This is a genomic window from Bacteroidota bacterium, assembly GCA_026391695.1.
Lineage (GTDB): Bacteria > Bacteroidota > Bacteroidia > Bacteroidales > JAGONC01 > JAPLDP01.
Window position 1 is genome coordinate 1 of the sequence record JAPLDP010000016.1, and the last position, 46,232, is coordinate 46,232.

The window sequence follows — 46,232 nt, forward strand, 5'->3', positions numbered from 1 at the left end:
GATAGGCTGTGCCACAATAGAAGGAATGACCCCATATTTCTATACAACTGATGGTGGTGAAAACTGGTATTTGGATGATGAGTGGTTGGATATAATGGGAGATGACATCGTTTTTGTAAATCCCGACACCGGTTTTATTGCTAGCGCAGATGGGGTGATTTATAAAACGATAAACGGCGGCCTATCCTGGACCGCCATACAAACTCCTGCCACTCAAGATGTAAATCGTCTGTTCTTCGTGGACGAAAATAATGGGTGGGCCACGCTTGCTAATCAAGATGCTAATTTTCAGCTCATCCATACAACTGATGGAGGCTATAATTGGTCTACTCAACAAGTTTTTGAATATAATATAAGTCTTGTTCGATCACTTTATTTTATTAATGATAGTATTGGTTATGGGGGCGGGGGGTACATTGATATTGAAAATAATGATACTTATAGTTGTATTGTAAAAACCCAAAACAAGGGAGAAACATGGGAAAGTACCTATCTAACTCAAAACACATTTTATTCATTTCATGATTTATACTTTACTGACACCATAACCGGCTGGGTAGTGGGAAAGACACCCTATGAATATCTTATTTTACATACTAACAATGGAGGTGAAACATGGGAAGAACAAACAATAGCAGATACACCAGAACCAAGCAGAGTAAGTTGCGTATTTTTTGTTAATAATACAATAGGGTGGATAGGTGGAGGAGGACCAGGTTTTGGAGTCATATATTTTACTCACAATGGTGGTGAAGACTGGTATTTGCAACAGTTATTTTACGAACCTATTTGGGATATTCAAATGCTCAATTGTGATACCGGTTGGGCGGTGGGCGCCGACTATATCTACCACACGACCAATGGCGATACACTCAGTATTGAGGATGTGAAAGAAAACAAATTTGTAAGAGACCTTTTTACTATCAACCCGAATCCTGCAAATGGATTTTTTACTTTAAAAACTACCCAACCATTACCAACGCTAATGTGCCAATTATTAATAACAAACCTATACGGTGAACCTGTTTTTCAATTAAACAAGGTAACAGTTGAACAATTGAACAATCAGGCCATCGACTTGTCACATAAGCCCACCGGTATTTACTTTATCACAATTAAATACACCTTAAACAATCAAATTTATTCATTAACAAAAAAAATCATGAGGCTATGACGAAGCTAAAATTTTTTCTGCTATTCCTGTTGTTTATACCACATTATTCAAAGGCCCAGTGGGAAATGCAACTTGACATACAAAACTTCACTTATTTAGATCGTATATTTTTTCTGAATGAAAACTTAGGCTGGGCGATAGGCTGTGCCACAATAGAAGGAATGACCCCATATTTCTATACAACTGATGGTGGTGAAAACTGGTATTTGGATGATGAGTTTTAGAATACTTAAATGATAGCTTTCAGATAGTTCATACTATGAATGGGGGTGATAATTGGTATACTCAACAAGTTTTTGAATATAATTTAAGTATTATTCGATCACTTTATTTTATCAATGATAGTATTGGCTATGGGGGCGGGGCATATTATGATATTGAAAATGATGATATTTATAGTTGTATTGTAAAAACCTTGGACAAAGGAGAAACATGGGAAATCATTTATCTGACTCAAAATACATCTTATTCAATTCGTGATTTATTTTTTACTGACACAATAAACGGCTGGGCTGTAGGAACTAAGCCATACCAACAATATTTTCTCATGCATACAGACAATGGTGGCGAAACCTGGGAAGAACAAACAATAGCATGTACGCCAGAACCAAATGGCTTAGATTGTGTGTATTTTGTCAATGATACAACGGGGTGGATAGGTGGAGCGGGATCAGGTTTTGGAGTTATATATTTCACTCACAATGGTGGCGAAGACTGGCAACTGCAACAGGAGTTATACAGTCAAATAGGTGACATCCAAATGCTCAACTGTGATACCGGCTGGGCTGTGGGTGCCGATTATATCTACCACACAACCAATGGCGATACAATACTTATTAATGGTGTGAATGAAAACAAACCTAAAAAAGACTTCTTCGCTATCTACCCAAATCCCACAAATGGTATTTTCATGATAAAAACCGCCTACAAATCACCAATGGTAATATGCTGGGTATTAATCACAAACCTATATGGTGATCCTGTCTTTCAACTAAACAATGTAACAATTGAACAATCGAACAGTCAGTTCATCGACCTGTCATATCACCCTGCAGGTATTTATTTTATCACAATCAAATATACTGCAGACAATCAAATTAATACGTTCACAAAAAAAATCATGAAGCTATGAAAAAATTAATCAGTTTTTTAGGCTTGTTCATTTTTATAAACAGTGTCATCATGGCACAGCAGATCATACAACAGTTTACTTTTCCGCAAAACGATGTACAACTGACGCAAAATGGCGTGTATGATGTTGTAAAACTCCCGGACGCATATTATTTGCAAGAGGAAGAACATGCCGGGAAGCCACAATTACCGGTAAAGCAATTCAAATTATTGCTACCGCAAGGTGCATTAACTACCAATGTAAATCTTACAATAAATTCGGAGCAGCAGCTTTCGGGCAGTTTCTACCTTTATCCGGTTCAACTGCCGGTGTATGCTAATTTTAGTAGCCCACCAGCTTTCGTTGAACCTGATACAATCATCTACAATTCAAACGATCCCTTCCCGACTGATTATATTTATAAATATGAAATGAGCGGATTTCGCGATTACAACTATGTAACGGTGAGTTTTATACCATTCCGGTATATCCCTTTAAGCCGACAGCTACATCTGTTAACAAGTATAACAATAACTGTCACTTACACTGTGAACGCTATAGGTGAAACTCATAAATTGCGGCCATACGGCAGCACAGATCACGAGGCATATGAGTTCATTAAATCGATAGTAATAAATCCTACTCAAATTGAGGCTTTTTATCCTGATGCAGCAAATAAAATCGCTCAGTACCTTGGTACCAGAGAGATAGCTGAAAGCTATGGGGGATATGAACCTACCGAACTGCCGGCTCTGGAAAGCAATCCTGTAGATTATATTATAATCACCAACAATACCGATGTTTACGGCAATAATATCGGAGATTTTACAAATAAATTCCAGCAATTGGCTGATTGGAAAATACTAAGCGGAAGCTCTGCTAAAGTGATAACAGTGGATGCCATACGACAGTCATACCCTGGTGTTGACATAGCGGAACAAATCCGGCAATTCATAAAAGATGCCCATCGCCTGTGGGGTACCGAATATGTATTGATAGGAGGAAATGCCTCAATCGTGCCTGTTCGCTGGATTGGACATTTTTTAGTTCCTAAAGAGAAGCCGACCGATTTATATTATTCAGCTATTTTGCATCCTGATCTTCTCTATAATGATAATTGGAATAGAGATGGAGATATTATATTTGGAAATGGAAGCGGACCAGATGCAGATTATTGCGACTTTTATCCTGATATCGCAGTTGGCCGTGCACCTGTTGATACCGACGATGAGCTAAATCTATTTTTACAGAAACATTTTACCTATTACCGTTGCTCATTTGCACCAGAAGTGCCAGGTATACCACAAGACGTAGCCTGGCTGGCTAAGCAGTTGAATTTTAGTGGAATAATTGATTCTAATTATAATTGGGATAGTGACCCTAGCATTCTTGGCCTTTATAGAACATGGCAAATAACCGAACAATTCTCATTTGGAGAGGATCATCATCAATATACAATGCACGAATATTTGCCAAACTGGAATTCAACGCATCATGATTGGTGCCCCGCTTATTATAATCCTGTTATAGAACCGGATGGTTGCTCCGAAAGTTATATTATTATTTACGATGAAAATGTAGGACATACAGAAGTTAAATATCAGTTAAATCAAAGATACGGTATTGTTAACCACATTGACCATTCAGGGAGATTTGGATTAGGGCTTTGTGGTATAACCACACAATGTGGTTTAAATAGCTCTGATTTTTGGGATCTTTTTCCAACGAATAAATATTCTGTTTTTCTCAGCGCAGGTTGTCAGGTATGCCCTATTGATTTAAATTTTTATATTGGAGAGCAATGGTTATCCTCTCCTAATGGAGGTGTCGCTTTCCTCGGACCATCTGCTGATATACTAACACAAAATGGCAATGATTATGATTATCAATTTTTTAAATTGTTATACAACACTAGCACGAATATAGTAGGAAAGTTAAATAATTATGCTCCCTCTTTTGTTTTTGGAGGCGAACCCTACCTCCATAAAATAATGCAACTTCTTGGTGATCCTGAATTATCAATTTATACAGATGAACCTGTAGAAATGAGTGTTACACATGATAACACAGTGCCAATAGGCACTTCCACTTTTAGCGTGACCGTTTCTGACGTACCACCCGGAGAATTTGCAACAATATGTCTATATAAAGAAAATGAAGTCTATGTATCTACTTTAACTGGTGGTGTATCTACCATGCAAATTACACCTGATAACATTGGCATAATGAAACTAACAGTTACCTGCCACAACAGAGAGCCCTATGAATCCACGATTAGTGTGATTCAAAATTCTGGTGCTCATTTATATATAAGCAATATAACAATCACTGATGAAAATGAAAATGGATTTATTGAACCTGGAGAACAGATTGAATTAAGTATTAAATTAAACAACTCAGGAGCAATCGAAGCAAGTGATATCCGGGGTACTTTAATGCCACTTGATCCAAATATTACAATGGATCAGGATTTTTCTTATTATCCTGATTTAGGACCAGGAGAAGAAGGCATTTCAAATAATACTTATATTTTTAAAGCCCCCCTAGATTTATCCTATGGTAATGCGATTTCTTTCGAACTCCAAATTTCTACACCTGCTCAAGGTAGCTTTATTGAGCGTTTCTTCTTCAATATTAAAACTTCCCAACTTGAAATTGGTGACAGAACCGTAAACGGAGGAGATCCATATCAATTTGTGTCCGGCTATGTTGGTCATTTATACGTTGATATTTATAATTACGGGACCGTAACTGCAAGCGATTTAACAGCAGTATTAACAACCGAATTACCTGAGTATGTTGAAATTCAAACAGGAACCAGCGTTTATGGTGATATCGAAAGCTTTAAAAAAGGCACCAATTCACCTGAATTCAAATTCCTTATTCGCGAGCATTATAGTGGTCAGGCCTTGATATTTGAATTGACATTAACTGATGGTTTCGGGAAAACAGATGTATTTGAACTAAATCTAACAGAGAATCCACCTGAATCCATTAGCGGTTTCGATTTTTCGCCAGGTAAAAATGATATAACACTTTATTGGATAGGGGTTAATGGTACTAAAGGCTATAATATATACCGAAGTGAAACGGAAACAGGCATTTACGAAAGAATAAATAATTTCCTCGTCACAGGTACATCGATGTATTACGATTCAGAACTTGAAGCATCAACGGAGTATTATTACAAAATAAGTGCAGTTTCAACTACAGGTAATGAATTAAACATTGGTAATTTAATAGCAAATCATGCATGGACATCTCTGGATTCACATGGTCAATTTCCAATAGCGGTGAGTGATGGTGTTGCTAATAGTAACTGGACATCCATAACAGTTGCTGACGTTGATGAAAACGGAACAAATGAATTATTCCCTGCTTTCACTAGAAATAGAGATGGTCTGATAATGGGCTTTAATGAAACAGGACAGGAACTATACGATATTGATGGAGATGAAGCAACTGTTTCAGGATTTGCTGAAATTGTTTTACCTCAAAATAGCAGCGGAAAAACTGAGGGTGGGGAGTTACATTCTGAAGCTGCCGTTGGAGACGTTGATAATGATAATCATGCAGAAGTGTTCGTTACAACCCACGGAAGCTATTACGCACCTGAAAGGGGATATTTATTTGGATTTAAGACCGTTGATGAGGAAGAACCGTTAAATCAACCAGATCCTTTGTGGAATGATATACCGATCGACTTGGGATATCATTCTTCTTCAAGTCCTGTTTTAGCCAACTTGGACGGGAATGAGAATGGATTTATGGATATAATAACTAATAATGGATTTAAAGATATAATAACTGAGCAGAAATATCAAAAGAACAGAGTGTTCTCTCATGATGGTTCTTTGAAATGGGAGAGACAATTTGTGGACGACCTCTCATCTTCTTGCGGTTATTTAGCCGTTGCAGATCTGGATAATAATGGATATCAAGAAATAATAAATGGATCACATACACCAGGGGAAATATATATTTACAATCATGACGGATCAGATTATAATATAAATCCTGTTCTTATAAATTCAGTCCTACCTTTCAATTCAAATCCAGTTATTGCTAATATCGATTCTGATGTCGAACTTGAGATAATAATTGTAGGAATAAGCAATGGTTATGGAAAACTTTACGCTATTAATACTGATGGTAGTTTTGTTGAAGGCAAATGGGATGGCCAAATTAACCTGAATTGTAGTACGGGTTTAGCACCACAAGCTGCTATTGGTAATTTGAACAATGATGAAAGCCTGGAAATCGCAATTGCCGATGATGAAAAATTATATGTTTTTGATAATCTTGGAAATACTATTTCTGGATTTCCGGTTGAAATTGCCGACTTGGAGTGCGGCAATCGTTCACCACTACTTGCAGATGTTGATTCAGACAATGATATAGAAATTATCGTTACAGCATCAAACGACAGAATATATGCTTTCAATCCTGATGGCACAGAGTGTATTTACTGGAGATTAGCTTCTAAGTCTACTAATGGTTTTTATGCGACACCTACAATATCAGATATAAATAATGATGGTTTAAGCGAAATAATTGCCAGCGATGTATTTGGGAAAACATTTGTTTGGAAAACAACCGGTGATGCACATAAAATAGAATGGGGACAATACAGGCATGATTCATACAACAGTGGAACGTATAGTAATTTTTGCTATTATGATGCCGAAAATCCCGAAATTATTACCAGTAATGAGGAATGGACGGAAAATTATGATATGCGGAGGGATATCATCATAGAATCTTCAGGTACTCTTACTATTCATAGCCATGTTACAATGCCTGAGGACGCTAAAATTACTGTTCAATGTGGTGGTAAATTAATCATTGATGGGGGTTTGCTGACCTCTGCTTGCCAGGGCCCCTGGCAAGGTATAGAAATTGAAGGTAATCCAAACCATGAGCAAATACCCACTTCTTACCAGGGCATGATCGTCATTATGAATGAAGGCACCATTGAAAATGCTAAATGTGCAGTAAAAGCCATCGACGGCGGTATTGTTGTCGCTGTCTCGGCCAACTTCATCAATAACCATACTGCTGTGGAATTTTTACCTTACGGATACGAAAATATCAGCCTCTTTACCTTTTGCACCTTTGAAACCAACAAGGATCATTTGGAAGATTGTGATCCTGAACATTTTGTCGATATGACTGAGGTTCATAGCATTCAGTTTAATGGCTGTACATTTAAAAACATCTGTCCGTTGAGCGATCCCGAGCTGACTCAGAGAGGAACAGGTATATATAGCACTAATTCAAGTTTTTACCTTGACCATGAATGTAAATATTACGTCAGGCCCTGCGAAGATTACCAGTATAACCTGTTCCAGTGGCTGAGTTATGGGATTTATGCAACCGATATAGGTTTCGACAATTCCATGAAAGTCAGCCATACTAATTTCATCAATAATATGAAGGGGCTTTACCTGAGCGGATACAGCAACGGCATCGAGGTCACCTCAAATGAATTTGATGTATACGATTCTGCTTTAGACCCCGATGGCTATGGTATGTATTTAGATCACTGTACAGGATACCATGTCGAAGACAACAGGTTTCATAACGGATCTCTCGTTGAGAACATTGTTGGCTTATACATCAATAACTCAGGTACCGAGGACAATATGATCTATAACAACAGTTTCAACACGCTTGATTATGCCATTATCGCTCATAATATCAACCGTGATGACAGAGAACAAAGCGGGCTTTGTATAAAATGCAATGATTTCACTGCCAATACCAATGATATTTCGGTTACGGTCTACAATCCCTCTGTAACGCCCGATTATGGCATTGCCGAATTTCAGGGATCGATGGCTCCCTCCAACACCGCTCCTGCCGGCAATACCTTCACCGTAAGTGGTTCACATGAGTATGATATCTATAATGAAGGGAATAACATCGTGTATATTCATCATCGGGCGTCTTCAACACCATTAAAAATCATCCCGGATATGATATCTTCAAATATCACATTAGTAGAAAATATCGTAGCATATTACAATAAAAATTTAAGCTGCCCGTCAATGCTGAATTATGGAGAAGGCAGCAAAGAAAATCTTAAATCATTGATGGCCGAAGCCAGTACAAACATTCTGACAACACAGGCTGAATTGGCTGAGGTTGTTGATGGGGGTAATACGGAAGAGATGAATACGGATGTCATTATGAGCATTCCTGACGAAGCGCTCGAAATTCGTCAGCAATTACTTGATGAATCGCCATACTTGTCCGATACGGTGATGAAATCAGCCATATACAAGGAAGAGGTCTTGCCCAATGCCATGGTTCGTGATGTTTTGGTAGCAAATCCGCAGTCAGCCAAGTCGGATGATGTTCTGGAAGCTTTGGATAACCGCTGGGATCCCATGCCGGATTATATGATGGCCGAAATCATGGAAGGTAAAGACTCCCTCGGCGCCAAAGAAGTTCTTGACTCCAGGTTGACTTTTCATAAACAGGAACGGTCAAATGCATTTCATACACTAATCAGGAATTATAAAAACGATACGATCAACTCCTGGTGTACCGACAGCCTGATCAGTCTTCTGCAAAATGAAGAAGCCATACAGGAAAAGTATCGCCTGGCTTTTCTGTACCTGCAACTCCACGATAGCCTCCAGGCCGAGGCCACCCTGGATGATATCCCGGATTCCTATGAGTTAACAGATGAACAACTGGCAATACATGGTTATTATCTAGAGTTGTTCGATTTACTCAGGGAACTGGAGATAGACAGCTTATCCATACTCAAGCCTGACAGTATCCAGATCAGCACATTGCAGACGTTGGCATTGAACGATGCTTATCTGCCCGGTGTTTTTGCCCGCAATATCCTGTTAGTCAACGGATTAATTGAGTATCAGGAACCTGTCGTACTGCCCGACCCGCTTAAATCGGCCGAGGTCAGGAAAGATTACGGTAAAATGAATGTAAATCCGGTAACCGGAGCATCCAGACTATTGATTTATCCTAATCCGTCAAATCAGTATATCATTGTTGAATTTCACCTGGATAATGATGGTATGGAAAGCTACATCGATATCCTGGATGCTTCTTCCATAAAAGTGGGTGAAATGCAATTACATGGCAGCCAAAACCAGGTGGTAGTGCCCGTAAACAATCTGAAGCCGGGACTTTATCTGGTAAGGCTTATGGTTGACCAACGGGTAATAGAAAGCAAGAAGGTGGCGGTGCTATAATCGCGTATTACTTGCGATTTTACTGACCTTTTTTAATTGGGCGATTGTCAATTAGACGATGTTCGATATTCAAATTGACTAATCGACTAATTGACTAATTGACTAATTGATAAATCGTTCCATTGGCCATTGACAATCGCCTAATTAAATCATTTTTCCTCAAATATTTGCTTTTCATAAATATATAGATTATCTTTAGCTGCTCATTATCGTCAGTGATAAAAGACATGAACCGATATTCAAAACAAAATTGCGCAAATCATCTCAACAGAAATGCTGACCAGATTTCTCAGGCCACTTTTAACTGCATATTTTCAGTATGATACATATAATCAAACAGCAATGCTATCAATTAAAATGAATAATATTTTTAAAAGTTTCATTTGCTTTTTATTGATTAATACATTATTGATACTGAACTGCTATGCTCAGTGGAATTGGCAGAACCCTAAACCGCAAAGAAATAGTCTATGTGGAATTTTTTTTATTGACGAAATGTCAGGTTGGGCAGTTGGAATTAAGGGTACAATAATTAATACAGAAGATGGTGGCTTGACTTGGAATGTCAGGGATAGTGGATCAGACATAGATTTCAATTCTGTTTTTTTTATAGATAGTGTTCATGGATGGATTGTGGGAGATAGTGGACTCATTTTACATACTGATAATGGAGGATTAGAATGGGAAGAACAAAATAGTGGTTATTCCCATAATCTTTATGCATTATTCTTTACTGACTCATCCATCGGATGGATTGTTGGACATAATAATTTAATTATTCATACTATAGATGGTGGTATTAACTGGGAGACTCAATATGTCTACGATCATAATGATAGATTTCTTCATTCAGTCTATTTCGTTACTCCGATGATCGGCTATGTAGTTGGGGGTTTAATATCTGAAATCCAAGGCGGCTGGATATGGGATACAAATAATGGAGGTGAAACGTGGAATCATAGTTATGGGACATTGGAAGAGCCCTTATACTCTGTATATTTCACCGATCAAAATAATGGATGGGCAGTAGGATCCAAACTTTTAATTCTACATACAGACGATGGAGGTTATAGCTGGGATCAGCAACATATAATTACAAATCCCCTTTTACTTACTTCCGTTTGTTTTAATGATTCTAATAATGGGATTGCTGTCGGCGATAATGGAATGATTTTTTTTACCAACGATGGAGGACAAAACTGGGGGGAACAATCCGAAGAATTTGAAATTAATCTTCATTCGATACATTACGTCAACTCACAAAAGGCAATTGCTGTTGGTAGGGATGGACAAATGACTAAAACAGATGATGGCGGAAATAGTTGGAAATCTATAAGTTATGCAACAACAAATTTTTTATCGTCAGTTTGTTTTATTGATCCTCTCAATGGCTGGACAGTGGGAGGATTGGATATGATATTACATTCTACGGATGGTGGAAATACATGGATTAATCAAATTAATCAAAATAATAATGATTATATACCATTACGTTCGATTTATTTACATTCAGTTTATTTTATTGATGAATATAATGGTTGGGCAGTTGGTTACTCGGGAACAATTATTCATACAAATGATGGAGGATTAAATTGGGAAACACAAAGTTGTCCTATTGGTACTCTTGAATTAGAAGATGTCCTTTTTATTGACAAAAATAAGGGCTGGATCTTATCTGATCATTGGTTGTTGTATACTAATGATGGAGGGAATTTATGGCAGACAACATATTATGAAAATAATGGTTTCAGTTCAATTTATTTTCTTGATTCACAAAACGGATGGATTACAGGCTATTTTTTCCTTTTACACACTAATGACGGCGGGTTTTCATGGGCAGAACAAAATATTCCAGAAGGTTTTGCAGCTGGAATAGTCTTTTTTACTGATTCTTTGAGAGGATGGATTGGCGGACACTTGGATGGATATTCAGATCTGATACATACCACCGATGGTGGTGAGACCTGGGAATTCGTGGATACTTGTTTTGAATATATATACATTAAATCAATATTTTTCAGTGATCCCTCTAATGGTTGGGTTATTGGCCGTTATGGCAATATTTTTCGGACTTTTGATGGTGGAAATAGTTGGGAAATTCAGTTTGATGAGGAAAATCTCTGGTTTAAATCTGCTTCATTTACTGACGAAGAAAATGGCTGGGTAGTTGGGGATCATGGTGTGATTCTACATACAAATAATGGCGGTTTAGTTTGGTCTCAACAAAAAGAACCAGTGGAACAATTCGAAGTATCCAATTTCCCGAATCCTAGCACAGGAGTATCTTCAATTGAATTAACACTACCTCATTCTTCACTTGTTTTAATTGAATTATTCGATAATTATGGAAGGAAGGTTTATGATGTTATTAATGAGAAAAGAGAAACAGGAGTCCAATACATAAAACTAGATTGCAATGGATTAGCAAAGGGTGTATATTTTTATCGTGTAGTAATTGAAAAGCAATCTGTTACAAAAAAGATTATCTTGATATAATTTCCATTCAGGTACTTCACACCATCGAAAAAATGACCGGCTGGAGGATCGGAGAGTACAGGAATTACAGGGTGTAGCGGCATGATTAGGCGATTGTCAATTAGACGATGTTCGATATTCAAATTGACTAATCGACTAATTGACTAATTGACTAATTGATAAATCGTTCCATTGGCCATTGACAATCGCCTAATCCATTTTGCTGCGTGCCTGCGGCACTATATACTGCCGCAACTACGTTGCTATCGGATGCCATGCCTACGGCACTATTTGCAGTCCCGACTGCGCCGGGATTTCGCTCAGCTAAGCTTCGCTCAACTTGTAGCTAAAATAAGCTATATTTGTAACCAGTTCTTAACTCTAATCACATCACCATGAAATATGTCGGCGCCCACGTCAGCACTTCCGGAGGGGTAGAATTTGCACCTGTCAATGCCTATGAAATTGGTGCAAAAGCCTTCGCCCTCTTCACCAAAAACCAGCGGCAGTGGTTTTCAAAACCACTCACACCGGAAAACATTTCCCTGTTCCGCAGTAATTGCGAGAAATATGGCTACAAGCCTGCCCATATCTTACCCCACGACAGCTACCTCATCAACCTGGGCTCTCCTGATCCTGCAGGACTGGACCAATCCCGAAAAGCCTTTCTCGATGAAATGCAGCGCTGCGAACAGCTTGGCCTCGATCGCCTGAACTTCCACCCCGGTAGCCACCTGAATAAAATCACAGAAGAACAATGCCTGGTAACCGTCGCCGACTCGATAAATTTTGCTCTCAACAAAACAAAAGGTGTGACGGCTGTCATTGAAAATACTGCCGGGCAGGGTACCAATGTCGGTTTCACTTTCGAACAGATACGGTTCATCATCGACCATGTTTATGATAAAAGCCGCGTCGGCGTATGTTTCGACACCTGCCATGCCTATTCTGCCGGTTATAATATCAAAAGTCCTGAAGGTTATCAAAAAACCTGGGAGAAATTTGATGCAGTAATCGGTCTCTCTTACATGCGCGGCATGCACCTGAACGACACGAAAAAGGAATTTGCCAGCCATGTCGACAGGCATGATAACATCGGTGTCGGATTGCTTGGTGAGGAACTGTTCCGACGAATCATGAACGATCCGCGCTTCAACGATCTGCCTCTCATCCTCGAAACACCTGACGAAACCAAATGGATTGAGGAAATCAAAATGCTCTATTCCTTTTAAAAAAAATAATACTGAAGCTACTAACAATCTTATATCAATACTTTTATTATTATGCGAGTTAAAACTATTCAAGGTCTCATTCTGGTTTCCCTGATGATCCTCTTTTTTCATTCCGGTTGTGAGAAAAAAGAAATAATAACCATTTATGAAACTCCATCTCATGAAACGCTGGTCTTTCTCACTGACTTTGATAAAAACACGGATGTCGTCATTGCCATGATTGCTTCTCTGAAAACGAGCTTCCCCGATCTCCAGATCGAATGTATACAGGCCAAACCTTTTAACATCAAAGAAGCTGCCTACCAGTTGGAAGTCGCTGCAAGTGATTACTCGGAAGGTACCTATTTTATGGGTATTGTTGATCCCGGATTAATTTCTACGGGAATGGTCTTCGAAGCTCAGGGCGGGAAAAAATTTGTGGTTCCCGACAACGGACTCGCCACCAGGGTCATCAAATATATGAATACCTGGGATTATTACCGGATTGAGAATCCCCTGGATGAATCTGGTCAGGATCCATCTGAGCTGAACTTTAATGAATTTTATCTAAAATCCATATCAGCTGTTATATCCGGAAAACCACTCTCTTTATTTGGCCCAGAGATCGATCAACCGGTTGCATACCCGATTCAGGATCCTGAAAAAGTTAATGATACCATTTCCGGGGAGGTGATCTTTACTGATAATTTCGGCAATTGCATTACAAATATTCCCGATAGCTTGATAAACAGTTATGATTATGGCACTCTTTTTAAAATAACAGGAAATTCTTTTTCATTCTTTGCTTCTTACGGGATAAATTATGCTTCGGTTCCAGAAAACCAGAATGTCATGCTTGTCGACAGGCTGAAGCGTTTGGAAATGGCCGTCGACCTGGGAGATCTCTCTCAGAGGTATCAATTAAATGCCGGTTCATCCATTAAATTGTTCCTTAGTAAAGTGCATATAGGAATACTTCAGTTCAATAATACCACGACTCCCTTTGTGGATACCATGAAGAATATGCTGAGTGCAAATGGATTTAATGAAGATGTGAATACAGTCATAGTAGAAAGAAATGCAAATGGGAATATCGAACAATTTAATGAACTTATTCAGGAACTGATCGGGGAGAAGATAGACATCCTCATTTCTTTTTCAACCCAGGCCACCCAGGCTGCTGTCACAATGTTACCTGATTCCATCCCTATCGTATTCAGCCTTGTGACAGATCCTGAATCTGCAGGTGTGCTGAACCAGCGGCTTCGTGTCACCGGTTTATCAAATGCTACTGATTGCTTCCAGTTCATCAGTTTTACCAGGCGGATCTTACCTGAATTATCGATAGCCGGCAGCATTTATAACTCACAGGAGGCTAATTCGGTATATGTCCAGCAAGAACTTCATGACCAACTCCTTTTCCATGGGATTGATTATATTAATGCCGCTGTAACAACTGTAGATGATATCCCTTCAGCTTATGAGGAGATCAAAGCCCATAATATTGAAGTTATCCTGATTACGAATGATAATACCATGACCCTTGCCACAACAGACCTTGTCGCACTTGCCACACCTGATACCATCCCGGTCCTGGGTTCGGATTATAATAATGCAAAAAATGGTGCCCTGGCTGCCATCGGTGTGGACTATGACCTCATAGCACGGGAAACAGGTAAACTGGCTATTGCTATCATCCGGGGAGTGAACCCGGATGAAGTTCCTGTTCACTATTTCGAAACAAATACAATTTCCCTTAATACCCAAACAGCTGCCAGCCTTGGATATATGTTTGACCCTGGACTTCTTGAAGAGGCAAAATATATTTTCCCATAAATCAGATAGTTATAACTGTCTGATCTAATTTTCTTATTTCTCCTATAATATCACCCAACATTCATTTTTTTATTGCTTTTTACTTATCCATTAAAATTTTATCTTTGCCAAAAATCTCAATATAATGGATTTAAGTAAGATCATGGCCATCTCCGGCAAACCGGGACTTTATAAATCAATAGCTAACACAAAGAACGGTATCATCGTTGAATCCATCATCGACGGCAAACGATTCACTGCCTTCGCCCATGAACGTGTCAGCTCACTTGAGGAAATAAGCGTCTTTACAACAGGTGAAGACCTGTCACTCAAGGATGTTCTCAAAAGGATCTTCGACAAACAGCAGGGTCAGAAAGCCATCGACATTAAAGCCGATACAAAGGCACTTCTCTCTTTCTTCGAGGAGGTTGTTCCTGAATATGATAAGGAAAGAGTCTATACATCCGATATAAAGAAAGTCATCAACTGGTATAATCTTCTTCAGGGAAAAAACATGCTGGATTTCACTGAAGAAGAGAAGAAAGAAGAAACTACAAAGGAAGAGGGCACAGAAGAAAAGAAAGAAGAAACAACAAACTGATCGCATGAAACGCATCGAGGACTGTAAAGTTCATCGTTACATCTGGCTCAACGCCGACAATTACATCCTCGAACTGGAGGCCCCAAGCACACTTCCCGTCATTCTTCCTGGTAATTTCGCCGAACTTCGCGTTAATAATTCCTCGTCCGTTTTTCTCCGCCGGCCCTTTTCAATCCTGGATGTCAATTATTCGGAAAACACCATCAGATTTTATATCAAGATCATCGGCAATGGCACACGCATGCTGGGGCAAATGAGAATCGGCGATGACGTCAATATCATATTCCCTCTCGGCAATGCATTTACGACACATGGTAGTAAGAAAGCCCTCATCATAGGTGGTGGCTCCGGAATAGCTCCTTTCATACTGCTGGCACGCGAACTCGCCAAAAGCAACACAGCCATGACCTTCATTCTTGGAGGCAAAAACAAGGGTGACATATTCCTCATCGATCAGTTCAGCAGTTTCGGCAAGGTGTTGTTCACCACAGAGGATGGGTCGCTGGGTGAAAAGGGATTGGTTACAGAACATTCTCTATTTAAAAATGGACTGACGGCTTTTGACCAAGTCTATACCTGCGGGCCAGAGCCGATGATGAAAGCAGTGGCGGAGATTACCCGGAGTAGTGATATCCCCTGCGAAGCCTCGATAGAAAACACCATGGGCTGCGGCTTTGGAGTTTGCCTTTCGTGCGTGGTGGCCACCAACGAAGGCTATAAATGTGTTTGTACTGAAGGACCTGTCTTTAACGTCAATGAACTGGCATGGTAGATCTGCATGTTAACATACACCGCCTCAACCTGAAAAACCCTGTGATGACCGCCTCGGGCACCTTCGGCTTCGGTGAGGAATTTGCCGACTTCATCGACCTGAACCGCCTGGGTGGCATCTTCGTTAAAGGGCTCACACCTAAACTCAGAGAAGGCAACCCCTATCCGCGCATGGCTGAAACACCATCTGGCATGCTGAATGCCATCGGACTACAGAACAAAGGTGTCGATTATTTCATTCAGACCATTTACCCCCGGATCAAAAAACTCGACACATACATCATTCCCAATGTCAATGGTTCAACCATTGAAGAATATGTGGAAGTCACTGAAAAACTCAACGCCACGGATGGCATCCATGCCATTGAGTTAAACATCTCATGTCCGAATGTAAACCAGGGCGGCATGGCCTTTGGCATAAACCGGCATTCAGCCATGTCGGTTACAGGCGCTGTTCGCAATGCATTTAAAGGTACCCTCATCGTCAAGCTCACCCCCAACGTGACCGATATCACCGAAATAGCCAGGGCTGTTGAGGATGCCGGCGCTGATGCGCTTTCACTAGTTAACACCTTTCTGGGTATGGCTGTTGATGCTGAAAAACAAAAACCGGTATTGTCGACCGTTACGGGCGGGTTATCAGGACCAGCCATCAAACCCATTGCATTGCGGATGATATGGCAGGTTTATCATGCCGTAAAGATCCCCATCATCGGTATGGGCGGCATCATGAATGCTACCGACGCTATTGAGTTCCTGCTTGCCGGATCATCGGCCATCCAGGTCGGCACAGCCAATTTCATTGATCCACAGATCACGGTTAAGATCATTGATGGCATCCAGGATTATTTAATCAGACACCACATTAACAGGGTGAGCGAATTAACAGGTGCATTACAGCTGGACTAAATTCCAAATCCCAGGCACCAATTACCAAATAAATACCAAGCACCAAGCACCAAATACCAAATAAATCTCAAATCTCAAGTATCAAATGTTAAACAATTATATTAATGTTTGCAATTTGACTATTGGTTTTTGGAATTTATTTGGTATTTGGTGCTTGTTATTTGGGATTTTACTACCTTTGTTCCCCTTTTACATCAAACCCTTATAGATGCGTTGCCCGGTTTGCAAAAATCCTATGGTCATCCTTGAACTTCAGCAGATAGAGATTGATTATTGCACCTTCTGCCAAGGTATATGGCTTGATGCGGGCGAACTCGAGGCCTTACTGGGTGATACACAGCAGGTACAAGACCTGTTGACATCTTTTAAGATCGACGATGCCATCAGGGAAAAAAGGATTAAATGTCCCATCTGTAATAAAAAAATGCATAAGATACAGGCCGGTCAGCACAATCCGATTATCATTGACAAATGCCGCATTGATCATGGTCTGTGGTTTGACAGCGGAGAGCTGCAGCAGATCATCGAAATGGGATCACTTCATAAAGAAAATGAAATCCTGATACTTCTTAAAGACATCTTTACAAATAAACTTAAATAGGGAGATACAAATTATGGTACCACTTGTCGTTCTAGCAATTATCATCATTGTCGTATTTTATATCATTGGATTATACAATGGACTTATACGGCTCAGAAACCAGGTTCAGAATGCCTGGTCGCAGATTGACGTGCAGCTTAAAAGGCGTCATGATCTGATACCCAATCTCATCGAAACCGTCAGAGGTTATATGAAACATGAAAGGGAGACCCTTGAAAGTGTCACAAAAGCCAGGTCAGATGCAATGAGCGCGGTGTCCGTCGCCGACAAAGCCAAAGCTGAAGGTATTCTCGGCGGCGCCCTCGGCCAGCTCCGGGTTGCTGTTGAAGCTTACCCCGACCTGAAAGCCAACCAGAACTTCCTCGGCCTGCAGGAAGAGCTTAGCTCCACGGAAAATAAGATATCCTTCTCACGGCAGAATTATAATGACCAGGTCCTGTTTTATAATAATAAAATACAGATGTTCCCATCGAACATCATCGCCGGCATGTTCAACTTTGTCAAGAGTGATTTCTTTCAGCTTGAAGATAAAGCCGACAAGGAAGTTCCAAAGGTTAACCTTGAGTCCTATACCTCTGGCCAGAAATAATTAACAATATGTGGGAACTCATCCGAGCAAACAGAAGGAAATCCCTGGTGTTGTTTTTCATCATGGGTATGTTCCTTGTCTTACTTGGATACCTCATTGGCCAGGCTTTCAAGCCTCAGGGCGGAGGCATCACCGGAGTGGTTATAGCCATTTTTGTATGGTTTATACTGAACATGATCAGCATGTTTTCGGGAAGCAAGATCATGCTGACGGTCAGCAATGCCAAGGAAATAACGCCAGATGTCCATCCCCGGCTCTATAATATTGTCGAAGAAATGAGGATGGCAGCAAATCTGCCAAAGACACCCAAGGTATATATTATAAACACCGAGGCACCAAATGCTTTTGCCACAGGAAGAACACCCGACGATGCGGCCATAGCTGTCACTGCCGGGTTGCTTGCCAAACTGAACAGGGATGAGCTGCAGGGCGTGGTGGCGCATGAGACGTCGCACATCCTGAACCGCGACATCCGTTTCATGACCTATGCCGGCATCATGCTGGGTACTATTGTTTTAATATCCGAATTATACCTGCGTACACTGTTCTTTTCCTCATCTGCCAGATACCGCTCCGATTCCAAAGGTGGCGGGCAGGGACAGCTCATCATGATGGTCCTGGCTATCGTCATGGCTATCCTCGCTCCCATTGCTGCGCAGCTTTTATATTTCGCCATCTCCCGTAAAAGGGAATACCTTGCCGATGCATCAGCAGTCAGGCTCACACGTTATCCCGAAGGACTGGCAGCTGCACTTGAAAAGATATCAGGGTCAACGCAGGATATCGAGACAGCCAACAAGGTGACTGCACCCATGTATATTGTCAATCCCCTGAAAAAGAAAGGGATGAAAATAGCTGACCTGACCAGCACCCATCCGCCCATCTCCGAACGGATAAGGATTTTGAGGAGCATGGCTGGCGGTGCCAATTTCACCAGCTACCAGCAGGCCTGGTCGACGGTGACAGGTAGCCCGTCGCATATCATACCCCGGTCAGGACTTGCCGACAACGAAAGTCTGGGATTCCGCCCACCAGCATCAGGTGAAGATATTGAAGCTGACATGAAACAATCCCGCCGCGACTTGGGTAACCTGATGATGGCTGTGAATCAGTATACCTTTATCGATTGCCCCTGTGGCGTAAAACTTAAAGTACCACCTGATTATAAAAGTCTGCAGGTTGAATGTCCAAGATGCGGCAGAATTCACAAGGTCAGCGATTGATTTTAATCAATAATACACGCCTGTGTCACTTGAATTGAACTTTTTATATGCGATCACCATGTAAGTGCTGCAACTCAACACGCAACTTTTTATTTTCTTCTTCTCGCATTGCCAGGTCCTTTTTGAGATTAGCATTCTCGTTCGAATAATTTCTGACCTTTTCCCCGGTTTCTTTTACTTTTACCGTCAATTCATCTGCCTCCGCTTTTATCTTATCTAATGCTTCTTTCAACTTTTCCTTTTCCTTCTGCATTTCCCGAATCTGCTCCTTTAAAGTGATTATTTCCGACAAATTGGCAACAACCTTTTGATGTAACTGCTTAAAAAAATTTTCTCCCGGAATCATAGCGGTATATAATTAATTATTTTTTGTCTTAACAAAATAGTAACAAGATGCTATTTATATATTTTCAGCTTTTGCCCTTCCAGAATCATGTCAGGGTCCTTAATTTCATTATCTTTGGCAAGACGCAGATATAATTTCCCATCACCATATGCCTCCTGGGCTATAAGATAAAGCGTTTCACCGCGCTTGACCGTGTATTCCGTGTATTCACCCTTACCACTGATAATATTTCCTTTCGAACTCTTTACTTCAGCCAGTTCATTGGTTATAACACGCAGAAGTGAATCCGTTTTGAGTTTCTCACTTTCAAGATTTGAGACGGTCAATTGAAGTTGTTTATTGGCAGCCATCTGTTCCTGTAATTGCTTCTTCACCTCTTCCATTTCCCTGGTTGCTTGTGAAGGATGGACTTTTAAGGGGATAAATATCCATGCCAGGATAAAAAAAAGTAGTAATAGCGAAGCTGCTATCAATGACCAGGAAACGGTTTTCAAAGTTTTTGACAAACGTTTGATGTATCCAAAACCCTCAAGATCGGAAGAGCAATGAGGACAAATTTTTAAATCAGGCGCCAGGCCCGAAGTTTTACATACCGGACATTCCATATATTAAAAATTTAAAATTCCCAATATAAAGGTAGTAAATATTTTACTGATTCCTATATTTAATTTAAAATTATTCCCTTTAGTGCTCTTTTTGTGTGTAGTATGACTTGTGCTAAGTTCACCCAGTAAGTGTGACCGGTATTATATTATAACCGTAAAAGGATTCTGTTAACGACTCCGTATACACATCCTTTTTTTACTTATATTTGTTACGTTGCAAATCACATCTGATTATATTTATGCCCCGTATTTTAGTCATCGACGACGAACGTAGCATCCGCAGCACCCTGCGTGAGATTCTTGAATACGAGAAATTCGATGTTGATGATGCCGCAGATGGCATCCAGGGGCTGGAAATGATAAAAAACAGCACCTACGACGTCATCCTATGTGATATCAAGATGCCGCAGATGGATGGCATTGAGGTACTCGAAAAAACCATTCAGGTCAGCGACACGCCTGTTGTCATGATCTCAGGTCATGGCACTATTGACACGGCTGTGGAAGCCATAAAAAAAGGAGCCTTCGACTTTATCTCCAAACCCCTTGACCTTAACCGCCTGCTCATCACTATCCGCAATGCCATGGACAGGTCATTGCTGATCACCGAAACCAAAGCCCTTAAAAAAAAGGTCGGCGGATTCAATGATATGATTGGCGAGGCACCGCCTATTCAGCATATTAAAGACATGATTGACCGTGTGGCTCCTACTGATGCCCGTGTGCTCATCACCGGCTCAAACGGCACCGGAAAAGAACTTGTGGCACGGTGGCTGCATGAAAAAAGTAAACGCGTCAACGGTCCTTTTATTGAAGTCAACTGTGCTGCCATACCCTCTGAACTGATCGAAAGCAAACTCTTCGGCCATGAGAAAGGGTCGTTCACATCAGCTATAAAACAACGAAAGGGCGACTTTGAACAAGCCAATGGCGGCACCCTGTTCCTCGATGAGATCGGCGATATGAGCCTGTCGGCACAGGCCAAGGTTCTCAGAGCCCTGCAGGAAAACACCATCATGCGCGTCGGCGGCGAAAAACCTATACCCGTCGACGTCAGGATCATCGCCGCCACGAATAAAGAGCTCAAGGAGGAAATAAGTAAAAATGCCTTCCGTGAAGATCTTTATCACCGCATCAGCGTGATCATCATCCACGTTCCGCCACTGAAAGAACGAAAAGATGATATCCCCCTGCTGGCCGAACATTTCCTTCAAGACATCTGTGACAGTGAGGGTAAACCTTTGATGAACTTCACTGATGATGCTCTTGTGGAACTAAAAAAATATGAGTGGACAGGTAATGTGCGTGAACTCAGGAATGTTGTTGAACGCCTGGCCATCCTGTGCGACAATATCATCACTGCCGGTGATGTGGAGCTTTATGCCCAGCCGTTGCAGCAAAGGGGAATTTAACAAAAACACCTCTCCCCCGTCCCCCTCTCCTAAAGGAGAGGGAGTGAAGGGGGTGAGGCCATTTAAAATTGATGACTATATAAGCAATGAATTATAATAGAGTACCGCAATATTACGGTTTCCGTACCTTCCTTCTGGCAGCGCTTATCTATTATCTGCTGGTGATGCCATTTATCAGTATACTTTTCCTGAAATATGCTCCGCAGCTTATTGAAAGAGGCCAGCAATTAAATCAGACAAGCACCGCCGGTATGTTACCCGCACAACGGGCGATACCCCTTCCCGACTCACTTATCCACCTGGGTACTGACTCATCATCCCTTATGTTAAATCTTTTTCCCGGAACCATCGACACTGTAAAAAGGCTGCCGGCAGATACCGTAGGACTGGAGCTCTTTTTCAGAACCCCCTCCGGCACAGGACAAGCTGAGGAAAAAAGCCAGCTGACAAAGACATTCCAGCTGCTTTTCAGGTTACTTGTCATAAGTTTCGTCGCCGGTTTCCTTTTCAACATACCTTACAAAAGATACTTCCGCCGTAAACGTAAAAATCTCCGGATTTCTAAGAAACTCTTTACGTTCTGTAAAAAATATTTGCTCTATACCCCTTATATCAACAGCGGCATCCTGGCAATGGCATTTATCATCACCACAGGTTATATGATCTATGTATTATCAAAACCGGGCCTGTTCACCGATGATGCCTTCAGACATATATACCGCCAGTTCTTCTATGTATCGGTGATCTCCTCCCTTTTAGCCGTATTGTTTGTTTATTTCTGGCAGAAACACCGCGTACATATCAAATACCTCGAACACCTTTACACAGCCGATGAGCTTCGCAAACGGATTTTCAGCCAGAAATCCGGAAAAATCCGAAACCGTTTTCTTTTTAGCAGTTCCATGACCACCCTGTTGCCTCTTTTGATCGTCATCTTATACCTTTTCATCAGCCTCACGCCTGTTTCTGATCTCGGTGATCTCACCCAGGATCAGATCAAAATACTGCTCGGCGACTATACCAAGATTTTCGGATTACCACAAACAATCGAACCTGGAAGCATATACCGCAGCCTGTTTTATGTGAACGCTATCGACAACATCTCCATGTTCGTAGGCATCAGTGCAGGCATTTTCATTTCACTTATTTACATTGTTTTCTTTGTTCGCTGGACAACCCAGGATATCGTCAGTCCGGTCAAAGAACTTCTATATAATATGAAACTCACCGGCGAAGGCAGCATGAACAATTTCACCATTGTCAGGACTAATGATGAGATAGGCCAGCTTACCGAAGGATATAATGAAATGTCACAAAAAATTAAAGATTATATCAATAATATCTCCCGCATGAATGAGGCTTACTCCCGCTTCGTGCCTAAACAGTTTCTTGATTTCCTGGGCAAGGAGAGTTTTGTTGATATCAAGCTGGGTGACCAGGTGCAACAGGAGATGACTGTGCTGTTTACAGATATACGTTCCTTTACAGCTATCTCTGAAGAGATGACGCCGAAGGAAAACTTCGACTTCCTGAACCACTATCTCGGCTATATGGAACCCGTGATCAGGAACAATAGCGGCTTCATCGATAAATTCATAGGCGATTCCATCATGGCCCTGTTCCCTGATAATCCCGGCGACGCCATCAATGCGGCCATTGAGATGCGGATAAAGCTCACGCAGTTCAACCAGGTAATGGGACAATTTGGCAAACCTGAAATCGACAGCGGCATCGGCATTCACATTGGCCTTCTCATGCTTGGCGTCGTGGGTGGTGAAGGACGAATGGACGGCACGGTCATCTCCGATGCCGTCAACCTGGCATCACGGCTCGAAGGCCTCACAAGGATGTACGGCTGTTCTATCATCATCAGCGAGGATACGCTTATCAAGCTCGATGACCCGAGTGCCTATAATTACAGGTTCCTCGACATCGTAAAAGTAAAAGGCAAAAAAGAAGCTGTGTATATCTTCGAGATCATCGATGGTGAGCCTGAGGACATCAAACGGTTGAAGATCATGACCAAAAACCAGTTTGCCAAAGGCATCAGCCTCTATAAGAATAAACAGTTCCGCCAGGCACTTGTAGAATTCATTGAAGTGAAAGAAGCCAATATTCATGACAAAGCCGCAGCCCTTTACATCAATAGGTGTGAGAAAATTATCCACTCCGGACTGCCGGATGACTGGGATGGAGTTTTAATACTGGATACAAAGTATTAAATCAATGATCAATGAGCAATGATCAATGATCAGTGAAAAATTCATTTCGTCAATTCACATTTATATTATTTTTCTATCTTTGTGTGTGATTATTCCATTACCCTAAATATTTCTGTGATGAAAGATAACATGAACAATATCATTCTGGTGCCAACAGATTTCTCTGAAGTCTGCGACAATGCCACCAACCAGGCCGCTGAGGCAGCAAAACTGCTAAAGTATAAGATCTGTCTCCTCCACGTCATCAATAAGGATACAAAAGCCTATCTGGATAAGGTGATGCAGAGGGAAAATGCCATCCATGAAAAGCTCAATGCAAAGGCTGAAGAGATCAGGAAAAAATATAAGATCGAAGTAGACATTCTTGCCAAGGAAGGCAGCATCTTCACGACCATTGGCGAAGTAGCCAAAGATATCGGGGCAAATTTGCTTTACCTCGGCACGCATGGAAAAGTCGGCATGCAAAAACTCACCGGTAGTTTTGCCCTTAAGGTCGTCACAAGTTCTCCTGTGCCGGTGATCGTTGTACAAAAAAGGCCTTTTAAAAAAGGCTATAAGAATATTGTTCTCCCCATCACCAGCGAAGCAGGGCCATGGGAAAAAACAAAATGGGCGGTTTTCATTTCCCGTCAGTTTGGCGCCACCATTCATATCCTTCAGCTGAGTACGGCCGATGATGGAGTGGTTGAAGCAGCCAAACAAATAGGCCAGTATTTCAAGAAGAACAAGGTAAAATATTCGTATGTTATTTCCGAAAAGACCGGTGGATTCTCGAAACAGGTCATTGAATATGCCACATCTGTCGATGCCGATATGATCATGATCATGACCAATCCCGATACGAACTTTTCAAAATTCTTCCTTGGAACCTATGATGAAGAGATGATCTTCAATCCATCGCAGATACCGGTGATGTGTATTAATCCACGGAAGTTCAATTATCAGATATTGGGGCTGTAGCCTCACCCCCCTTCCCCCTCTCCTCCAGGAGAGGGGGAAACCTTTGCGTCCTCTGCGCCTCCTCTGCGCCCTTTGCGGTTAACAAGACGTCAAAACAGAACAAAATAACTTTCTTTTACAAAATAAGCCCTAATCCCACCCACTCTGTCACTTTTATTCGTATCTTTGCTCCTCAAATGGAACACTCTTTGCTCACACCCACACCCATGTACGGGGCTGACCGGATTTGACAGCAAGGAAGTTAAACTGCAAGCATGCCGGGCATTGAGGATACGACCCGTTATCACTGATTCTCGCGCCAATAACTGGCAACAATTCTAATTTCGCGTTAGCTGCTTAATCAGTAAGATTAGGCGCTGACTGCTTCCCGGGAAACCTCTCCCGACGGTGTCCCGACCGAAGCATCGTAAATGCCGGGATAGTATGAGCACCTCCCCGCTGTTCATGCAAATTTTAAGGGGATACGGATAAAATAGGCTGGTCTTCCGCCGGCTTTATCCCGACAACCAACGGAAGGCTAAGCATGTAGAAACCACTTTGGCTGCTTGTTTGGACGAGGGTTCGACTCCCTCCAGCTCCACCATGATTGAGCGATGTAACGATTTTCGATTTTTTCTTAACCACATCGTTCAATCGGCCATCGTGTAATCGCTACATCGCATTACCACGGCCTTAAGACTGTGGCAATTGATAACCAGCTAGTTACCAGACTTTAGTCCAAAATGCTTACTTTTCGGAGTGGGCTCATACCTTAATATTTATTACTTTTGTATAACAGAATCATCTGTTGGCATCATAAAACCGGGCAAACATGTTCACTAAAACGGAAATAATAACATTTCTTGAGGATCATATGGATTATCTGCGTAACCACCTCAATGTGAAACATATCGGTATCTTTGGTTCCTTTGCCAGGGATGAACAATCTGATATTAGCGATATAGATATTCTTGTTCAATTTCAGGAAAATACTCCGAATTTGTTTGAAAAGCGTCTGGAGCTCAAAGAATTTCTTCAATTGAATTTTGGAAGGAATGTGGATATATGTCACAAAGATGCTATTAAACCGGTTTTCAGGGACATGATACTTAAGGAGGCGATTTATGTATAAAAAGGATGAAGCTATTTTGCTCAACATGTTAGTCGCCTTTTCGGATACCTCAATCCTTTTCCTTACTCTTATAAAATGATGTAAAAAATTTCCCTTTTAAAAGGAAAAAAATATCATTTTTGTCCCTATGGAAAGGAAAAAATTAATAAAAAATATCATTCGCAATTTTCAGAGGAGTTTACTGATATCTGCTTGAAGCCGGATCTGTCAGTGAAACTGGAATGATGTTGGTTAAGTAGGCCTCAGATTATTGGTTGAAAATCAACGAAAGCCCGAGATAGCAAGCGTTATGAACGTGTGCTGTATTAAAACGCGTTAGCAATGCGAAACAATCACTGGCTGCTCGTCGTAAACGAGCGGTAATGAGGCACGCGTTCGAAAACGCGCGCCAGCCCAAGATATAAAGATTGAACGATTGAACGATTTTCGATTTTTTCTTAACCACATCGTTCAATCGGCCAACCTGTCCCGAAGAGCAAGCGCAGCGAGCGAAATCGGGATCGCGTAATCGTTACATCGTTAGATAGATTTCCCAAATTTAATTGAAAACTCATTTTACCGCCGCTTCTATTTTTGGGGAAGCTTACAGCAATCCACAAACAGACCATATTTTATATATCATGTTTTATGATGCATATTTTATGAAAAATTTCGTAAATTTGCCTGAAAATCTATTAATCATGAATCCTTTTACACTGAATTATCAACCTAAGTATTTCTGCGACAGAGTTTCGGAAACCAGACAATTGCATGAGTATGCTATTAACGAGTTAAATACCCTGTTACACAGTCCGAGAAGACTGGGCAAGAGTGCTCTTATCCGTCATTTGTTTCATCAGTATGAGCAGAGTGATACATTTGAAACAATCTTTGTGGATCTATTTGCTACCAGAGATATGGAAGGACTTATAAGGTCATTTGCAGAAAAACTACTCGATAAATATCATAAAAAGAACCTTCTTTCCGGGATCAAAATCCTTCTTAAAGGATTAAGCCCTACTTTAACATTTTCGCGGGAAGGTTCCCCGAAACTTGGCTTGAGCATAAATGAAAGCCAACAGGAAACAACTCTTCATGATCTGCTCATGTATCTCGAAAAACTAAAGAAAAAGGTTATAGTAGCTTTTGATGAATTTCAGGAAATAGCCTCTTATCCTGAAAAAGCAGAAGCTATTCTGAGAACCCATATGCAGGAACTGAATAATGTTCACTTTATTTTTTCAGGAAGTTCAAATCATTTATTAAAGGACATGTTCTTTAGTGCGAAGCGTCCTTTCTATCAGAGTACCGAGGTGATCGTGCTGGATAAGATCAATAGGAATATATACGCAGATCATATTTCTGCATTATTTAGTCAATTTAATAAAAAAATTGATACAGAAGCCGTGAATCATTTATTGGATTTTTCAGAGGTCTATACCTATTATACCCAAGTCATTTGCAATCAGGCATTTTATAAGACAGATGATGTACTTGACCTTGAACAGGCTATGCTGATCACAGAATCTTATCTTGAAAACCGTAAGTCGGATTTCCACAGTCTGTTCAATCTGTTACCAGAAAACCAGAAAAGGGTTGCCATAGCTATAGCGAACAAAGGGACAGTATCTTCACCCACGGGGATCGATTTTTTATTATATTATAAATTACCATCTGTTTCATCGACACTTCAGGCCGTAAATACCCTTATAAACAAAGAAATACTTTACCGTACTCCTGATGGATATGTTATCTATGATGTGTTTTTCAGAAGGTTCCTGGAAATGTATTACAGGCAATAGACTCTTGAGAAATTCTTAATAGCCATGTGCTGCAAATGCGCGCCAGCCGGAGCTAATTGACTAATTCTCAAATTCTCAAATTAATCCCCCGCTCAGTTCGCACTCTATATTCTTGCCCCTGCCGTCACAGACTTCCGCAGTAGCAACAGCATGAATACCAAGCCGATGATAAAAAAGGTGCAGATCGCCAATACGGAATAACGCATATTTCCTGTGATGGCTTCGATGACGCCGAAGCTGAAGGTGCCCAGGACAGTGGCCATTTTCTCCATAACATCATAGAAACTGAAAAAAGAGGTATGGTCGGTGGTCTCAGGTAACATCTTGGAGTAAGTTGACCGTGCCAGTGACTGCGTGCCGCCCATGACAATGCCAATGAATACGGCAGCTGTGATAAAGCCGGCGGCATGATGAATATAAAAGGCGCCTATTGTAATGATGACCCATGAAACGACTGAAAAGATCAGCGCCCTGAGATTGCCGAACCAGCCCGACAGTCTTGCAAATAACCAAGCTCCAAACATTCCCACAAGCTGAATGACAAGAATAGTCGGGATGAGCACATCCTCCTTCAGTCCCAGCTCTTTTTCACCGTAAGTGGCTGCCATGAACATAACTGTCAGAAGCCCCATCATGATAAAAAAGAAACCGATAAGGTAGAGGCTCAGCTTATATGACTTGCGGACATAGTTGAAAACGATCCGGAGCTCTTTGTAGCCATTGGTCAGCACATTGGCCTTTTTGATGCGTTTGCGGAACGTATATTTGGGCAACCGGTAAAACGTGATCTGCGAAAAACCTATCCACCATACGAAGACGGTAAGAAATGAAATGCGGGCTGGCAGGGAGGAACCCGCCGGTATTCCAAATAACTGAGGCTGCATAATCATCAGGAGATTGAACAGCAGCAGAACAACACCTCCCAGGTAACCCATTGAGTAACCTCTTGCACTGATACGGTCCTGGTCTTCAGGTTCGGCAATGACAGGCAGGAATGAGTTATAGAATACGATGCTGCCGCCATACCCTATGGTTCCCATAGCGAAAGCAACGATGCCCAGTTCGACATTCGAGGAGTTGAAGAAAAAAAGCGTGCCGCACGAGATAGCTCCAATCCAGGTGAAGACCTGCATGAAGGCTTTACGCCGGCCTGTATAGTCGGCAATGGATGAAAAAAGCGGCGAACATGCAGCCACAATCAGATAGGCTGCTGCAATAGCCCATGAAAATAATACCGTATTGATGACCTTGGCACCAAAGAAGGAAACCGTATCATTATCCCCCGAACGGGTAACAGTATTATAATAAATGGGGAAAATAGTAGAGGAAATAGTCAATTGGTAAACAGAATTTGCCCAGTCGTACATGACCCAGCCACGGATCACTTTCTTGTCTCCTTTACGGAATTGGGAAACGTCGGTTATTTTAGGCAAAATGCAGAATTTTTAAGATTTCAGGATCAGGCTAAATTAAAAAAAAAGAATCATACAACACTCAGGATAATTTTTTTCGGGCCGGAGACCAAATTCTGAGTGTGGTAAAAGTAATTTTATCATATATTTGAAACCATGCGAGGCGATGATTTACTATATAAAATACTTCTTGAGCTGAACATTTCATTCGACTATTACGAACATCAGCCAGCCTATACTGTTGAAGATGCACTAAAGAACTGGAAATACATCGATTCCACTCACTGTAAAAATCTCTTCCTCCGCAACCATAAAGGCGACCGTCATTACCTTATAATTATGGAGTACTCGCAGCCATTGGCTATTCATGACATGGAACAGCGCCTGAAACAGGGTAAGCTGTCCTTTGCATCGCCGGAAAGACTGAAACGCTACCTTGGTGTGACACAGGGCGCCGTCTCCATCTTCGGACTTATTCACGATAAAGAGCATCATGTTCATGTCTTTGTGGATGAAAATCTACAAAAAGCAGAGAAAATCAGCTTCCACCCCAACGATAACACAGCCAGCATTGTTATTTCATACGGGGATTTCATAAAGTTTATTAATTGGAGTGGGAATGGCTATGAGTTTATTAGACTGGTTTAGCCGTGTTCAGGCTTCATGTTCATAATCCGATTTTTTATACTTTTGTTAAACTCTTTTTGTCGGACGAAACAGACTTGAATGGGCCAACTTTACGATAAACTCTCCGAAGACGTGCGATTCAGGGAAGGACTTAAAGCCTGCATCGGTTGCGGAACATGTACAGCTATATGCCCGGCTGCTGAGTTCTATGACTATGATCCACGCATCCTTGCCACTACTGTCCAGACAAAAAATGATGAACAAATCGAAGAATTACTCAAGGGTGATTTCATCTGGTATTGCGGTGAGTGCATGTCATGCAAGACGCGTTGCCCAAGGGGAAACACTCCCGGGCTGATAATTTCGGCCCTGCGCGGATTATCACAGGAACTTGGTTATTTCGTCGAATCGGAAAAAGGCCGACAACAACTCGCTATCAAACGAACTGTTGGGAAATGGATATTGAACCATGGTTACTGCCTTTACCCCAGTGAGATCAATGTGCAAAATCATCCTGAACAAGGTCCGGTGTGGGAATGGATGCATCAACACTTACCGGAGGTATTTGACCGCCTGGGAGCAAATTATCAGAAAGACGGCCCGGGAATATTCCGCAAAGTCCCGCAGCAAGCACTTGATGAGCTAAAAAAAATATTTGAAGTAACGGGTGCATTGAGTCGTTTTGAGAAAATTGAAGAATTCTCACGCCAAAAGGCCGAAGAAATGGGGATGCAGTTTGACGAAGGAATTGAAAGCGAATACTTTAATCATATTTATACAACGAATAATAATCAACACAACAAGAAGTAAGCAGTTGTAGCTGTAAACTTGTAACCTGCAACCTGCAACTTGCAACTTGTAGCTTCAATCTTGTAACCAAGAGCGGCTCAACAGAATTATCGCGTATAAACATTAATCTCATGAACATTGAGGGTAAGCGTGTCATCTGGAAAGAATATCAAAAGGAGATAGCCGACGACCATTATTTCTACGTCCGGAGCTGTGTACGTCAGAGTTTCTTTCCCGGATCTGAAACAACTTTCTTACGGATTTTACGCGATGAGCTTGGTAAAGATGTATACGAAAATCCCTTTCATACCACTTGCACCGGCATTGCCTACCATGGCGATATCCTGCCATTCGAAACGACAATGACTGTAATTGCCCGTCAGTTCGCACTGATGACCGAAGCAGGGTATGAAAATTATATTCCCTCCTGTATTACGTCGTTTGGTCTCTATTCAGAGGTATTGGATACCTGGCATCACTTTCCGGAAATTGAAAAAAAAGTCCGTGACTTTTTAAAAAAGGCTACAGGCAAAGAATTTGAGAAACCGAAAAACCTTGCACATGCCAGCGATATCATCTTTAAATTCAGGAAAGAAATAACCAGTAAAGCGAAATTCAAGCTGGTAAACAGGTTTACCGGTGATCCGATAAAAGTTGTGGAGCATATCGGTTGTCACTATTCTAAAATGTTCCCATCCAAAGGTGTTGGCGGGGCAGAGTATCCTTACGTTTTGGCTGGATTAATTGAAGAATGGGGAGGCGATGTGATTGATTATCCTGAACGCCGCCATTGCTGCGGCTTCGGATTCCGGCAGTATCTGATCAGGGCAAACAGGGGATACTCAATAGCCTGCTCCCGGAAGAAGTTCGAATCCATGCAACCCTATAAGCCTGATGCCATACTCACTAACTGCCCCGGCTGTCCATACTTTCTCGATCGCTGGCAGTATGCGATCAGTGAAATGGAAGGGAAAACTTATGGAGTCGACGGACAAGGTATCCCGGTTCTCACTTATGAAGAGCTTGCAGGAATGGTGCTGGGCTACGATCCCTGGGACATTGGTCTGCAAATTCACCAGGTTCCTGTTGAACCTCTGCTGGATAAGATAGGCATCCCCTATGATTCCCAAAAAAAATTCCAGGGGAAAAATGGTGAGAATCTTGGTCAGCCTGCAACAGCTCATTCATTAACATTCTATCAGGGCTAAAGAATATGGGTAAACAAGTGGTTGTTATCGGCGGTGGCATAGCAGGTATGGAAGCAGTTTCCAGTCTGGCTTCTCTGGGTATGGATGTCGTTCTCGTCGAAAAAAAAACCTCTCTGGGTGGCCATCTGCAGCAGTGGGCACATCTTTTCCCTAACCGCAGAGCCGGAAAAGAAGTGCTGGATATATTACATAAAGGACTGGATAAGAAGATTGATGTACTCCTGAATAGAGATATTCAAAAAATCGAAAAAACAGAAAGAGGGTTTACTGTATATCTTGACACAAATATTGTTTATCATGCGGATGCAGTGCTGATTGCAACGGGATTTGACCTCTTTGAGGCATGGAGGAAAGAAGAATACGGTTATGGGATTTATGAAAATGTTCTGACCTCTGCTGAATTGGAAGAACAGTTCATAAAACATGGTGATATCAGAACCACTCATGGAAAAATTCCGGCACGAATTGGATTTGTCCATTGTGTCGGCTCACGCGATGAAAAGGCAGGAAATCTATATTGTTCAAAGGTATGCTGCGTGACAGCTGTTAAACAAGCAATTGAAATCAAAGAGAGATTACCGGAAGCCGAGGTATTTTGCTTTTATATGGACCTGCGGATGTTCGGAATGGGCTTCGAAGAAATGTATAAAGAAGCTCAGGAGAAGCATAGTATCAACTTTATCAGGGGAAGATTATCAGAAGCCTTTGAAAATCAGGATGGCAGTGTGATGGTCAAAGTCGAAGATACACTGGCCGGAAAACCCCTCAGGATGAATGTTGATCTTCTGGTCCTTATGGTAGGAATGACGCCCTCGGAAGGAACGAAAAAGATTGGCAGGATGCTGGGATTGAACTTTGAAGAAAGCTTTTTCCTGAAACCTGCTGATGTTCATGTATATCCAAATATGACGAACATACCGGGAGTGTTTGTGGCAGGTACGTGTACATCGCCTAAAACCATTGAAGATACGATAACGGACGCAAGGTCAGCGGCTTTGAAGATTGCGGAATACTTGAAATGACCTCACCCCTTCACCCCTCTCCTGGAGGAGAGGGGCCGGGGGTGAGGCTGTAATAAATACATTCATGATCGATTTCGGGTACAACATTAATGCCGACAGGCAAATCGACTATGACAGGAACGACAGACGACTTGCCCGGTACATTCTTGAGCATGAACCCACCTTCAGGATCTGTATCTCCTGCGGTACCTGTACAGCTACATGCAGCGCAGGCAACTTTACATATTTAAACCTCAGGGAGATGATTGTTTTGATCAAACGTGGTGAAGCAAAAAATATAAAATCCGATATAGAAAAATGCATGCTGTGCGGGAAATGCCAGCTTGCATGCCCCAGGGGAGTCAACACCAGAAATATTATTCTCACTATTAACAGGGCTATTGAAAGACTTGACTTTTGACTTTTTTGTAGTACCGTTTGCCCTCGCGCTGATCGCTCTGCTGGGAATACTGGCAGTTAAATACAGCGGGTGGATAAGAGGGTTCAGCTCTGAAGATAAGAACCTGATGCGCAAAGGTATTTTCAGCGTCAAATCCTTGTATGCCCTTAAGGAAGTGTTCACGGAGAGCCTGCTGCATCGCAAGATGTTCAAAAGAAATATCCTACTCGGCTATATGCACATGAGCTTTGCCTTCGGATGGTTCCTCCTGATCCTGACCGGAAACATCGAATCCAGAATATACAGCAGGGTACATATTAATCCTCCGTATTATCCCATCTTCCTCAAGTATTTCGTTCATGATAAACGTGTGCTCACCTTTGAGCTGACCAGCGTTCCGGGAATATTCCGTTTCCTGATGGATTTAATCCTGTTTATGCTCCTTTCGGGATTGGTACTCGCCCTTATAAAACGGGCGCGGTCAAACTGGTTCGGACTGAAAAGGACCACCCGGCATACAGTTTTTGACAGGACAGCCATCACGGCATTATGGCTGATCTTCCCTCTTCGCCTTCTTGCAGAAAGCTTCACTGCCGGACAATACCTTGGCGGAGGATTCCTGACCAATAACCTGGGACGGTTATTTGCCAACTTCCTGCCTGTCGAATACTTATCGTACCCCACATGGTGGGCCTATTCCATCATGCTTGGCATCTTCTTCATTACCCTTCCTTACTCACGGTTCATGCACATTCCGACCGAAGTCCTGCTGATATTCCTTCGAAACTGGGGTATAAAACCGTCAAAAGGATCCAGCAACATATCGGAAATTGAAGTTTACTCCTGTCCACGATGTGGTGTATGTCTGGATGCCTGCCCCGTTTATGCAGTGAAGCAAAATAGCACCCCTCCTGTTTATTTCCTGCAAACGGTCAGAAATAATAAGATTAAAGAGAATGTCACATTCGATTGCCTGCTATGTGGAAAATGCCAGGAATATTGTCCCATCGGCATCCATAACAATGCCTTGCGTATTTCACAGAGAGCTGCGTTTTTCAATAATAGTAACGGATCATTTGATTATTTACCTCAACCTTTAATCAGAAAAGCGGATGTGGCATATTTTGCCGGATGCATGTCACATCTTACGCCATCCATTAAAAAATCGATGTTAAGCGTATTCACAAAAGCAGGGATAGATTATAATTTTCTGGATGCCGATGGGAGCATATGCTGCGGGCGGCCACTGATAATGGCCGGCAAGGAAAAGCAGGCACGGCTCCTCAGGGAGCATAACCGCAATCTGATCATCGGTTCATCCTGTAAAGTGCTGGTTACATCCTGCCCGATATGTAATAAAGTATTTAAGGAAGATTATAACCTGAATATCGAGGTGCTGCACCATACACAGTACCTGTTACGCCTGGTTGAAGAAGGGAAACTGAACATGGTGAAGAGTGCTAGAAAAGTTGTTTACCATGATCCATGCGAGCTGGGACGTGGCTCCGGAATTTATGAAGAGCCCCGGATACTGATTAGCAAGATAGCTGAACTGATACCGGGAGCAAATGAGAGAACAGATTCAATTTGTTGCGGCGGAAGCCTGGGAAATACGGAGATATCATCCGGCAAACGCCATGAAATTAAAAATCTTGCGATAGAGTCACTGTTAATAAACCAACCTGAAATAATTGTCACAGCTTGTCCGCTGTGTAAAAAAACTTTACAAAATGATACAGAAATTCAGGTTGCAGATATCAGCGAGATAGTCGTTGGGGCATTGGCAAAAAATGAGCCCGCAACAACGCATCAAAAAATGGAAATAAATCCGGTGTTGTGGTAGAGATATCTTTCATTACTCAAAACTGTTTAATAGAACACGGAGGATACGGAAGGCACGGAGGCTCACGGAATGTCCGTGATATTCCGCGTTTTCTGTGTATTCCGTGTTCCAATAGTGACAAACCAAATGTCGAACACGGATGACACGGAAATGAACGAAGGTATTATGAATTACCCCGCGATTTAGCGCGGGGTTAAACCAAACAACACAAAAACCGGGCTTTAGCCCTAAACTTTAAAAAACAACGCATTTGTTTTGGGCTAAAGCCCTGAATATTTTTTACTGCCGGGAATCCCCGGCCTGAAGTCCGGGGTAATTCAAATTACGAATTCCGCATTTAGGTCCGTATTATTGTAAAGATCCAAAAATTTAAATCACTGCTTCCTTGGACTATTCCCTCATTGGCCAATTAATAGTTTCTCCTTCGCCAAGATTTGGTGTGAATTCTGCAGCACAGCCAAGTACAAACCCGCCGGATAATCCGTAACATCGGTTTGGATTTTCTTTGTATATGCCGGTATCTCAATTTCATCCACCAGCCTGCAATAACTGTCATAAATGCTCAATATGGCACCGGTTTTCAAATCTTTGAATTCAAAATTGACGGTTGAGACAGTAGGATTGGGATACACTTTTAGTACCTTGTTATAATCTTCTTTCAGCGGTATATCTTTGATTGAAACATACAGGCCGCAGGTTAAATCGACCGTATCGGAAGTGATTGTATCAGGGCATAGGCTGTCGTAATTAAAAGTCTGAGTGTAAAGGGTATCATCCTCTAAATCCGAATTGAGTTTCCAGAGGTAAATGTGTATTGGACTAAAAGTGCCTGTAACAAGAATCTTGTTATCAAATGTGGTTTTAATACTTACAGGGCCTATACCTATATCATCCTCTATCAATAATCTATTTTTAATTATATTTCCGGTTGTATCTGTAATAAGCGCATTGATATAACCTATATCAATCGGCCATTCGTCATTAGTCCACGCTATGCCAACGATCAATTCTGAATCATTATACACTTCAATTGAAGAAGCTCCACCTGAAACAATCGTATCACCTAGCAAATAATATTGCCCTAAATATTCACCGCTTTCATTCAATTTAAAAATGGAAGGATGAAGACAGGTTTGATTTCCATATGTACATGCACTATAAAATATACCGGTATCTTTTTCAACTGTTTGTGAAAGCCAACCTGTATAGTTACCACATACCAAATCCCAGATTTGCTGCCCGGAGGTGTCGGTCATAAACCAGAAAGGACGAAAACCAGGATATGTACACCGGCCTGAGACCAAATTGTGGCCCTGATAAGTCAAAAGCAAATGACTTCCTTCCTCATTGGACATCTCAGGGTACTCCCAGGCATAGTTCTTTATCCAAATTGGATATCCCAGCGTATCTATCTTCACCAGGCTTATTCGCTGATTATGAGAGTATCCGGCATAATATGCCATCATACCTAAATAATTTCCACCATCCAGTTGTATGATGCCTGTTCCATAATCATGTTCTGATGCCTGAAGTTCAAGACACCATTCAATCTCTCCACATGTATTTAATTTTAAGAACAAGGGATCAAAGTGCCCCGTCAGATCATTTTTACTAGTCGATGCAGCTATCACACTCCCTCTGTCTTTCGTCTTTTGTAAATCATAAAAAAAAGTTTGATATGATATATCTCCGAATTTTTTATTCCAGATAATGTTTCCATTGATATCTGTTTTAATCAACCACCCCCATCGACTTACAACCGTACCTTGGCTGAGATAACCCGCTATCAAATATCCATTATCATAATCATTTTCAATACCCCGAACATAAGATGAAGTATTACCTCCATAAATTTTCGGCCATTCCTGCCCCCGGGCATTAATCAAATTTATTATTAATAACTGTATTAATAAAATTCTTAAAATAGTATACATCGTTTCTTTCCTCATCTACAAATTTATTTATTCCCGGCTTTAGCAATTTTTTCACTTTCAATCAGGTTATCACCTACAAATAAACTTATCATATAAACTCCATTAGGAAAATTTTTTAATGAAACAGTTAATTGATTTAAATAATTCGAAAGTATCATGGTTTTGATCAACTTGCCATTGACATCATATATAAGCAATTTACCATTAATTTCATATTCAGATGTATTATAATAAACAATCACATAATCCCAGGCAGGATTAGGAAACAATTTCAAGTGATCCTCTTTTTCAACAATTACTTCGTGAGGTGTGAAATGATACTCAGGGTAAGATTTTGTATTTAAAGGAAAATAAACTTGTTCAGTATAATCAATGAAATTGCCTTTCACAAGCAATCCCCGCGCATAACCGCCGATCAACGGATACCCATTGTTCATAATTTCATGCAAAGTATTAACAGATATAGAATCCAATTGCTCTACGCTCCATGCACTGTCACGCATCGTTTTTAAAATGCTGAAATAATTTTCATAATCCTGATGTACCGCATTTTGGTATGTACTGAGTTCGTAAGTCGAAGGAATTTCATCCAGCAAGTCCAACGCTTCTTCCGGCTGATCATTGTTAAAATAGCAGAAAGCTAACCTGTATTTTGACGGAAGGTCCGTTTCATTTTCATGTAAGGCTATCAGGCTGTCATACGGATTAAGGATGTTGGTATCGGAAAGGAATTTCCGTACGAGTTGATTTTTGGCTCTTGTGCGCAACTGCTGCCAGTATCCCAGCCGTGATTCAAGTATTTCTTTTGCCCCAAGATAGTTGCGTCCCTGCATGATCTCAGTCATTATGTACTTTTCTTTTGCTTGTCCAAAAGAAAAGTACGGAAAGAAAAGGACAGTCTGGGTTTTCGGCGACCCACTATGGGCTCGATTCCTAAGCCAGCCGAGCCGCTCTCCCGCCTTTGGCGGGATCACTTCTCCGTCTGGCTTTTAACGGAATCTTCGCCCAGTGGGTACCCCGCCTCCAAACCCAAAGGCATTAAAAATGAATTTCAATTTAATTCCGATTTTAATATTAAAATAAATCACATGATCTATTGTGATGCTCCTGTAATATCAATTGTAGTGAGCATAAAAATCACTTATCTCACCACCATAAATCTTTCCTTACCAAGGATAGTTTTGGAATTTTTCAATACGGCCAGATACAATCCTGGCTTAAAGCCCATAACATCGACTTGTGTTTCCTTTGTATATGCCGGCACAGCTCTTTCCTCCGCCAGCTTGCCATAGCTGTCGTATATGCTCAAAATGGCGCCGTTTTTCAAATCCTTAAACTCAAAATTAATAATGGATGCAACAGGATTAGGATAAATCTTCAATACTTTATCATACTCCTCTTTTAGAGGTATTTCATCTATCGAAACATATACGCCACAGGATAAATCGGTGGTATCGGAAGAAATCGGATACGGACAAAGGCTGTCGTAAGTGAAGGGCTGGGTGTAAAGAGTATCATCCTCCAAATCAGAATTGAGTTTCCAGAGGTAAATATGAACAGGATTGAACGTACCCGTAACAAGAATTTTATCATCAAATGTTTTCTTAATACATTTCGGACCTTGTGGATCATCAATTAATAATCGTATCTTAGATATATTTCCGGCTGTATCCGTAATTAGCACATTGCTATAACCCTCGTCAACCGGATATTCTACATTTGTCCAGGCAATACCAACAATTAAACTTGAATCATTTAACACTTCTATTGAGGAAGCACCACCTGCAACTATGGTATCGCCAAGCAGATAATATTGCGATAAAAATTGTCCGCTTTCATTCAATTTAAAAATTGAAGGATGAAAGCAGGTTTGATTCCCATATGTACCAGCACTGTAAAAAATACCTGTATCCTTTTCAACTGTTTGTGGAAGCCAACCTGTATAATTACCCCATATTAAATCCCAAGTTTGCTGACCGGAAGTGTCGGTCATAAACCAGAAGGGACGAAAACCAGGGTATGTACAGCGGCCTGAAACCAAATTGTGACCCTGATGAGTCACAAGCAAATGACTTCCTTCTTCATTTGACATCTGAGGGTAATCCCAAGAATAATTCTTTATCCAAATCGGATTTCCCAATGTATCTATCTTTACCAGGCTTATACGCTGATTATGAGAGTATCCGGCATAATATGCCATCATACCTAAATAATTACCATCAACCAATTGTACCATACCTGTCCCATAATCATCATCTGATGCCTGAAGTTCAAGACACCAATCAATCTCTCCGCATGGATTCAGTTTAATGAATAAAGGATTAAAGTGTCCATTCAGATCATTTTTACTGGTTGATGCGGCTAATACAGTCCCATGGTCTTTAGTTTTTTGTGAAGCGTAAAAAAAAGTTTGATACAACAGGTCACCAAATTTCTTCTCCCAAATAATATTTCCGTTTATATCGGTCTTTATAAGCCATCCCCACTGATTAACCACCTGTCCCCTGCTTAGATAACCTGCTATCAGATATCCATTATCATAATCATTTTCAATGCCCCGAACATACGACGAAGTATTCCCACCATAAATTTTTGGCCATTCTTGCCCATGGGTAAAAGTTAAAACTGTTGATAATAATCCTGTTAGTAAGATTTTCAACAAAGTGTTCATCAGTTCCTCCCTTTCTATAGGTTTACTTATTTCCTGCTTTAGTAATTTTTTCATCATAGATTATCATTTTACCGATCATTTTATACACGGTGGTGTTATAATAAGCTATCACATAATCCCAGGAAGGATTTGGAAAGATTTTCAAATGATCTTCCTTTACATCAGTTACTTCGTTTGGTGTGAAATGATATTCAGGATACGATTTTATATCAAGTGGAAAATATACTTTTTCAGTGTAATTGATAAAATGACCTTTCATCAATAATCCCCGTGCATAACCTCCGATTAAAGGATACCCATTGTTCATTATTTCATGCAAAGTATTAACAGATGTAGAATCCAATTGCCCTACGCTCCAAGCACTGTCACGTATCGTTTTTAAAATGCTAAAATAATTTTCATAATCCTGGTGTACAGCAGTTTGATATGAATTCATCTCGTAAGTTGAAGGAATTTCATCAATCAAATTCAACGCTTCTTCTGCCTGATCATTATTTAAATAGCAGAAAGCCAGTCTGTATTTTGACGGAAGATCCGTTTCATTTTCATACAAAGCTATCAGGCTGTCGTAAGGATTAAGTATGGTGGTATCGGAAAGGAATTTTCGTATCAGTTGATTTTTAGCTCTTGCACGTATCACTTTTCTTTTGCTTGTCCAAAAGAAAAGTATGAAAAGAAAAGGACAGCCTGGGTTTTCGGCGACCCACTATGGGCTCGATTCCTAAGCCAACCGAGCCGCTCTCCCGTCTTTGGCGGGATCACTTCTCCGTCTGAATTTTAACGGAATCTTCACCCAGTGGGTACCCCGCCTCCAAACCCAAAGGCATCAAAAAATAGTAGATCCATATCCAACTTCACCAAATCGAACGCCGAACATCATTAAATCGCCTAATCATCTCCCTCTCACCACCATAAACCTTTCTTTCCCAAGGATATTTTTAGAATTTTTCAACACGGCCAGATACAATCCTGGTTTATAATTCGTGACACCAACCTGCATCTCCTTTGTATGTGCCAGCACAACCATTTCCTCCACCAGCCTGCCATAACTGTCATATATGCTCAATATGGCACTGGTTTTCAAATCTTTAATTTCAAAATTGATTGTTGTGAAAGCCGGATTGGGAAATACTTTCAGCACTTTATCATATTCTTCTTTCAGTGGTATATCATCAATTGAAACATATACGCCACAGTTTAAGTCAATGGTATCAGAAGGAATTGGGTTTGGACAAAGACTGTCGTAAGTAAAGGGCTGGGTGTAAAGGGTATCATCCTCTAAATCCGAATTGAGTTTCCAGAGATAAATGTCCCAGTTATTGTCGACCACATAGCTTCCGGTGACTAATATTTTATCATCGAATGTTTTGATGATATTTTCCGGCGTCCTGTTTTCATGAAGTAATTGTCTTCTTTTAACCAGATTTCCTAATGTATCGATCATGAATACTTCACTATATCCATCATCAACAGAAGATTCATTAACTCGCCATTGAATTCCTACAAGCAATGTTGAATCATTAAAAGAATAAAGTGGTTCAGCCCCACCGGCAACAATTGTATCTCCTAATAGAAATTCCCTATATAAAGCATTCCCGTCGATATCGAATTTAAACAGGGTAGGTGTCATAGGACCATTGTACATTCCACCTGATGCATAGAAAATACCATTATTCACTGCGATGGTCTGACCATCGAGACCTGTTCCGCTTGGCCATTTTAAATCCCATATCTGATTGCCAGATGTATCGGTTTTAATCCAGAACGGGCGGGCGTTAGGGCAAAAGCAATGTCCTGAAACCAAATAGCTATCATCAGAGGTATGAATCAGGTAATAACCTTCTTCATCATGAATGGTTGGATCATCCTGTGCCAAGTTCTTGATCCAGACCGGTACGCCCAATGAATCCATTTTTACCAGGCTTATCCGGATATTCTGGTAATCACCACCATAATATTTCAGTAATCCGATATAATGGTTGTCATCAAGTTGAAGAATGTCCATGCCATAATTTCCACCAAGTGAACTAAGTATGGTACACCATTCAATCTCTCCACAAGTATTTAACTTAAGAAATAAAGGATCAAAATAAAGGGGATCATCGTATTTACTTGTTGCTCCGGCTAATATAATACCCTGATCTTTTGTCTTTGATAAAGCAATAAAAGCTGTATTGTAAGAAAGATTGCCAAATTTTTTATCCCAAATGACATTTCCATTAATGTCCGTTTTTATTAACCATCCCCATTTTGAGGGATTTTGGCCATAACCGGCATAACCTGAGATCATGTATCCAGCATCATAATCTTCTTTAATAGATGTTACAGTTGCATCAAAATTATCACCATATATTCTCGGCCATTCCTGCCCATTAATGCAGGTAAAAATTAAAAACATTGACTGTATTAAGATGATTCTTAATAAAATACCTGATAATATTTTCATAATCATAGATCTTACTTGTTTCCAACTTTAGTAATTTTTTTACTCTCAATCAAGTTATCATCCACAAACAAGCTGATCATATAAACCCCATTTGGAAGATTTTTAAATGATATAGTTGATTGATTTAACTGATTAGATAATACAATGGTTTTTATTATCTTACCATTAACATCATACATTATCAATTTACCATTCATTTCATACTCAGAAGTGTTATAATAAACAATCACATAATCCCATGCAGGATTAGGAAACAATTTCAGATGATCTTCCTTTTCAACAATTACTTCGTGAGGTGTGAAATGATATTCAGGGTAAGATTTTATATTCGTGGGAAAATAAACCTGTTCAGTATAATCAATGAAATTGCCTTTCACAAGCAATCCCCGTGCATAACCGCTGATCAATGGATACCCATTGTTCATAATTTCATGCAAAGTATTAACTGATAATGAATCTATTTGCCCAGCGCTCCAGGTGCTGTCATGCATCGTCTTTAAGACACTGAAATAATTCTTATAATCCTGATGTACCGCATTTTGGTATGTACTGAGTTCGTAAGTCGAAGGAATTTCATCAAGCAAATTCAACGCTTCTTCCGGCTGATGATTGTTAAAATAACAGAAGGCCAGCCTGTATTTCGATGGAATGTCAGTTTCATTTTCATACAGGGCTATCAGGCTGTCATAAGGATTAAGTATGGTGGTATCGGAAAGGAATTTCCGGATGAGCTGGTTTTTGGCTTTGGCACGTATCTGTTGCCAGTATCCCAGTTTGGATTCAAGTATCTCTTTTGCGCCAAGGTATTCACGACCCTGCATGATCTCTTCTATCATGTAATCTGGCAAAGGATCAAAACGATCATTAAGTGATTGAAGAACATCCTGCGATTTAGCGGACTGAGGATTAGCAGTTAACACATCCCGTAACATGGCGCTTGGCAGGACATCTTCCTTATAAATAGCCTGTTTCATTACAGTATCGGACAGGTAAGGCGATTCATCCAATAACTGCTGCCGCATTTCCAAAGCTTCATTAGGCATACTTGTCATCACTTCAAAATTCAACTCATCGGTATTACCTCCGTCCACCAACAAATCTAACAAATTCCGATATTGATTGATATATCCCTCCGCAAATGTCATCTCAAGCCGGGGATCGTAACCGCTTTTGTAATTGTTGTTCCCTAAATTTGAAGGGCATGCTGAAAGTGAATCATAGACTAATAATTGTTGTTCATATCGTGTTATTTTCTCATAGGTGTAATTACTATCTAACGGGTACGTCAGTGGATCTTCTTGTTTTTGATGATGAATGTAAGTAAAAGGCAGTGCATCGTTGAAATAGTTGAAATACAATTTGTCACGGCCGCCATAGTCGTGAGCAGGTAGAGTGTCATAAGTAAACGTATTTCCTGCCGGAGCCGTTACTATTAAGTCATAAGAGCCCTGCGACACTTTAATCCCATGTTCAGGGGTGCCGTTTTCCCGTCCTGACTTCCACACAAGGAAATCATTCAGGTTGGTGTTCATATCGTTGCACTTATTGCATAAGCCGGTGCCGGGGCCCCTATTTTTTCCTTCAGCAACTATTCCCCCGTGTAAATGAGAAAAATAATTGTTGTATATCTCATTATCCTCAGTGCCGGAATTCTTTATATATATACCCATTGTCCAATAGAAAGATGCGGAACCAGGGACATAATTTCCCGTAAACAGGTTACCTTCAACATGATATCCCGAACAATCTTCCATATAAATACCACCCACAAATGGATCATCCTGAAAGTTAGTCATATGAGCTGCTATTGTCATAAATGTATCGGAAATGATGGTCGGCTGTTGGTATCCTGAAAGATAAATCCCTGCGTTATTATTATTGAAAATGGCCTTATCCACATAAAACCTTCGATTATCACCACCATTAAACGCTTTTATGCCATACCAGAGATTATCAAAGGAACAGGGAATCAGCTCATAGCAACCCTCGCCGCAAGGCTCATACATCGGATCGGGATATTCATATCCAGGCAGCACCCAAACATCAGCATCATTAGCATAGATACCAATATTATCTTCAGTTAATGCCATTAAATTTGCATCCAATTCAGTATGGTTATATTTAAAGGAACAACCGTAGAATTCAACTCCTTTTACACCTTCCAATGAAACCTGGACTCCCGGTAAACCATATTCAAGGAAAGCGATATAATCTGTTTCAAACATACATTTTGTAAAATAGCTGAAATTGTTTTCCTCATGTTCCGGGATGAACGGATGTATATTTTGGTAAGGATGAAATTCAATGCTTGTATTATTGTTTAAAAAAAGCGCCTCCCTTGCTATTATAAGACCCCCTTCAAAACCTTGTATATAATTTCCAATTACCTTTTTGCCTGTCACTATTCCTGTTATTGCATTTTGAATTGATCCGTTATTACTTATAAGAACCCTCCCTTGCGATTCCTCATAAAATTGTGATTCCTCCGGATTACCCCAGACTTCGATACCCTGCCAGTTTTCCGTACACGCTTTTGTCAGAGTGCCACCGTCAATTTCCAGGGTCGCTCCGGGAAGGACGATTAGTTTTGTTTCGGGTGCAAACAGAACCGTATCCGTTATCGTTAGTGTAACAGACGAATCAATGACTATATCACGGTTAATGCTAATGTTTTCTGACCATGTCGTATTGGATGAGATGTGTTCAGGAGTAGGAATATAATCCAATAGGCACTCACAATAAAAAGTTTCAGTATCATAAGGACCTAACATTGGATTTGAATCATCGCAATCTTCCTCATCCTTTTCACCCGGACAATCGAATGGTTTTTCACCTATTCCCCAATAATAATAACCATCCTCATCATAATCATGCCATTGGCGGGCAGGAGGGATACTACAAATAACCGTAATAGCCCCAGAAATATATGTTTTTGGAGGTTTTAATGCTATTTTGGCATATTCAAAACCGTTTTCTCCGTAGTTTGGTCCTTTACTGTTTTTAAATATCCAGATAATACTTAAATCAACCGGATCAACTATATAACCTGTAAGTACTACGTTATGATTACTTCCTTTTTGTGGCGTAAAAGTCACAGATAGAGGCCCGTTGGTGATCAGCTTCTTCATAATTTCAGTACTTTCAGATGGTTGAATAAAATGATAGTTATCAATTTTAACAACGGTATCAGCATTACACTGATTATTCAAGCTGATACATGTAGCTTGATCGCCGGTAGCATAATAAGGAAAACAATTTTCTGTCTTCACTCCGGGATCGTGTAAATATAGAAAAACGAAAGGAGGCGATCCGCCATCACAACCATTACTTTCTTGGGAAAAACATACAATTTCCTGTTCCGAAAGATTGAAATCGAGATGTTGATTAAAATAAAGGTTAATATAACCTTCGAGTGCACCTATTGGACCAAAAGCATAACAAGATCCACACATACCCTGGTCTTTCGCTTTTGTCATCCAGCCTGTTCCTGTAATATCATTATCATAATATTTGGAACCTAACCGGTTTGCCCCATGCCGGTTGCGCCAATCAAAATTCTTGACCATATTAGTAAGACAATAATCCTTTTCCGCGGGCCAGGGGAAACTAAAGATACCTTTTCACTACTGACCGACTAAATTAATACAAAAGAGGGTACTCCCAACGGGTTTCCCCTCAATGTTGTAGTTTTGTTTTGCGAACCAAAAACTGCAACATGGGTAAAGATACAGAAATAAAATTAGTCGGACAGCCGATTT

General features: G+C 40.8%; 33 protein-coding genes and 1 other RNA gene. 25 read left to right on the forward strand and 9 right to left on the reverse strand.

Annotated features, from left to right (window positions below):
• The 13 genes from NT175_00335 to NT175_00395 form a co-directional block, all read left to right on the forward strand.
• A partial coding sequence (locus NT175_00335) for a YCF48-related protein (protein MCX6233161.1) occupies positions 1-1,174 on the forward strand: 1,174 nt, incomplete at its 5' end.
• Positions 1,171-1,398: a hypothetical protein gene (locus tag NT175_00340; protein MCX6233162.1), complete on the forward strand. Its 228-nt coding sequence runs from the start codon at positions 1,171-1,173 to the stop codon at positions 1,396-1,398. The genes NT175_00335 and NT175_00340, both read left to right, overlap by 4 nt.
• 35 nt (positions 1,399-1,433) lie before the next feature.
• On the forward strand, positions 1,434-2,306 hold the full coding sequence (locus NT175_00345; GenBank protein MCX6233163.1) for a YCF48-related protein: 873 nt from the start codon (positions 1,434-1,436) through the stop codon (positions 2,304-2,306).
• Complete coding sequence (locus NT175_00350) at positions 2,303-9,511, forward strand: C25 family cysteine peptidase (protein MCX6233164.1); 7,209 nt, start codon at positions 2,303-2,305, stop codon at positions 9,509-9,511. The genes NT175_00345 and NT175_00350 overlap by 4 nt, the downstream gene beginning before the upstream one ends.
• Positions 9,512-9,784: 273 nt before the next feature.
• Complete coding sequence (locus NT175_00355; GenBank protein MCX6233165.1) at positions 9,785-12,007, forward strand: YCF48-related protein; 2,223 nt, start codon at positions 9,785-9,787, stop codon at positions 12,005-12,007.
• Between the two features lie 374 nt (positions 12,008-12,381).
• Positions 12,382-13,218 (forward strand): deoxyribonuclease IV, encoded by an 837-nt coding sequence (gene nfo, locus NT175_00360; GenBank protein MCX6233166.1) that lies wholly within the window; start codon positions 12,382-12,384, stop codon positions 13,216-13,218.
• A 51-nt stretch (positions 13,219-13,269) separates the two neighbouring features.
• Positions 13,270-15,033, forward strand: a complete 1,764-nt coding sequence (locus NT175_00365; protein ID MCX6233167.1) for an SAM-dependent chlorinase/fluorinase — start codon at positions 13,270-13,272, stop codon at positions 15,031-15,033.
• Positions 15,034-15,157: 124 nt separating this feature from the next.
• Complete coding sequence (locus NT175_00370) at positions 15,158-15,613, forward strand: DUF5606 domain-containing protein (protein MCX6233168.1); 456 nt, start codon at positions 15,158-15,160, stop codon at positions 15,611-15,613.
• Positions 15,614-15,617: 4 nt separating this feature from the next.
• Positions 15,618-16,385 (forward strand): dihydroorotate dehydrogenase electron transfer subunit, encoded by a 768-nt coding sequence (locus tag NT175_00375; GenBank protein MCX6233169.1) that lies wholly within the window; start codon positions 15,618-15,620, stop codon positions 16,383-16,385.
• Positions 16,379-17,293, forward strand: a complete 915-nt coding sequence (locus tag NT175_00380) for a dihydroorotate dehydrogenase (GenBank protein MCX6233170.1) — start codon at positions 16,379-16,381, stop codon at positions 17,291-17,293. The genes NT175_00375 and NT175_00380 overlap by 7 nt, the downstream gene beginning before the upstream one ends.
• A 208-nt stretch (positions 17,294-17,501) precedes the next feature.
• On the forward strand, positions 17,502-17,894 hold the full coding sequence (locus NT175_00385) for a zf-TFIIB domain-containing protein (protein MCX6233171.1): 393 nt from the start codon (positions 17,502-17,504) through the stop codon (positions 17,892-17,894).
• Positions 17,895-17,907: 13 nt separating this feature from the next.
• Positions 17,908-18,483, forward strand: coding sequence for a LemA family protein (locus NT175_00390; protein ID MCX6233172.1), 576 nt, complete (start codon positions 17,908-17,910; stop codon positions 18,481-18,483).
• Positions 18,484-18,491: 8 nt separating this feature from the next.
• A complete protein-coding gene (locus NT175_00395; protein MCX6233173.1) occupies positions 18,492-19,706 on the forward strand; it encodes a M48 family metallopeptidase in 1,215 nt (404 codons plus the stop codon).
• Between the two features lie 43 nt (positions 19,707-19,749).
• Here NT175_00395 and NT175_00400 read toward each other — a convergent pair whose 3' ends face one another.
• Both NT175_00400 and NT175_00405 read right to left on the reverse strand, forming a co-directional pair.
• Entirely contained in the window at positions 19,750-20,052 is a 303-nt protein-coding gene (locus NT175_00400; protein ID MCX6233174.1) for a hypothetical protein, read from the reverse strand.
• Positions 20,053-20,102: 50 nt separating this feature from the next.
• The gene (locus NT175_00405; GenBank protein MCX6233175.1) at positions 20,103-20,657 is read right to left on the reverse strand and encodes a LysM peptidoglycan-binding domain-containing protein; all 555 of its coding nucleotides are present in this window, start codon (positions 20,655-20,657) and stop codon (positions 20,103-20,105) included.
• Positions 20,658-20,896: 239 nt separating this feature from the next.
• Here NT175_00405 and NT175_00410 point away from each other — a divergent pair, with 239 nt between their 5' ends.
• The 6 genes from NT175_00410 (at position 20,897) to NT175_00435 (ending at position 28,143) form a co-directional block, all read left to right on the forward strand.
• Entirely contained in the window at positions 20,897-22,069 is a 1,173-nt protein-coding gene (locus NT175_00410) for a sigma-54 dependent transcriptional regulator (GenBank protein ID MCX6233176.1), read from the forward strand.
• 86 nt (positions 22,070-22,155) lie between these two features.
• Positions 22,156-24,291, forward strand: a complete 2,136-nt coding sequence (locus tag NT175_00415; GenBank protein ID MCX6233177.1) for an adenylate/guanylate cyclase domain-containing protein — start codon at positions 22,156-22,158, stop codon at positions 24,289-24,291.
• A 117-nt stretch (positions 24,292-24,408) separates the two neighbouring features.
• Entirely contained in the window at positions 24,409-25,251 is an 843-nt protein-coding gene (locus tag NT175_00420) for a universal stress protein (protein MCX6233178.1), read from the forward strand.
• Positions 25,252-25,463: 212 nt separating this feature from the next.
• Positions 25,464-25,834: a transfer-messenger RNA gene (gene ssrA, locus NT175_00425) on the forward strand.
• Between the two features lie 228 nt (positions 25,835-26,062).
• A complete protein-coding gene (locus NT175_00430) occupies positions 26,063-26,362 on the forward strand; it encodes a nucleotidyltransferase family protein (protein MCX6233179.1) in 300 nt (99 codons plus the stop codon).
• Positions 26,363-27,042: 680 nt separating this feature from the next.
• Positions 27,043-28,143 carry an ATP-binding protein gene (locus NT175_00435; GenBank protein MCX6233180.1) on the forward strand — a complete coding sequence of 367 codons (1,101 nt, stop codon included), beginning with the start codon at positions 27,043-27,045 and terminating at the stop codon, positions 28,141-28,143.
• A gap of 104 nt (positions 28,144-28,247) precedes the next feature.
• Here NT175_00435 and NT175_00440 read toward each other — a convergent pair whose 3' ends face one another.
• Complete coding sequence (locus NT175_00440) at positions 28,248-29,567, reverse strand: MFS transporter (GenBank protein ID MCX6233181.1); 1,320 nt, start codon at positions 29,565-29,567, stop codon at positions 28,248-28,250.
• A gap of 144 nt (positions 29,568-29,711) precedes the next feature.
• Here NT175_00440 and NT175_00445 point away from each other — a divergent pair, with 144 nt between their 5' ends.
• The 6 genes from NT175_00445 to NT175_00470 all read left to right on the forward strand — a co-directional run bounded on the left by NT175_00445 (position 29,712) and on the right by NT175_00470 (position 35,423).
• Positions 29,712-30,203: a prolyl-tRNA synthetase associated domain-containing protein gene (locus NT175_00445; GenBank protein MCX6233182.1), complete on the forward strand. Its 492-nt coding sequence runs from the start codon at positions 29,712-29,714 to the stop codon at positions 30,201-30,203.
• 78 nt (positions 30,204-30,281) lie between these two features.
• Entirely contained in the window at positions 30,282-30,992 is a 711-nt protein-coding gene (locus tag NT175_00450; GenBank protein MCX6233183.1) for a 4Fe-4S dicluster domain-containing protein, read from the forward strand.
• Positions 30,993-31,102: 110 nt separating this feature from the next.
• A complete protein-coding gene (locus NT175_00455) occupies positions 31,103-32,179 on the forward strand; it encodes a heterodisulfide reductase-related iron-sulfur binding cluster (protein ID MCX6233184.1) in 1,077 nt (358 codons plus the stop codon).
• Between the two features lie 5 nt (positions 32,180-32,184).
• On the forward strand, positions 32,185-33,201 hold the full coding sequence (locus NT175_00460) for an FAD-dependent oxidoreductase (GenBank protein MCX6233185.1): 1,017 nt from the start codon (positions 32,185-32,187) through the stop codon (positions 33,199-33,201).
• A 64-nt stretch (positions 33,202-33,265) separates the two neighbouring features.
• On the forward strand, positions 33,266-33,601 hold the full coding sequence (locus NT175_00465; GenBank protein ID MCX6233186.1) for a 4Fe-4S dicluster domain-containing protein: 336 nt from the start codon (positions 33,266-33,268) through the stop codon (positions 33,599-33,601).
• The gene (locus tag NT175_00470) at positions 33,582-35,423 is read left to right on the forward strand and encodes a (Fe-S)-binding protein (GenBank protein MCX6233187.1); all 1,842 of its coding nucleotides are present in this window, start codon (positions 33,582-33,584) and stop codon (positions 35,421-35,423) included. The genes NT175_00465 and NT175_00470 overlap by 20 nt, the downstream gene beginning before the upstream one ends.
• Positions 35,424-35,821: 398 nt before the next feature.
• Here NT175_00470 and NT175_00475 read toward each other — a convergent pair whose 3' ends face one another.
• The 6 genes from NT175_00475 to NT175_00500 all read right to left on the reverse strand — a co-directional run bounded on the left by NT175_00475 (position 35,822) and on the right by NT175_00500 (position 46,040).
• Positions 35,822-37,372, reverse strand: a complete 1,551-nt coding sequence (locus tag NT175_00475) for a T9SS type A sorting domain-containing protein (GenBank protein ID MCX6233188.1) — start codon at positions 37,370-37,372, stop codon at positions 35,822-35,824.
• Between the two features lie 8 nt (positions 37,373-37,380).
• On the reverse strand, positions 37,381-38,202 hold the full coding sequence (locus tag NT175_00480) for a T9SS type A sorting domain-containing protein (protein ID MCX6233189.1): 822 nt from the start codon (positions 38,200-38,202) through the stop codon (positions 37,381-37,383).
• Between the two features lie 296 nt (positions 38,203-38,498).
• Positions 38,499-40,085 carry a T9SS type A sorting domain-containing protein gene (locus tag NT175_00485; protein MCX6233190.1) on the reverse strand — a complete coding sequence of 529 codons (1,587 nt, stop codon included), beginning with the start codon at positions 40,083-40,085 and terminating at the stop codon, positions 38,499-38,501.
• Complete coding sequence (locus NT175_00490; GenBank protein MCX6233191.1) at positions 40,051-40,668, reverse strand: hypothetical protein; 618 nt, start codon at positions 40,666-40,668, stop codon at positions 40,051-40,053. Before NT175_00490 ends, NT175_00485 begins: the two co-directional genes overlap by 35 nt.
• A gap of 252 nt (positions 40,669-40,920) precedes the next feature.
• The gene (locus NT175_00495; protein MCX6233192.1) at positions 40,921-42,474 is read right to left on the reverse strand and encodes a T9SS type A sorting domain-containing protein; all 1,554 of its coding nucleotides are present in this window, start codon (positions 42,472-42,474) and stop codon (positions 40,921-40,923) included.
• Positions 42,475-42,485: 11 nt separating this feature from the next.
• Positions 42,486-46,040: a T9SS type A sorting domain-containing protein gene (locus NT175_00500; GenBank protein MCX6233193.1), complete on the reverse strand. Its 3,555-nt coding sequence runs from the start codon at positions 46,038-46,040 to the stop codon at positions 42,486-42,488.
• Positions 46,041-46,232 lie beyond the last annotated feature (192 nt).

Bases quoted from the DNA above. Each gene is read 5' to 3' on its own strand.
- NT175_00340 (MCX6233162.1), top strand. From the start codon at position 1,171: ATGACGAAGCTAAAATTTTTTCTGCTATTCCTGTTGTTTATACCACAT.
- NT175_00345 (MCX6233163.1), top strand. From the start codon at position 1,434: ATGAATGGGGGTGATAATTGGTATACTCAACAAGTTTTTGAATATAAT.
- NT175_00350 (MCX6233164.1), top strand. From the start codon at position 2,303: ATGAAAAAATTAATCAGTTTTTTAGGCTTGTTCATTTTTATAAACAGT.
- NT175_00355 (MCX6233165.1), top strand. From the start codon at position 9,785: ATGCTGACCAGATTTCTCAGGCCACTTTTAACTGCATATTTTCAGTAT.
- nfo (MCX6233166.1), top strand. From the start codon at position 12,382: ATGAAATATGTCGGCGCCCACGTCAGCACTTCCGGAGGGGTAGAATTT.
- NT175_00365 (MCX6233167.1), top strand. From the start codon at position 13,270: ATGCGAGTTAAAACTATTCAAGGTCTCATTCTGGTTTCCCTGATGATC.
- NT175_00370 (MCX6233168.1), top strand. From the start codon at position 15,158: ATGGATTTAAGTAAGATCATGGCCATCTCCGGCAAACCGGGACTTTAT.
- NT175_00375 (MCX6233169.1), top strand. From the start codon at position 15,618: ATGAAACGCATCGAGGACTGTAAAGTTCATCGTTACATCTGGCTCAAC.
- NT175_00380 (MCX6233170.1), top strand. From the start codon at position 16,379: ATGGTAGATCTGCATGTTAACATACACCGCCTCAACCTGAAAAACCCT.
- NT175_00385 (MCX6233171.1), top strand. From the start codon at position 17,502: ATGCGTTGCCCGGTTTGCAAAAATCCTATGGTCATCCTTGAACTTCAG.
- NT175_00390 (MCX6233172.1), top strand. From the start codon at position 17,908: ATGGTACCACTTGTCGTTCTAGCAATTATCATCATTGTCGTATTTTAT.
- NT175_00395 (MCX6233173.1), top strand. From the start codon at position 18,492: ATGTGGGAACTCATCCGAGCAAACAGAAGGAAATCCCTGGTGTTGTTT.
- NT175_00400 (MCX6233174.1), bottom strand. From the start codon at position 20,052: ATGATTCCGGGAGAAAATTTTTTTAAGCAGTTACATCAAAAGGTTGTT.
- NT175_00405 (MCX6233175.1), bottom strand. From the start codon at position 20,657: ATGGAATGTCCGGTATGTAAAACTTCGGGCCTGGCGCCTGATTTAAAA.
- NT175_00410 (MCX6233176.1), top strand. From the start codon at position 20,897: ATGCCCCGTATTTTAGTCATCGACGACGAACGTAGCATCCGCAGCACC.
- NT175_00415 (MCX6233177.1), top strand. From the start codon at position 22,156: ATGAATTATAATAGAGTACCGCAATATTACGGTTTCCGTACCTTCCTT.
- NT175_00420 (MCX6233178.1), top strand. From the start codon at position 24,409: ATGAAAGATAACATGAACAATATCATTCTGGTGCCAACAGATTTCTCT.
- NT175_00430 (MCX6233179.1), top strand. From the start codon at position 26,063: ATGTTCACTAAAACGGAAATAATAACATTTCTTGAGGATCATATGGAT.
- NT175_00435 (MCX6233180.1), top strand. From the start codon at position 27,043: ATGAATCCTTTTACACTGAATTATCAACCTAAGTATTTCTGCGACAGA.
- NT175_00445 (MCX6233182.1), top strand. From the start codon at position 29,712: ATGCGAGGCGATGATTTACTATATAAAATACTTCTTGAGCTGAACATT.
- NT175_00450 (MCX6233183.1), top strand. From the start codon at position 30,282: ATGGGCCAACTTTACGATAAACTCTCCGAAGACGTGCGATTCAGGGAA.
- NT175_00455 (MCX6233184.1), top strand. From the start codon at position 31,103: ATGAACATTGAGGGTAAGCGTGTCATCTGGAAAGAATATCAAAAGGAG.
- NT175_00460 (MCX6233185.1), top strand. From the start codon at position 32,185: ATGGGTAAACAAGTGGTTGTTATCGGCGGTGGCATAGCAGGTATGGAA.
- NT175_00465 (MCX6233186.1), top strand. From the start codon at position 33,266: ATGATCGATTTCGGGTACAACATTAATGCCGACAGGCAAATCGACTAT.
- NT175_00475 (MCX6233188.1), bottom strand. From the start codon at position 37,372: ATGAGGAAAGAAACGATGTATACTATTTTAAGAATTTTATTAATACAG.
- NT175_00480 (MCX6233189.1), bottom strand. From the start codon at position 38,202: ATGACTGAGATCATGCAGGGACGCAACTATCTTGGGGCAAAAGAAATA.
- NT175_00485 (MCX6233190.1), bottom strand. From the start codon at position 40,085: ATGATGAAAAAATTACTAAAGCAGGAAATAAGTAAACCTATAGAAAGG.
- NT175_00495 (MCX6233192.1), bottom strand. From the start codon at position 42,474: ATGAAAATATTATCAGGTATTTTATTAAGAATCATCTTAATACAGTCA.
- NT175_00500 (MCX6233193.1), bottom strand. From the start codon at position 46,040: ATGGTCAAGAATTTTGATTGGCGCAACCGGCATGGGGCAAACCGGTTA.